The sequence below is a fragment of the Lentzea sp. NPDC051213 genome (assembly GCF_044455585.1).
Classification (GTDB): Bacteria; Actinomycetota; Actinomycetes; order Mycobacteriales; family Pseudonocardiaceae; genus Lentzea.
In genome coordinates this window covers 961,408-1,017,753 of sequence record NZ_JBITEX010000001.1, presented here as the reverse complement: position 1 = coordinate 1,017,753, position 56,346 = coordinate 961,408, and the positions used below count along the sequence as shown (strand labels likewise).

General features: G+C 69.2%; 53 protein-coding genes (2 of these 53 cut by a window edge). 15 read left to right on the top strand and 38 right to left on the bottom strand.

Annotated elements, in window-relative coordinates:
* Nucleotides 1-630: the 3' portion of a Type 1 glutamine amidotransferase-like domain-containing protein gene (locus ACIA8G_RS04495; protein ID WP_396416841.1), read on the top strand. The gene continues 537 nt to the left of window position 1, outside the view; 630 of the gene's 1,167 nt are visible here — the last part of the coding sequence; its start codon lies beyond the left edge, outside the window; the stop codon is at nt 628-630.
* A gap of 109 nt (nt 631-739) precedes the next feature.
* Here the strand turns inward: ACIA8G_RS04495 and ACIA8G_RS04490 are convergent, their stop codons facing one another.
* From ACIA8G_RS04490 to ACIA8G_RS04465, 6 genes are all read right to left on the bottom strand, one after another.
* Nucleotides 740-3,052, bottom strand: coding sequence for an immune inhibitor A domain-containing protein (locus ACIA8G_RS04490; protein WP_396416840.1), 2,313 nt, complete (start codon nt 3,050-3,052; stop codon nt 740-742).
* Entirely contained in the window at nt 3,052-4,380 is a 1,329-nt protein-coding gene (locus ACIA8G_RS04485) for a M28 family peptidase (RefSeq protein ID WP_396416839.1), read from the bottom strand. Before ACIA8G_RS04485 ends, ACIA8G_RS04490 begins: the two co-directional genes overlap by 1 nt.
* 71 nt (nt 4,381-4,451) lie before the next feature.
* Nucleotides 4,452-5,204, bottom strand: a complete 753-nt coding sequence (locus ACIA8G_RS04480) for a hypothetical protein (protein WP_396416838.1) — start codon at nt 5,202-5,204, stop codon at nt 4,452-4,454.
* A 77-nt stretch (nt 5,205-5,281) separates the two neighbouring features.
* Complete coding sequence (gene tatC, locus ACIA8G_RS04475; protein WP_396416837.1) at nt 5,282-6,076, bottom strand: twin-arginine translocase subunit TatC; 795 nt, start codon at nt 6,074-6,076, stop codon at nt 5,282-5,284.
* Nucleotides 6,073-6,294, bottom strand: coding sequence for a twin-arginine translocase TatA/TatE family subunit (locus ACIA8G_RS04470; protein ID WP_396416836.1), 222 nt, complete (start codon nt 6,292-6,294; stop codon nt 6,073-6,075). The genes tatC and ACIA8G_RS04470 overlap by 4 nt, the downstream gene beginning before the upstream one ends.
* Nucleotides 6,291-6,596, bottom strand: coding sequence for a hypothetical protein (locus ACIA8G_RS04465; protein WP_396416835.1), 306 nt, complete (start codon nt 6,594-6,596; stop codon nt 6,291-6,293). Before ACIA8G_RS04465 ends, ACIA8G_RS04470 begins: the two co-directional genes overlap by 4 nt.
* 144 nt (nt 6,597-6,740) lie before the next feature.
* Here ACIA8G_RS04465 and ACIA8G_RS04460 point away from each other — a divergent pair, with 144 nt between their 5' ends.
* Nucleotides 6,741-7,079 (top strand): nuclear transport factor 2 family protein, encoded by a 339-nt coding sequence (locus tag ACIA8G_RS04460; RefSeq protein ID WP_396416834.1) that lies wholly within the window; start codon nt 6,741-6,743, stop codon nt 7,077-7,079.
* A 68-nt stretch (nt 7,080-7,147) separates the two neighbouring features.
* Here ACIA8G_RS04460 and ACIA8G_RS04455 read toward each other — a convergent pair whose 3' ends face one another.
* The 6 genes from ACIA8G_RS04455 to ACIA8G_RS04430 all read right to left on the bottom strand — a co-directional run bounded on the left by ACIA8G_RS04455 (nt 7,148) and on the right by ACIA8G_RS04430 (nt 12,884).
* Nucleotides 7,148-7,798, bottom strand: coding sequence for a winged helix-turn-helix transcriptional regulator (locus ACIA8G_RS04455; RefSeq protein WP_396416833.1), 651 nt, complete (start codon nt 7,796-7,798; stop codon nt 7,148-7,150).
* Nucleotides 7,799-7,867: 69 nt separating this feature from the next.
* Complete coding sequence (locus ACIA8G_RS04450; RefSeq protein WP_396417316.1) at nt 7,868-8,314, bottom strand: hypothetical protein; 447 nt, start codon at nt 8,312-8,314, stop codon at nt 7,868-7,870.
* 53 nt (nt 8,315-8,367) lie between these two features.
* The gene (locus ACIA8G_RS04445) at nt 8,368-9,432 is read right to left on the bottom strand and encodes a cobalamin-independent methionine synthase II family protein (RefSeq protein ID WP_396416832.1); all 1,065 of its coding nucleotides are present in this window, start codon (nt 9,430-9,432) and stop codon (nt 8,368-8,370) included.
* 89 nt (nt 9,433-9,521) lie between these two features.
* Nucleotides 9,522-9,944, bottom strand: a complete 423-nt coding sequence (locus ACIA8G_RS04440; RefSeq protein ID WP_396416831.1) for an SRPBCC family protein — start codon at nt 9,942-9,944, stop codon at nt 9,522-9,524.
* 36 nt (nt 9,945-9,980) lie between these two features.
* Nucleotides 9,981-10,478, bottom strand: a complete 498-nt coding sequence (locus ACIA8G_RS04435) for a glutathione peroxidase (protein ID WP_396417315.1) — start codon at nt 10,476-10,478, stop codon at nt 9,981-9,983.
* Between the two features lie 51 nt (nt 10,479-10,529).
* A complete protein-coding gene (locus ACIA8G_RS04430; protein ID WP_396416830.1) occupies nt 10,530-12,884 on the bottom strand; it encodes a hypothetical protein in 2,355 nt (784 codons plus the stop codon).
* A 140-nt stretch (nt 12,885-13,024) separates the two neighbouring features.
* On the opposite strand from ACIA8G_RS04430, the gene ACIA8G_RS04425 reads away from it, so the two are divergent.
* The gene (locus ACIA8G_RS04425; protein ID WP_396416829.1) at nt 13,025-14,023 is read left to right on the top strand and encodes a LacI family DNA-binding transcriptional regulator; all 999 of its coding nucleotides are present in this window, start codon (nt 13,025-13,027) and stop codon (nt 14,021-14,023) included.
* A 42-nt stretch (nt 14,024-14,065) separates the two neighbouring features.
* Entirely contained in the window at nt 14,066-15,736 is a 1,671-nt protein-coding gene (locus ACIA8G_RS04420) for a sensor histidine kinase (protein ID WP_396416828.1), read from the top strand.
* A gap of 8 nt (nt 15,737-15,744) precedes the next feature.
* Here ACIA8G_RS04420 and ACIA8G_RS04415 read toward each other — a convergent pair whose 3' ends face one another.
* The 5 genes from ACIA8G_RS04415 to ACIA8G_RS04395 form a co-directional block, all read right to left on the bottom strand.
* Nucleotides 15,745-16,122: a hypothetical protein gene (locus ACIA8G_RS04415; RefSeq protein WP_396416827.1), complete on the bottom strand. Its 378-nt coding sequence runs from the start codon at nt 16,120-16,122 to the stop codon at nt 15,745-15,747.
* The gene (locus ACIA8G_RS04410) at nt 16,119-16,667 is read right to left on the bottom strand and encodes a MarR family winged helix-turn-helix transcriptional regulator (protein ID WP_396416826.1); all 549 of its coding nucleotides are present in this window, start codon (nt 16,665-16,667) and stop codon (nt 16,119-16,121) included. Before ACIA8G_RS04410 ends, ACIA8G_RS04415 begins: the two co-directional genes overlap by 4 nt.
* A 36-nt stretch (nt 16,668-16,703) precedes the next feature.
* Nucleotides 16,704-17,819: a Gfo/Idh/MocA family protein gene (locus ACIA8G_RS04405; protein ID WP_396416825.1), complete on the bottom strand. Its 1,116-nt coding sequence runs from the start codon at nt 17,817-17,819 to the stop codon at nt 16,704-16,706.
* Nucleotides 17,816-18,661 (bottom strand): sugar phosphate isomerase/epimerase family protein, encoded by an 846-nt coding sequence (locus tag ACIA8G_RS04400; RefSeq protein ID WP_396416824.1) that lies wholly within the window; start codon nt 18,659-18,661, stop codon nt 17,816-17,818. Before ACIA8G_RS04400 ends, ACIA8G_RS04405 begins: the two co-directional genes overlap by 4 nt.
* Before the next feature lie 64 nt (nt 18,662-18,725).
* The gene (locus ACIA8G_RS04395) at nt 18,726-20,729 is read right to left on the bottom strand and encodes an NPCBM/NEW2 domain-containing protein (protein WP_396416823.1); all 2,004 of its coding nucleotides are present in this window, start codon (nt 20,727-20,729) and stop codon (nt 18,726-18,728) included.
* 36 nt (nt 20,730-20,765) lie between these two features.
* Here ACIA8G_RS04395 and ACIA8G_RS04390 point away from each other — a divergent pair, with 36 nt between their 5' ends.
* The gene (locus ACIA8G_RS04390; RefSeq protein ID WP_396416822.1) at nt 20,766-20,975 is read left to right on the top strand and encodes a hypothetical protein; all 210 of its coding nucleotides are present in this window, start codon (nt 20,766-20,768) and stop codon (nt 20,973-20,975) included.
* Nucleotides 20,976-21,049: 74 nt separating this feature from the next.
* Nucleotides 21,050-21,949, top strand: coding sequence for an NADP-dependent oxidoreductase (locus ACIA8G_RS04385; RefSeq protein ID WP_396416821.1), 900 nt, complete (start codon nt 21,050-21,052; stop codon nt 21,947-21,949).
* A 79-nt stretch (nt 21,950-22,028) separates the two neighbouring features.
* Here the strand turns inward: ACIA8G_RS04385 and ACIA8G_RS04380 are convergent, their stop codons facing one another.
* The 5 genes from ACIA8G_RS04380 to ACIA8G_RS04360 all read right to left on the bottom strand — a co-directional run bounded on the left by ACIA8G_RS04380 (nt 22,029) and on the right by ACIA8G_RS04360 (nt 28,261).
* On the bottom strand, nt 22,029-22,826 hold the full coding sequence (locus ACIA8G_RS04380) for an SAM-dependent methyltransferase (protein ID WP_396416820.1): 798 nt from the start codon (nt 22,824-22,826) through the stop codon (nt 22,029-22,031).
* A 66-nt stretch (nt 22,827-22,892) separates the two neighbouring features.
* Nucleotides 22,893-25,265, bottom strand: a complete 2,373-nt coding sequence (locus tag ACIA8G_RS04375; RefSeq protein WP_396416819.1) for a bifunctional salicylyl-CoA 5-hydroxylase/oxidoreductase — start codon at nt 25,263-25,265, stop codon at nt 22,893-22,895.
* Nucleotides 25,262-26,851: an AMP-binding protein gene (locus tag ACIA8G_RS04370; protein WP_396416818.1), complete on the bottom strand. Its 1,590-nt coding sequence runs from the start codon at nt 26,849-26,851 to the stop codon at nt 25,262-25,264. Before ACIA8G_RS04370 ends, ACIA8G_RS04375 begins: the two co-directional genes overlap by 4 nt.
* Before the next feature lie 25 nt (nt 26,852-26,876).
* Complete coding sequence (locus tag ACIA8G_RS04365; protein ID WP_396416817.1) at nt 26,877-27,782, bottom strand: acyl-CoA thioesterase; 906 nt, start codon at nt 27,780-27,782, stop codon at nt 26,877-26,879.
* A complete protein-coding gene (locus tag ACIA8G_RS04360) occupies nt 27,779-28,261 on the bottom strand; it encodes a cupin domain-containing protein (protein ID WP_396416816.1) in 483 nt (160 codons plus the stop codon). Before ACIA8G_RS04360 ends, ACIA8G_RS04365 begins: the two co-directional genes overlap by 4 nt.
* Nucleotides 28,262-28,301: 40 nt before the next feature.
* On the opposite strand from ACIA8G_RS04360, the gene ACIA8G_RS04355 reads away from it, so the two are divergent.
* Genes ACIA8G_RS04355 through ACIA8G_RS04345 form a run of 3 tightly spaced genes read left to right on the top strand, consistent with a single transcriptional unit; the run spans nt 28,302 to nt 30,468 of the window.
* Nucleotides 28,302-28,715: a RidA family protein gene (locus ACIA8G_RS04355; protein WP_396416815.1), complete on the top strand. Its 414-nt coding sequence runs from the start codon at nt 28,302-28,304 to the stop codon at nt 28,713-28,715.
* 33 nt (nt 28,716-28,748) lie between these two features.
* Nucleotides 28,749-29,603: a fumarylacetoacetate hydrolase family protein gene (locus ACIA8G_RS04350; RefSeq protein ID WP_396416814.1), complete on the top strand. Its 855-nt coding sequence runs from the start codon at nt 28,749-28,751 to the stop codon at nt 29,601-29,603.
* Nucleotides 29,604-29,616: 13 nt separating this feature from the next.
* Nucleotides 29,617-30,468, top strand: coding sequence for a PaaX family transcriptional regulator C-terminal domain-containing protein (locus ACIA8G_RS04345; protein ID WP_396417314.1), 852 nt, complete (start codon nt 29,617-29,619; stop codon nt 30,466-30,468).
* 6 nt (nt 30,469-30,474) lie between these two features.
* On the opposite strand, the gene ACIA8G_RS04340 is transcribed toward ACIA8G_RS04345, so the two are convergent.
* From ACIA8G_RS04340 to ACIA8G_RS04325, 4 genes are all read right to left on the bottom strand, one after another.
* Nucleotides 30,475-31,659, bottom strand: a complete 1,185-nt coding sequence (locus ACIA8G_RS04340) for a serine/threonine-protein kinase (protein WP_396416813.1) — start codon at nt 31,657-31,659, stop codon at nt 30,475-30,477.
* 115 nt (nt 31,660-31,774) lie between these two features.
* Nucleotides 31,775-32,659, bottom strand: coding sequence for a hypothetical protein (locus tag ACIA8G_RS04335; protein WP_396417313.1), 885 nt, complete (start codon nt 32,657-32,659; stop codon nt 31,775-31,777).
* Between the two features lie 182 nt (nt 32,660-32,841).
* Complete coding sequence (locus ACIA8G_RS04330; RefSeq protein WP_396416812.1) at nt 32,842-35,151, bottom strand: VIT domain-containing protein; 2,310 nt, start codon at nt 35,149-35,151, stop codon at nt 32,842-32,844.
* A complete protein-coding gene (locus ACIA8G_RS04325) occupies nt 35,148-35,720 on the bottom strand; it encodes a MerR family transcriptional regulator (protein WP_396416811.1) in 573 nt (190 codons plus the stop codon). Before ACIA8G_RS04325 ends, ACIA8G_RS04330 begins: the two co-directional genes overlap by 4 nt.
* Before the next feature lie 99 nt (nt 35,721-35,819).
* On the opposite strand from ACIA8G_RS04325, the gene ACIA8G_RS04320 reads away from it, so the two are divergent.
* The 4 genes from ACIA8G_RS04320 to ACIA8G_RS04305 all read left to right on the top strand — a co-directional run bounded on the left by ACIA8G_RS04320 (nt 35,820) and on the right by ACIA8G_RS04305 (nt 40,823).
* Nucleotides 35,820-37,052, top strand: coding sequence for a lysyl oxidase family protein (locus ACIA8G_RS04320; protein WP_396416810.1), 1,233 nt, complete (start codon nt 35,820-35,822; stop codon nt 37,050-37,052).
* A 168-nt stretch (nt 37,053-37,220) separates the two neighbouring features.
* Nucleotides 37,221-38,006, top strand: a complete 786-nt coding sequence (locus ACIA8G_RS04315) for an Asp23/Gls24 family envelope stress response protein (RefSeq protein ID WP_396416809.1) — start codon at nt 37,221-37,223, stop codon at nt 38,004-38,006.
* Between the two features lie 93 nt (nt 38,007-38,099).
* Complete coding sequence (locus ACIA8G_RS04310; protein WP_396416808.1) at nt 38,100-39,485, top strand: alpha/beta hydrolase family protein; 1,386 nt, start codon at nt 38,100-38,102, stop codon at nt 39,483-39,485.
* Between the two features lie 117 nt (nt 39,486-39,602).
* A complete protein-coding gene (locus ACIA8G_RS04305; protein WP_396416807.1) occupies nt 39,603-40,823 on the top strand; it encodes a hypothetical protein in 1,221 nt (406 codons plus the stop codon).
* A gap of 10 nt (nt 40,824-40,833) precedes the next feature.
* On the opposite strand, the gene ACIA8G_RS04300 is transcribed toward ACIA8G_RS04305, so the two are convergent.
* The 6 genes from ACIA8G_RS04300 to ACIA8G_RS04275 all read right to left on the bottom strand — a co-directional run bounded on the left by ACIA8G_RS04300 (nt 40,834) and on the right by ACIA8G_RS04275 (nt 48,613).
* Nucleotides 40,834-42,078, bottom strand: coding sequence for an ATP-grasp domain-containing protein (locus tag ACIA8G_RS04300; RefSeq protein WP_396416806.1), 1,245 nt, complete (start codon nt 42,076-42,078; stop codon nt 40,834-40,836).
* Nucleotides 42,075-43,826, bottom strand: a complete 1,752-nt coding sequence (locus tag ACIA8G_RS04295; protein WP_396416805.1) for an NAD(P)/FAD-dependent oxidoreductase — start codon at nt 43,824-43,826, stop codon at nt 42,075-42,077. The genes ACIA8G_RS04300 and ACIA8G_RS04295 overlap by 4 nt, the downstream gene beginning before the upstream one ends.
* 48 nt (nt 43,827-43,874) lie before the next feature.
* Nucleotides 43,875-44,984, bottom strand: coding sequence for a cytochrome P450 (locus tag ACIA8G_RS04290; RefSeq protein ID WP_396416804.1), 1,110 nt, complete (start codon nt 44,982-44,984; stop codon nt 43,875-43,877).
* Nucleotides 44,985-45,127: 143 nt separating this feature from the next.
* Complete coding sequence (locus ACIA8G_RS04285) at nt 45,128-46,405, bottom strand: cation:proton antiporter (RefSeq protein ID WP_396416803.1); 1,278 nt, start codon at nt 46,403-46,405, stop codon at nt 45,128-45,130.
* Between the two features lie 86 nt (nt 46,406-46,491).
* On the bottom strand, nt 46,492-47,421 hold the full coding sequence (locus ACIA8G_RS04280; protein ID WP_396416802.1) for an SMP-30/gluconolactonase/LRE family protein: 930 nt from the start codon (nt 47,419-47,421) through the stop codon (nt 46,492-46,494).
* 43 nt (nt 47,422-47,464) lie between these two features.
* Nucleotides 47,465-48,613, bottom strand: a complete 1,149-nt coding sequence (locus tag ACIA8G_RS04275) for an ABC transporter substrate-binding protein (protein WP_396416801.1) — start codon at nt 48,611-48,613, stop codon at nt 47,465-47,467.
* Nucleotides 48,614-48,847: 234 nt separating this feature from the next.
* Between ACIA8G_RS04275 and ACIA8G_RS04270 the strand changes: the two genes are divergently transcribed.
* The gene (locus ACIA8G_RS04270) at nt 48,848-49,369 is read left to right on the top strand and encodes a MarR family winged helix-turn-helix transcriptional regulator (RefSeq protein WP_396416800.1); all 522 of its coding nucleotides are present in this window, start codon (nt 48,848-48,850) and stop codon (nt 49,367-49,369) included.
* A 109-nt stretch (nt 49,370-49,478) separates the two neighbouring features.
* Here ACIA8G_RS04270 and ACIA8G_RS04265 read toward each other — a convergent pair whose 3' ends face one another.
* From ACIA8G_RS04265 to ACIA8G_RS04255, 3 genes are all read right to left on the bottom strand, one after another.
* Nucleotides 49,479-50,066 carry a sensor histidine kinase gene (locus ACIA8G_RS04265; protein ID WP_396416799.1) on the bottom strand — a complete coding sequence of 196 codons (588 nt, stop codon included), beginning with the start codon at nt 50,064-50,066 and terminating at the stop codon, nt 49,479-49,481.
* Between the two features lie 140 nt (nt 50,067-50,206).
* On the bottom strand, nt 50,207-50,968 hold the full coding sequence (locus ACIA8G_RS04260; RefSeq protein ID WP_396416798.1) for a response regulator transcription factor: 762 nt from the start codon (nt 50,966-50,968) through the stop codon (nt 50,207-50,209).
* Nucleotides 50,969-50,994: 26 nt separating this feature from the next.
* On the bottom strand, nt 50,995-51,435 hold the full coding sequence (locus tag ACIA8G_RS04255) for a hypothetical protein (RefSeq protein WP_396416797.1): 441 nt from the start codon (nt 51,433-51,435) through the stop codon (nt 50,995-50,997).
* Between the two features lie 264 nt (nt 51,436-51,699).
* Here ACIA8G_RS04255 and ACIA8G_RS04250 point away from each other — a divergent pair, with 264 nt between their 5' ends.
* On the top strand, nt 51,700-52,548 hold the full coding sequence (locus ACIA8G_RS04250; RefSeq protein WP_396416796.1) for a BTAD domain-containing putative transcriptional regulator: 849 nt from the start codon (nt 51,700-51,702) through the stop codon (nt 52,546-52,548).
* Here the strand turns inward: ACIA8G_RS04250 and ACIA8G_RS04245 are convergent.
* The 3 genes in view from ACIA8G_RS04245 to ACIA8G_RS04235 are tightly spaced (at most 10 nt apart) and all read right to left on the bottom strand, a layout consistent with a single transcriptional unit that may run on beyond the window.
* Nucleotides 52,519-53,040, bottom strand: coding sequence for a flavin reductase family protein (locus ACIA8G_RS04245; RefSeq protein ID WP_396416795.1), 522 nt, complete (start codon nt 53,038-53,040; stop codon nt 52,519-52,521). The two genes, ACIA8G_RS04250 and ACIA8G_RS04245, sit on opposite strands and share 30 nt — an antisense overlap.
* Nucleotides 53,041-53,050: 10 nt before the next feature.
* The gene (locus tag ACIA8G_RS04240; RefSeq protein ID WP_396416794.1) at nt 53,051-55,150 is read right to left on the bottom strand and encodes a tetratricopeptide repeat protein; all 2,100 of its coding nucleotides are present in this window, start codon (nt 55,148-55,150) and stop codon (nt 53,051-53,053) included.
* Nucleotides 55,147-56,346 carry the 3' portion of a hypothetical protein gene (locus ACIA8G_RS04235; protein WP_396416793.1) on the bottom strand. 6 nt of this gene lie beyond the right edge of the window, so the window shows 1,200 of its 1,206 coding nt (coding positions 7-1,206); its start codon lies off the right edge, out of view — the gene reads right to left on this strand; the stop codon is at nt 55,147-55,149. The genes ACIA8G_RS04240 and ACIA8G_RS04235 overlap by 4 nt, the downstream gene beginning before the upstream one ends.

Here is a 56,346-nt window from a genome sequence, read left to right as displayed (position 1 = left end):
GGTGCGCGCAGACTGTCCGCGTTGCTCGCCGAACTCCCCCGCGACGCCGTCACGATCGGCGTCGACGAGCACACCGCGCTCGTGCTGGCCAACGGCACCGCGACCGTGCTCGGCAAAGGCGTGGTCACCGTGCTCGGGTCGCTCGGCCGGCAGGTGTTCGGCGTCGGCACGTCGATCAGCGTGGCGGATCTCGTCGCGTGCGGTGGCACTCCGTCCAGCCTGCCGCCGTTCGACGTCACCGCGGCGAGCCCGGAGACCGTGGCGTCACTCGCGTCCACCGCCGCCGTTCGGTTCGACGACGCTCTCTCGGCGCGGGAGGTGGGTGTCGCGGTCGACATCGCCCTCGACCTGGAGCGCACGCTGCGCGAGTGGGCCGCAGACACCAACCTCGACGACGACGTCGAGCACGCGAGCGACGTGCTGCGCCGGATGATCGTGCGGCTCGGCGACCACGCGCGCCAGGGGATGGTGGAGCAGCCCGTCCGGCTCGCCCGCCTGGTCGACGGCATCCAGGCGGTGCGGGCCAGGGCTCGTGCCGCGCACGACTACCGGACGGCCGACGGGATCCGGACCGTCCTGCACCAGGCCGGGGTCGAGGTGCAGGACGGTCCTGTCCAACCGCGGCGGTGACGTCGCGCGCGGTGAGCCGCGGTGGCCCTGTTGGTAGTGGAGAAGTGCTTGATGATGTTGAGTTGGCGGTACTTGCAGACGCCATCAGGGCCACGCGCGGTCCGAGCAACTAGTTGGCCCGTATCACCAACTTCTCCGGGGTCTGCTCCACCACCCGCAACGTCGTCCCCGTCGCCGGCAGCGTCACCCCGCTGTCGCGATACCCGGGATCACAGTGCTGAGCGCGGTCGTCGAACACCGGAGCCGCCGCCGCGGACGGGATCCGCTGCTCGACGCTGAGGTGGTGCAACGTGATCGGGTCGGTCGGCTGCAGCCCGAACGTCGCGTCGTACACCTGCACCTTGCTGCGCCACGGCCCGGTGGTGCCGAACCGGAGCACCTGCGGGTGCGCGTCGACCGGCAGCGCCAGCCCTTCGCACGGGTGCATGCCGACGTTGTTGTCGGTGTTGGAGGTGTCCCAGTACCAGACGAGCAGGCCGTCCTGGTACGGGAAGTGCTCCACCCACTTCGGCCGGGTGCGCTGGAACCCGTGGTTGTACGGGCCGGTGCGCAGTCCGGCGTCCCAGCCGGTGTACGCGCGGTACTCGGCGACGTAATAGCCGGGGTGGTAGGTGTCTTCCAGACCCGCGGTGCGGCTGAACCCGCTGACCACCCACGGGTTCTGCTCGGCCTCGGCGCCGTCGAAGAACACCTCCTTGCCCGCCGCGGTCACCCGGATCGAGTCCGCCATGAACCCCTTCGACACGATCGTCGCGTCGCTGACGTAGCGGAACCTGAGGAACGACAGCGATCCCGCGTACGGACCGAGGTCGTACTTCGCCTGCTTCCACCCCTTCGAGTCGCCGTCGATCGCACCGGTCTTGGGGTCGCCGATCGAGCCGGTGAGCACCTTCCAGCCGGTCCCGTCGTTGATCTCCACGAACGCCTGGTCGTAGCCCTTCTCCGACTGGTACCAGGCGGAGAACTCCAGTGTCAGCGGACCTTCGAACGGCAGGTCCAGGATGGTCAGCATCGTGCCGCGGTCGGCTCCGTAGTGCAGGCCGGACCACCACGCGCGCTCGCCCTGCGGTGGCACGCCGAGCCGGTGTGTCCGCTTCTTCTCCGGCAGGATCGCCACGACGGCTTCGGAGCGGTCGCCCGCGTTGGCGAGCGGGCCCAGTTCGTGCGTAGCTTGTTCCTGCTCGTAGACGACGTCGAAGTCGATCCAGCCCAGCTGCAGCCGGTCCCACGCCGACAGGTTGCCCGGCCTGGTACCGATGTCCTCCCGGCCAGGCCCGAGGTAGTTGCCCGCGGCCATGACCGACCAGTAGCCGACCGGGCCCTCGCCCACGCCGGACGTGTCGTACAGGTCCGGCAGGCCCAGGTCGTGCAGGTACTCGTGGGCGAACGTGCCCAGCCCGCCGTTCTCGGACTGCACGGTGTAGTCCGCCGTCCAGATACCGGTGTCCCCCACGGGTGCGCCGCCGAGCGGTGCGCCGGGCGGGCCGATCAGGCCGAGCTGGTCGACGTGGGAGTACCAGCGGTGCGACCAGATCGCGTCCTCGCCGTACCGGGCGTCGAGGGTGGTCTGGTCCGCTCCCGCGTGCACGAGCTGCAGGTGGTCGACGTACCCGTCGGGCTCGTCGAAGTTCCCGTCACCGTCGATGTCGTAGCGGTCCCAGCGGTCGAAACGGGCGAGGAACTCCTTGATCTGCGCGGGGGTCTTGCCCGCGGCGACTTCGGCGTCGTACCAGGCCTTCATGCCGTCGTCGATCAACGCCCACATGTTCGTGCAGATGTTGCCGCCGCACGGGTAGCCGTTGCTGCGGCCGTACCGCGCCTGGTTGTGCGGCACCTTCGTCCACGGTGAGACGTAGCCCTCGATGGAGTAACGGCCCCCGCTCTGCGTCGTGAGGTAGTTCGCCAGCGAGTCCTGGCCCTGCGTCCGGTCGAAGTAGAGGCGCTCGTAGTAGGCGCGGTCGTAGTTGTTCTGCCAGATCGTGGTGTTGTCCACGAGCCGATTCGGTTTCGGGATGTCGCCGGCCGCCGGGCCCGCGAACTTCTGCGGTCCGGCGAACAGCGGGCTGGTGTCGCGGTCCGGGTAGTCCTGGTGCCGCCGGTCGCCGAAGTCGACGAGCAGCACGAACACCTGGTCCACGTCCTGCATGGTGGTCTCGGCGTAGGTGGTCTGCGTGAGCTCGTCGGACCGCTGGGTCGACATGCCCACCTGCACGGTCTTCGGGATGGTGCGCCGGGAGGTGTTCGCGGCGGCCGGCCCGCGCACCACCTGCTCCAGCGCCTGCTTGCGCAACGCCGCCCGTTGCTCCGCCATCGGGTTGCGCAGCTTGGCCTCCGCCACCGGGGCGTCCACTGCGGGCGGTGCCGCGAAGGCCGCCGGCACGGACCAGGCGACCAACGCGACCACCAGCAACGGGATCCGCATCACGGCCTCCTCGCCAGCTCGATCATCGCGACGAGCGCCGCCGTGGTGTTCTGCCCGATCAACGGGTGGTCGAGGCTGTCCACCGTGTCGCACCGCTTGTGCTGGCACGGGTCGTACGGCTGCCCCGCCGTCCCGCCGAACATCGCAGCCTCCTCCGGCGTCTTGAGCAGCTCCGAACCGGAAAACAACCCGCCGACGGCGATGCCGCGGTCGTGGAACGGCACCCAGTCCGCGTGCGCCTTGCCCGCGAGGTCCACCCGCTTGTGGTTCTTGCGCTGCACGTCGAACCCGAGCTCCAGCGCGCGGGCGATGTCCGGCGCGCCGTCGAGCACACCGCGGATGTAGTTGGGCGAGCCCAGCTTCGACAGGTCGACGTAGCCGCGGATCGCCGCGAGCTCCGGCTGCGGCAGCGACTTCAGGTAGCTCTCGGACCCGATCTGGCCCCACTCCTCCGCGCTCCACCACGCGAACCGCAACCGGGTCGGCAGGTTCATCCGCTTGGCGATGAGCGCGAGCTCGAGCACCGCCGCGGCACCGCTGCCGTTGTCGTTGATGCCCGGTGCGCCCGGCCAAGAGTCCAGGTGCGCGCCCACGACCAGCACGCGGTCCGCGGGACCCGGCGTGTCGACGAACAGGTTGCTGGTCTGGCGCTGTTCGACGAGCTGACGCAGGTTGAGGGTGATCTCGTAGTCACCGCCCGCCGACAACTCGGCCAGCTTGGCGCCCTGCTCGGCCGTCAGCGCGCCGGTGGGCACCACGCCCTGGCCCGGTCCGAGCAGCGTGCCGTAGAGCAGACCGGGCTCGTTGTTGTAGATGAGGACCGCGACCGCACCCGCCGCACCCGCCGTGGCCTGCTTCTGCGTGAACGAGCAGCCGCCGCGGACGACCACCACGATCTTTCCGGCCACAGTGGACGGATAGTCCGCCGGCGCGCAGCCCACCGCCGGTGCCGGCGGCAACGCCACGATCTTCGCCCTGATCCCGCCCGGTGGCGTGGACACGGTGTAGTTGATCACCATGGCGTCCACCCGGACACCGTCCGGCCCGGTCCAGTCGGCCGCCAGCGTCTCGGTGTAGGTGAAGGTGAACTGCTGCTCGCGCACGGTGTACCCGGCGGCGGTCAGGCGCGCGCGAACGTAGTCCTGGCTCTTCGCGAAACCGGGCGAACCCGGCTCGCGGCCACCGGGACCGGCGGCCGCCTCCAGGTGCCGCAGGTGCCGGATGACGTGCTCACCGAGCACGCCGGTGTGCGCCGACGCCGGAACAACCAGACCGGCGGCGACCAGGATGACGCTCGCGCCCAGAGCGATCAGCAGGCGGCGGCGCATGTCGGTGCCTCCTCACTCGTCCTCGAAGGGACCGCGGGGCCGGTCACGGGCACCGGCCCCGCGGCGAACGGTCAGACCTTCGGCATGAACACCTGGCTCATCACCTGCGAGGCGCAGGCGGCCAGCGTCGCGACCTTGGGCAGGTTCGGCGGTGGTCCCTCCCCCGCCATGGCCTCCGGGTTCTGCAGCGCGGACAGCTCGTAGAAGTCCGTGGGCCGCGGGGTGATGAACTGCGAGCCCACCGGCGGCCACTGCGTGACGCTGTCGGACGTCATGATGAGCGGATCGAGGTTCACCGTCGGCCGCCCGTAGGCGGTGAGGATGAGGTACTGGTAGAAGGTGGCCTTGCCGGGCAGCAGTGCCTCCACACCGCCGGGGTTGTCTCCGATCAGCTCGCCCCAGCTCAGCTTGTACGGGTTCTGCTCGATCTCCACCGGCGGGTCCTCCCACTGGAAGTGGGTGAGGATGCGGCTCAGCCTGACCCGAGGCTGCCCGCTTTCGGTGTGGGTGATCTCCCGCTCGGTGATCACGCCGCTGAGGCCCTGGATGCCCGCGCACGCGATGGTGATCGGCCCTCCGGGGCTCGTCGGCGCCTCCAGGTGAGGCTTCGAGAACACGATCTGCCCCTCCGCGGTGACGTCGAAGTCACCGAAGGCGAGCATGGTCGCGAAGTGCTTGCTGCCCGGAATGAGGGTCGGGTCCTGCCTGGCCGCCGCGGCGGCGACGGGGTCGGCCGCCGCGGCCGGCAGCATCGCGTGCGAAGCGGCCACCGCGGCACCCGCCGCGGTACCGGTGACGAATGTTCGTCGGCTTACGCCACTCACAGTAATCCTCCATATCGCTATATCTTCTGATATCTATCTGTGGACACACGTGTGCACGGTCAAGGGGATGGATCACGTCAGACGGGCTGGTTCGCCACGCCACGCCGGCGGTCGGCGACCTTGCACCAGAGCACGGACAGTTCGAACAGGACCACCAGCGGCACGAAGAGCGCCAGCGCGGACACCAGGTCCTGCCCCGGCGTCACCACCGCCGCGTAGAGCGACAGCAGGACGTAGGTGATCCGCCTCCCGCGCACGAGTGCCGATGCGCGCAGGACGTCGACCGCGTTGAGCATGACGATCAGCAGCGGAGCCTCGAAGGACACGCCGAAGATCATGGTCAGCGCGGTCACCCAGGTGATGTAGTCGTTGAGGTCGACCATGTTGGTCGCCACGCCCGGCGTGAAGCCGAGCAGGAACACGAAAGCCTTCTCCAGCACCAGGTACGCAGTCCACGCGCCGACGAGGAACAGCGGTCCCCCGACCGCGGCGAAGGCGTACGACCAGCGACGTTCCCTGCGGTGCAACGCCGGGGCGAGGAACGCCCACAGCTGAAACAGCCAGAACGGGCTGGCGGCCACCACACCGACCAGCAGCGAGGTGCGCAGCCGGAAGGTGAAGGCGCCGTCGATCCCCTTGGCGGTGAAACACTCCTGTTCGGACAACGTCTGCCGCACGTCGAGCGGCAGCGAGCAGAACGGGTCGGCGAGCCAGCGGAAGATAGGCTCGAACAGCACGAACGCGATGATGCTCCCGACCAGCACGACCGCCAGCGACCGCAGAATCCGCACCCGCAGCTCGGCCAGGTGGTCGAGCAGCGACATGGTGTGGCCAGGCCCGGTCGGCCGCGGCTGGCGCAGCGGGATCCTCACCGCAGCTGTCCCGGCTCGGGTTTCGGTGTCGCCGCGCCGTCCGGCGAGGGCGGCTGAACCTGTTGTGGCGCAGGAATTTCCGGGGCGGACGCGCCCTTCGTCTCACTCCGGAAGATCTTCAACGACTGCCCGAACGACCGCGCCATCTCGGGCAGCCGGCGGGAACCGAACAGCAGCAGCACGAGGATCACCAGTGCCGGGATCAACCAATCGCTCACGACTCGACCTCCCTGCGGACCGCGGGGTTCGGCGCCTGCGCCGAGCGCCAGTCCGGCGGCAGCTCACCGACGATGTACGGACCAGGACGGTGGCCGAGCAGACCCAGCTCCTCGCGGGTGGGCAGCACGGACTCCGGGTCGATCTCCCGCTGGATGTCCCGCGAGATACCGCTGAAGACACCCTTGAGCTTGGTGACCACCCTGGCGGCACTCCTGACGAGTCCCGGCAGGTGCTCCGGCCCCACCACGATCAGTCCGACAACGAGGACGAAGAAGAGCTCCCCCAGCCCGAAGGTCGACACCTAGCCCCCCATTCACTACAAGAACATATAGCAGACTAGCCTCGCGGCCCGCGCAAAGAAACCCCTTTCGAGACGTTGACGGTGTGCGGGCCAGTCGAGAGACTCAGGTCGCTCTACGGCACATAAGCGATTTGGGAGGGACTCATGCGAGCGCAGGAGTTCGTGGACGCGCACGTGCAGCGGTTCAACAAGGCTGTGCGCGAGGGCGACTGGCAGACGTACGGCCAGGGTTTCGCACCGGACGCCACGGTCGCGTTCGACGGCGTGCCCGTGCCGCCCATGGTGGGCCAGGACGCGATCGTCGCCGGCTACCGCTCAGCGCCGCCGGACGACACGATCAACGTGCTGTCGACGAACGTGGACGGCGACTCGGTGACCGTGGCCTTCGCGTGGAACGCCGAGCCGCAGAAGCAGGCGGGCACGATGGACATGCAGGTCGCCGACGGCCTCATCTCGAACCTCACGGTGCGGCTCGGCGGCTGACTCGCGCCTGCACTCGGCCTCGCTGGGGCGTGGCTCGGAACCCGTTCTGAGCCACGCCACTGGCGTGGCTAGCTCACGAGGCCGAGCATGCGGGTGCAGCGGTGGATCGCGTCGGCCGGCCCCTCGATCTTCACGTCGCCGCCGGCGATCGCGTCGAACGGCGTGAGCATGCGCGCGCCGATGCGGATGAAGACGTCGGGCTCGCAGGTGATGCGCAGCGTGGGCGTCACCGCCGCGGTCCGTGAGAACGTGACCGCACCCGCGCGGACGTCGATGGTGAAGACGTCCTGACCGACGTCGAACTCGTAGGTCTCGTCCACCGCGGGGATCTGGTCGGGCACGATCATCGCCTGCACCGCGAGGAATCCCCACTCCGCGCGCACGACCGCCGAGTCGGACGGCTCCAGGAAACCCATGCCCCACTTGGCGAGCCCGAGCACGGGCGCACGAAGCTCCTCGCCGAGCGCGGTCAGCTGGTACAGCCTGCCGCGGCCGTCACCGGGCACGGGCACCTGCTCGACGACCCCGTGCGACACCAGCGTGCGCAGCCGGTCGGCCAGCAGGTTCGGCCCGATGCCCACCAGGTTCTCGATCATGTCGTTGAACCGGGCAGGCCCGATCAGCAGCTCGCGGACGATGAGCAGCGTCCAGCGCTCGCCGACGACGTTGAGTCCGCCCGCGAGTCCGCAGAACTGGCCGTAATCCCGCCTGACCGCCATGTCACCTCGTCGACGCCGGACGTTTGACTTCCGACATCTACAGTAACATTCGGCCGCGGCGGGATCCGATCACGCGTTCACGGGCTGCCTCACCTGTTGTCTCGCCCGCAGGATCATCGCGACGACCATCGGCGCGAACACGATCGCGTTGTAGAACAGGTGCAGCTCCACCCGCGGCACGAGCAGCTGCACGATGCTCGTCGGTGCGGGGCGCCCGCCGAGGTTCTCCCCGGTCAGTGCCTGAATCAGGAGCAACAGGTGCTCGCAGTGGTGCCACACCTGGATCCACAGCGCGATGGTCCACCAGGTCCGCGCCCGCCCCACCATCCCCGGCCGCAGCGCGATGAGGCCGGCCAGCATCACCAGCGCGTACCCGTAGTGCAGCCACTCCGAGTGCACCAGCCAGGGAAACGGCACGCCCAGCGCGCCCCGCGCGTGGTGCGCCGGCCAGCCCAGCACGTAGATCTGGAAGGCCTGGGCCAGGTGCTCGGCCCAGTGGGCGATCACCACCACCATGAAGGCCCACAACGCTTTGCCGTGCCACTTGCCGTTCAGCGTGGCGAACACGGCTACACCCCGAGGGCTTCTGCCGCGAGCCGAGTCCCCTCGACCCGTGCCGCGATCTTGGCGAACGCGACCTCCCTCGACGTGGACGTGTCGTCCGCGAACGGCGCGAAACCGCAGTCGTCACAGGTGCCCAGCTGGTCTGCCGGGATGTACCGCGCCGCCAGCAGCACCCGGTCGCGCACCTGCTCCGGCGTCTCGACGACGGGGTCGATCGGATCGATCACGCCGACGAAGACCCGTTGCCCTGGCTGGACGTGGTCCCGCACGACCTCGAGCACCCGGCCGGGATCGGCCTCGCTCGCGAGCTGCAGGTAGACCGCTCCCACGTGCAGCCGGAACAACTCCGGCAGCAACTCGGCGTAGTCCACGTCGAGGCTGTGCGTCGAGTCCTGGTCACCACCGGGACAGGTGTGCACGCCGATCCTGGCGCGCTCCGCGTCGGAGAACCGGTCCAGCACCTCGTTGTTCAGCGCGACGAACTGCTCGAGCACCCCTTTGGACGGATCGAGCTTGATGGACAGCCGGCCCTCGGTGAAGTCGAGCTGCACCGACGCCGCGCCTGCCTCGAAGCTCGTCCGGATGTCGACCTCGGCCTGGTCCGCCAGATCGGCGAGGAACTGCTCTCGCGGATAGCCGTCGATCCCGGCCGCCGGGTACAGCAGGCTCAGGGCCGACGGCGCGATCACCGGCTGCTTCACCGGCAGGTCGGTGTGCTGTTTCGCCTGCCGCACATAGCTTTCCGTGAAGGTGGCGTAGCGGAACGGGCCCTCCGCCAGTGCCGGCAGCGTGCGGGTGTGCCCGTCCGCGAACGGGATCACCACACCTTCCGGTACCAATGTGGTGAGCCCTGCGATCGGATACGTGGCGAAACTCGGCTTCAGCTGCTCGCCGTCGGTGATGACGGGCGACCCCGTCTCCTCAAACCGAGCGATGGTCTCTTTGAGAGCTTTCTCTTGTGCTGCTTGGAGTTCAGCGTCGTCAACGCGGCCCTGTGCGTGAGCTTCCACCGCCTGGATCAGCTCAGGCGACCGCGGAATGCTGCCAATAGGTTCGGTTGGAATACCCATAGTGACCCCCATCCCCGGTCGCAAACTAGCACCGAACCCAGGGACGAGAAACCCACCCGATCGCCGTACACCCGTACGGCCCAAGAGGGCTACGAGGCCTCGGCGGCCTTCTTGATCGAAGCGGCCTCGGCCTCGACGTAGCGCTTGGTCAGCGACCGGGACATCAGCCAGCCGATGCCGGACAGCAGTCCGGACACGGTGATGGCGAGGGTGAGCCGGCTCCCGGCGGGGTCCGGCTCGACGACGTGCGTGGCGACGACGGTGACACCGGACGAGCGCGACTCCCAGGTGTACGACGACCCGTCAACGAACTCGGTGACCGTCCACACCCCTTCTGGCAGCTTGGGCTGCCGCAACCGGGTGCGGGTGCCGAGGGCCAGCGGTCCGGCGTCGAGCCGCTCCACGGACTCGACCGTTGGGATCCGCTCCGGCCAGCGCTCCACGTCGACGACCACCGCCCAGACCTGCTCGGGCGGGGCCGCGATGGTGACGGTGTGCTGCAGGCCAGGCATCCGCCGAGTGTACGGCGGCCTGCCCTTCCAGGCGTGTCAGGCGGGCAGCGTGGCCTCGATCGCCTTCAGCAGCGCCTCGTCCTCGGGGTCGGTCGCCGGGCGGAACCTGCCCACGACCTCGCCGTCGGGGCTGATCAGGAACTTCTCGAAGTTCCACTGCACGTCGCCGGCGCCGCCGTCGATGTCCGACGCTTCGGTCAGGGCGCTGTACAGCGGATGCCGGCCTTCGCCGTTGACCTCGATCTTCTCGAACAGCGGGAAGGACACCCCGTACGTGGTGGAGCAGAACGTCTGGATCTCCTCCCGCGTACCCGGCTCCTGGCCGCCGAACTGGTTGCAGGGGAACCCGACCACGGAGAAACCCTTGTCGCCGTAGCGTTCCTGCAGTCGCTCGAGGCCCGAGTACTGCGGCGTGAGGCCGCACTTCGAAGCCACGTTCACGACGAGCAGCGCCTTGCCGGCGAACGGCCCGCCCGCTCCGAGCGTCGTGCTGTCGCCGGAGAGCGTGGTGAGCGGGAGGTCACGGATTCCCATGGGCGTCCTTTCGATCGTCACACCGGCAGCGTACGGCGTGATCACCAGGCGTCAGCGGACCGCCTCCACCACCGCGGTCCGGCCGGGCCCGAGCGTCACCGCGGCGTAGGAGTAGGTGACGCCGTTCTCGGTGCGGGTCTGGGCCGGCCGCTTCGCGCCGTTGACCTTCACCTTCGAATAGCTGCCGGGGAAGCGCGCCTCCCAGACGTAGTCACCGTCGCCGCCCTGGTTGGTCACGGTCGACTTCCTCGCACCGTCGTGGCGCACCTTGAACTTCCCCTTGCCCACGGGGATGTCTGCGACCTGGATCCAGTCCATGCCCGACGGCAGGCGCGACTGGGTCGCGAGTTGGTGCCGCGGCGCGTTCGGCGCGACCCCGAGCAATCCCTCGACCACCTGCGACAGCAAGGTGAACGACACCTCGGGGTAGTCGCCGTTGGGCCCCTGCCTGGCAGCCGAGTGCCTGGTGTCACGCGCGTTGTAGACGTAGTTCATCCAGTACCAGGCCGTGTCGGGCCGGTTGTTGTTGAAGAACGTGTCTGGCAGGTAGGTGATGGCCTCGATGTTGCCCGGCTTGCCCGATCCCCTGGCCTGCTGGTCGATGTAGTCGAGGTAGGCCTGCCGGCGCGGGCCGGGGTCGAGGATCTGCTTCATCGGCATGAACCAGCTGTTCTCCTTGCCCCAGCCGGTCAGCGCCTCTCCGTCGACGGTGTAGCCGCGGACCATCGCCTCTCCGGAGCCGGTGCCGGTCCAGGTGGAGTTGAAGTAGGCCTTCAGATCCGTTGCCGCCTGCTCGTACTTCGCAGCCAGTGCGGTGTCACCACGTCCACTCGCCAGTGACGCCATCGCGCGGAACGCCTGGTACTGCGAGGCGATCGAGTCGCCTGCCTCGGCGAGCGGTTCGTCGCTGTGCTCGTTGTAGCTCGCGGCGCCCGCGAAGATGCCCTTGCCGGTGCCTTCCGCGACGCCGTTGGGCTTCGCGCCGTCGTGCAGCGCGATGAACTCGTCGGTCGCCTTGCGGTAGAACTCCCAGAGCGCCGGATCCTGCACGTACCGGGCGTCGCCGCTCCACCGGTAGGCCTGGTTGGCCTTCTCCACCAGTTCGAAGGTCGCCGGGACCTCGCGGACGAAGGAGTTCGGGTGGTTGTAGTCGATGCGGAGATAGGTGTCGTTGTCGAAGTTGATCGCCCACACCGGGTAGTACTTGTGCTCGGGCGTGGACGACGCGGCGAACGCGTGTGTCATCGACAGGTTCTCGTCGTTGAGACCGAGGACCTGCGCTCCGGCGAACTGGTGGACCATGTCGCGCGAGTAGTACGCGGTGCGGTGGGCATAGCCCGCCCAGTACGACGGCTGGTAGGTGTTCGTGCCGGTGCCGGAGAGCCTGCCCTCGTCGACGTCGACCGGTCCCACGGTGCCCGGCTGGATCACCCAGCTGTTCGCCTTGCGCTTGGCCCAGTCGAACATCTCCACGACCGCCGGGTCGGACGAGCTGATCGTGGGTGAGGCCGGGGCGGCCGGTGACACCATCAGATCGTCGACGTTGACCCAGGACGTGCCGGAGCTGACGACGACCTCCACCTGGTCACCCCGTGCCGCGGCGATCGGGCCGACGGAGTACCGCGCGTAGTAGTCGCGGCCGGGCAGACTCGCGGTGCCCTTGACCTTCCCGTTGACCTTGACCGCCAGCGTGCCGCCGGGACCTCCGGTGGCGATCCACGCCGAGAGCACGTGCCGTCCGGGCGCGGTCGCGGTGGTCAGCTGGCTGATCGACTTGTCGGCACCGGCGTCGAGGTACGCGAGCTGGGTGCCTCCGTGCGGGTTGTTGGTGGCGGTCCCGGTTCCCGCGCCGAACCGCCAGCCGGTCGCGCCGCCCTCGAACCCCGGGTTGACGAACGGCAGCGGCGGCGGGGCGACCGCGGGCACGATGGCGACGTCGTCGACGTTCACCCACGACTGGCCGGACTCGATGGCCACCTCGATGACGTCGTTCGCCACGACGGCGATCGCGGGCGTCCGGTACCGGGTGTAGGCGGTCTGCGCCGCGATCGGGATCGACGCCGCTTCGGCACCGTTCACCCGGACGACGAACCTGCCCTCCGGCAGCAGGGCGGCGATCCAGGCCGAGACCGCGTACGAACCCGCGGCGGGTGCGGTGACGGACTGGCTGATCTGCATGCCCTCCCCGCCGTTCAGATAAGCCAGCCCGGACCCGGTGTGCGGGTAGTTCGTCGCGGTCCCGGTGCCCGCGCTGAACTGCCAGCCGGCCGGCCCGTTCTCGAACCCGCGGTTCACGAGGGTGAGCAGGGAGGGCACCGCCGCGCCCGACGGAGACGCGGTCAGCAGCGATGCGACCACCGCCGCCACGACGGCGGCGCACAACGACGACTTGCGAGAGCGACGCATGTGGCTCCTCCGGGCAGGGGGCGGAGTGGAGCCGGACAGTACCGCTCGACCCGAGCATCCAGCAAGAATCAGCCGGAAACGGCCTGCAAGTTTTCATGCAATCATTGCAAGCACGGCAACCGCGTTGTTAGCGTGACCGCATGAGGATCGGGATCACCGAGATCGCCGCGCACGCGGGCGTGAGCGAAGCGACCGTCAGCCGGGTGATCAACCGGCGCAAGGGGGTCGCCAAGGCCACCCGTGACGTCGTCGAGCGCGCGATGGACGAGCTCGGCTACGAGCGCACCGCGCCGGGCCAGCTGGTCGCCGTCATCACCGAGCGCGTCTCGAACCCGTTCTTCGCCGACCTGGCCGAGCGCATCGAAGCCACCCTCGCGCCGCACGGGCTCAAGATGATCCTCTGCCCCGCGTTCCCCGGCGGGGTGCAGGAACGCGAGTTCATCGCCGAGCTGGCCGACCGCGGCATCGGCGCGGTCGTCTTCCTCTCCGCCAGCAACACCCTGGACAACGCCGACCCCGAGACGTTCGAGATCCTGCGCACCCGCCGCATCCCGTTCGTGGCGGTCAACGGCGGCGTGCCCGGCCACGACGCCCCGGTGTTCTCCACCGACGACGACCTCGCCGCCGAGATCGCGGTCGACCACCTGTTCCGCCTCGGCCACCGGCGCATCGCCATGGTCTCGGGCCCCAAGGGCAACGGGCCGGCCGATCGCCGGGTCCGCGGCTTCGTCACGGCGATGGAGAAACGCGGCATCCCCGACGCTGGAGACTGGGTGATCCGCCAGGCCTACACCGTCGAAGGCGGCCAGGCCGCGAGCGCCCAGCTCATCAACGCGGGCGCCACCTCCGTCGTCGCGGCCAGCGACTTCATGGCGCTCGGCATCATCCGCGGCGCCCGCCGGCACGGCCTCACCGTGCCGGACGACCTGTCCGTCGTCGGCTACGACGGCACCATGATCACGGAGTTCGTCGACCCACCGCTCACCACCGTGCGACAGCCGTCCGACCGGCTCGCGGGCCAGGTCGGCCACACCGTGCTCGCCCTGATGAGCAACCGCGAGGTCCCCACCGGTGAACTGCTCTTCGACCCGGAACTGATCATCCGCGCCACCACCGCGCCTCCCCGCGACGGTGCCTGAGCTCCGGGACAGTCCCGCCACCCGTACGGCAAGATGCGCGGGATGGAGTCGGAGCCGGAGCCACGAACCCGCATCGGGCACCGAATCAGCTTCAGGACCAGGGTGTTCCTGCTCGTCGTCGCCGTCGCGGCCAGCACCGCGGGCGCGACGGCGTGGCTGCTCGTGGTGCTGAGTGCGAACCAGGCGACGCCCGCGACTTCCCCCGCACTGCCCAACGAGGACCTCGACCGGGTCGTGGAGAAGATCGCCACGCACGGGATGCTGCACAACAACTGGAACGACGCGGGCGATCTCGCGCGAGAGCTCGCGGCGGGTACCGACAGGCGCATCCGCATCAGATCCGCCTACGGGACGATCCTCGGCGACAGCGATCCGTCCGGCGACGATCTCCCGCCCCAGCAGAGCGCCGTGGTCGAGACCCGTCCAGCACTGCTCCTGGACGTCGTCGGGCAGGTGGAGCACCACGCCTCGGCCGCGGTCATGGCGATCCGGTCCTACCGCCACAACCTGCAGCTCGCGAAGTGCTGGCGCGGCAACGGCATCGCTCTGAAGCTCACCAGAACGCCGCTGGGCGTCAACATGCTGGCCCCGGACCCGCGGCCCGTCCCCGCCGACCACTGCGTCGCCGACGCCCCGGACGGCCCGCTCGCGGCAGAGGAGATCGCCGAACTCGACAAGCGCTGCGGCGCGGCGACGGACAGCCTCTGCGTGCGGACGGCGTTCGCCCAGGCGATCACCGCACTCGCGCCGCCCTCCCTGGTGCTGATGGTCGGGACAGTCGAGCAGCCACAACCGCCCGCGGGGGTGGGGATCGTGCCGGCACTGGTCTCCGCGGGAATCGTCACGCTCATCGTGGTGGCGGTGTCCCTGTTGATCAGCCGCAGGGTGCTGCACCCCATCCGCGCCCTCGCCACCGCGTCACGGCAGCTCAGCAGCGGCGACCTGTCCGGGCGCGTGCCGGAACGGGGCCGCGACGAGCTCGCGGACCTCACCCGCTGGTTCAACCGCATGGCGGAGTCGTTGCAGCGCAGCAAGGAACAGCAGCGGAACATGATCGCCGACATCGCGCACGAGCTGCGCACCCCGACCACCAACATCCGCGGCTACGTCGAGGCGATGCAGGACGGCGTCTTCCCGGCGGACGAGGAGCTCTTCCGCTCCTTGCACGAGGAGGCGGTCCTGCAGGAGCGCCTGATCAACGATCTGCAGGACCTGGCGCTGGCCGAGTCCGGCACGCTGGTCTACCACCGGAGTCCGGCCGAGCTCACCGAACTGCTGCGCGCCGTGCGCACCGCCCACAGCACCACCGCCGCCACCAGGGACATCCGCATCGAGCTCGACGGCCCCGGCCCGGTGCCCGTCGTCGTCGACCCCGACCGGATCCGTCAGGTGATCGGCAACCTCATGACCAACGCGCTGAACGCCACCTCACCCGGCGGTGTGATCACCCTGCGCGCCCGCACCGAGGGCGGAACCGCCGTCATCGAGGTCGCCGACACCGGCTGCGGCATCGCGAGCGAGGACCTGGCGCACGTGTTCGACAGGTTCTGGCGTGCCGACAGCGCCCGCGGCCGGCACACCGGTGGACGGGGTCTCGGGCTCGCGATCGCGCGCGAGATCATCGCCGCTCACGCGGGCACCATCACCGTCACCAGCACCGTCGGCACCGGCACGACGTTCACCGTGCGCCTGCCACTCGAGCAGCGCCACTGAGGGCGCGATCAGGGTGCGGGCTGTCCGGCTGCCGCCATGATCGGATGCCACCGGGTGGCGTCGAAGATCAGCGTGATCGACTCGATCCGGCCGTCCCGCAACCGGAAGTGCTCGGCGGTGCGCTGGGTGCCGACCGGCGTGGCGGTGTGCACGTCGTAGACGAGCGTGGCCTCCGACTCCCCGTACAGCTCGCTGATCATGTCCACACCCGTGACCACCTGAAGGAATCCGGCGAGCCCAGCCAGGTGGCCGCCGGCGTCAGAGGTCATCAGCGGGCTCTCGAAGGTGAACGTCCCGGCGAGCTGGGCGGCTGCGGCGGGCACGTCACCGGCGAACCTCGCCTGGTGGTACGCCTGCACGGTCTGCGTGGTCGCGGCGGTCGTCACTGCTGTTCCTCCAGGTACGGGGCGAGTCGGTGCTGGTTCTCCACAAGACGCAGGCAGAGGTGACGCACTAGTGCTTTCTCGGCAGGGGTGAAGCCGCGGAAGAAAGCGTCCATGGCGCGCTGGGTGGGCCGGCGGAACTCCTCGAGCCAGGTCCGCCCGGACGGGGTGATCCGGGCGAGCACGGCACGCCGGTCCTCGGGGTCGGGGACCCGCACGGCGAGTCCGCCGCGTTCGAGGGTGTCGACCAGCCCTGTCACGTTGCGCGAACTCACCCCGGCTGAGTGGGCCAGGTCCTTGATGCGGATGCCGTCCTCGCGCTCGGCGAGGCGGATCAGGATGTCGAGCGCACCCGGACTCAGCCCGCGGCTGTCCGTTCCTTTGGACTGCAGTCGTTCCAGGCCCCTGGCGGCCGCGCGGACCGCCGCCGCCGCTTCCAGCGCGCTGGTGTCACCGTCGAGGGCGAACTGGGTCACCGCGGCCCTGACCTGGGGGTTGAACAGCAGGTCGTCCGGATCTCGATCGAACTCGTCATCTACGTGCTTCATTGTGAAGCAGTACTTTAGTACGTACTTCCCTATCTGTCACTCGGCGCGTACGTCCAGGCGAACGTCCCGGTACTTCCCCTCCAGGACATCCGCCACCAGGATCCGTTCCCCGAGCGCCGCGGAGACGTAGACCGCGCGCACGAAAGCCAGCGACAGCAACGCATCGCCGATCGTCACGCCGGGCCGGGCGCCGGTGGAGACAGCGTGCGCGACGTCGTCGTACTGGCGGCGGTGGCCGAGTACGAAGTCGTCGTCACCGCGCGGGCCAGCCGGGGTGTGCGCGAGCCCGACCTCGGCCTCCGCCTGATTGCCCGTGACAGCGCCGCCGGTGACACCGCCCGGCCGGTGATCCTCGGCCGAGTGCTTGGCGTGGAAGTACTCGAGGCGATCGTTGTCGATGATCGCCGACCCCTCGGTGCCGTGGACCTGGATGCGCGCGGTCAGCCCGGGATAGGCGGCGGTGGTGGCCAGCAGGACCGCTATGGCCCCGGACTCGAACACGACGGTCGCGGCCACCGTGTCCTCCACCTCCACACGTTCGTGGGCCAGCAGCCGCGCCGATGCCTGCACCTCGACCGGGCGACCGAGGAACCAGCACAGCAGGTCGGCGGTGTGGACGCCCTGGTTCATCAACGCGCCACCGCCGTCGAGCTGCCAGGTGCCACGCCAGTCCCCGCTGTCGTAGTAGTCCTGGTCGCGCCACCAGGCGACCGACGCAACCGCTGAGGTCGGCTTGCCGAACCGGCCGCCGTGCACGGCCCGTGCCACCGCCGCGCTCGCCGGGTCGAACCGGTGCTGGCTGATCACGGTGATCATCTGCCCGGCACCGGCGGCCTGCGCGGCGAGTCCGGCGAACTCGGCGGCCCTCGCGACGTCGACGTCCAGCGGCTTCTCGATCACGACGTGCTTGCCCGCGGCGACCGCCTGCCGCGCGAGGTCCAGATGTGTGCCGCTGGGCGTGCAGATCACCACCAGGTCGATCTCGCGTGCCCGCAGCGCATCCGGCAGCGTGGGATACGTCTCGAGACCGGGCAACGAGTTCGCCGGCACCGCGTCCACCGCCGCGACCACTTCGAACTCCGGGTGCTCTGCGATCGCACGTGCGTGTATGCGGCCGATCACGCCACAACCGATGATGGCGACACGGATCATGACAGGGTCACTCCCAGCTCGTCGGTGATCCGCCGTAGCGCACGGGCCGCCTGGCCGAAGGCCGCCGGTCCGGAGAAGCCGCCCAACGCGTGCGCCGCCGACAGATGCGGTTCGAGCGACACGAAACCCTGATAGCCGTCGTCACGCAGCGCGGTAAGGGTCTCCACCAGTTCGCCGTCGCCCTCCCCTGCCGCGACGACCCTGCCGTCCGCCGCGATCGCGTCCTTGATCTGCACGTATTCCAGGTGTGGACGCAGATCGGCGTAGGCGTCGGTGAACGGCCGGCTGCCCACCTGCACGAAGTTCGCACTGTCCCAGGCAACCCGCAGGTGGTCGGAACCTGTCGCCTCGATCAGGTCGAGAACCCGCTCCGGGGTGTCGCCGTAGATGTCCTTCTCGTTCTCGTGCAGCAGAACGATGTCCGCGCGCTCGGCCAGCGCGGTCATGGCCCGCAGGCGCACCAGCACCTCGTCCCGCATGCCCGCGGGATCGCGCCCCTCCTGGTAGAAGGAGAACATCCGGATGTAGCGGGTCGAGAACGTGTGCGCGAGATCGATCGCTATGGCCAGGCGCGCCAGCTCGGCCTCCACCGGCAGCTCGAGCGAGACCTTGCCCAGCGGAGAGGCGATCGCGGACACCCCGAAACCGCGCTCGTCGAGCAGCCTCCGCAGTTCGCCGCGCTGCCGGGAATCGAGGTCGAGCACACCCGTGCCCCACGCACCGCGCAACTCGAGATGCCGCGCCCCCAAGGCTTCCAGCACCGAGAGCTGGACGACGGGATCCGGGTCGATCTCATCACCGAAACCGGACAGCAGCCACGTCGGAGCGCTCGCCGCGGTCATGTGAGTCCTCCTGAAGTCAGCCGGCAGCCCGCCGGGAGCAATGCTCCCAGCGGGCTGCTGCCGATTACGAGCAGATCACCCTGACGCCGGCCCAATCGCCGTGGTCACTGCTGATTCCGTTGCCGCCGTCGTTGACCACGAGCCGGACCACCGTCGCTCCGGTGATGTCGGCGGTGATCGGTTTCGCCGGCATCTCGGTGGTCATCACGCCGCTGTCAGCGACCTTGGTGCCGTTGGCCCAGACCTCGAACCCGACCGAGCCGTTCGCTTCTTCCTCGTCGTCCACGCCCACGTCCGCGGCCAGCGACGTGCAGTGCCCGCCGACGTAGAACTCCACGCTGCTCGGTGCGTGGGCGCCGATGCCCTTGGCGTAGGTGACTCCGTTGATGGTGATCGGGGTTCCGTCGCCCGCCTCGTACTCGCCGTTGCTGGTGTCACGTTCGATCGGGCCCCAGCCGTTGTCGGAACCCAGCCAGGCCAGGTCGCTGACGTAGGCGTTCGCCACCGGCGCCGGTGGCGGCACCCTGACGTCGAAGTGGAACCGCGTCTCCGCTCCCGGCCAGAAGGTCGTCCGGACGGCCAGGCGGTACTGCCCCGGTTTGGCGTCGGCCGGAACCTTGACCGTCCATTTTGTACTCGTCGACTCGCCGGGGCGCAGCACTCCCTTGTGGTCAGCGGACTGCGGTCGTGCCTCCCATCCCGCCGGCCCGGACAGCACCGACTTCACCCCGAGGGCGGGCACCTTGCCGCTGTTGGTCGCGGTCGTGGTCACCGACGCGTTGCGGCCGGGCTCGGCGAACGGGTAGGCGGACTGCAGCGCCGCGCCGGCGTCGACCGCCGGCGGGTACTTCGCCCAGCCGCGGTCGGCGTTCACCCGGAACATCGCGCTGCCGTGCGGCGGGAGGGTCGCGGCGATCGTGCCCGCGCTGTGCCGGTCGGTGCGGGCCCACAGGTCGCGCACCTTGTAGCCAGGCGACTGCCGCAGCCCGATCTCCGCGGCCGTCGTCGTGACGCGCTCGGTCTTCTCCCCCTCGTTGAACAGCAACACCGCCTTGTCGCCGTTCTTCAACGGCTTCACGAAGACGTGCGTCCCGTTCACCGAACGAATCGGCCGGCCCTGCTGCCCCAGCGGGTCCTGGTCGACCGCGATGACCTCGCGGTTGCTCAGGATCTCGAACGTCTCCGGAGTGGCCTTGCGCAGGTCCGAACCGATCAGCAGGGGCGCGGCCATGATCGCCCACAGGTTGAAGTGCGACCGGTACTCGGTGTCGGTCATACCGCCGTTGCCGACCTCGAGCATGTCCGGGTCGTTCCAGTGGCCAGGCCCGGCGTGGTCCGCGAGCGCCCAGTTCGTCTTCGCGATGCCGAGCATGCTGTGGTAGCTGTCGGTGATGTCACCGGTGGTGCGCCACAGCTGGCCGACGTCCTTCGCCCACTCCCAAGGCTTGTTCTCACCCCACTCGCAGAGCGAGTACACGATCGGCCTTCCGGTGCGGCGCAACGCATCCCGCATCGTCGTGTAGCGCAGCCTGGCATCGACGCCCTGGTTGTTGCAGTTGTCGTACTTCAGGTAGTCGACCCCGTAGGAAGCGAACAGGTCGGCGTCTTGCTGCTCGTGGCCGAGCCCACCGGGAAAACCGTTGGTGTCGCAGGTCCTCGTGCCCGCACTCGTGTAGATGCCGAACTTCAGGCCCTTCGAGTGGACGTAGTCCGCGACGGCCTTGATGCCGTTCGGGAAGCGGACCGGGTCGGGGACGAGGTTGCCGTCCGGACCGCGCTGGGGCAACGCCCAGCAGTCGTCGAGATTGACGTACTGGTAGCCCGCGTCCTTCAGTCCTTTCTCGACGAAGATGTCGGCGATGCCCTTGACCATCGCCTCGTTGAACTCGGCTCGGCAGTGCGTGGAATTCCAGTTGTTGAACCCCATGGGCGGCGTGAGCGCGAGCCCGTCTCCTGGAGTCGCAGCGGCCGAGGTGGCGGCGGTGCCGGGTAGGGCGGCACCGATGCCCGCGGTGAGCAGCGCTCCCGCCACGACCACCGCGATGGACCTGCGTAGATGTTCAATCATCGGACCTCACCGTTGAACGCCCAACAGAATCAAACAATGACCATCACAGAGCATCATCATCAGACCGCATCCGACAAAGGTTGTCCACCCTTCCACGCGACCGGTTCCCTGCCGTTGGACGTTTCGGTCCGGCGCGTCAGAGCACAGCTCATCGGCGAGCCGGAACTCGCGGCCGGGGTCACACTGATCCTGTCCCCCGTGCTGGATGTCCTCACGATCCTGGTGCCCTCGGCGTCACCCCGGTGACGAGCGGTGCCGCGATCGTCTTCGCCACCGCCGGGGCGTGGAGCCGCTTCGGCCCCGCTGAAAGGCGCACCGCCATGCGCGCAGTTCGTTTCCACGAGTTCGGCGACCCGCACGTCCTCACCGTCGAGGACGCCCCCGAACCGCACGCTGAATCCAGCCAGATCAGGATCAAGGTCCAGGCCGCCAGCGTGAACCCGGTCGACTGGAAGATCCGTGCCGGCTACATGGCCGAGTACATGCCGACCACGTTCCCCGCGATCACCGGCAGCGACGCGACCGGTGTCGTCGACGAGATCGGTGACGGTGTGGCGGGCGTCAAGCCAGGTGACCGGGTGTTCGGCCTGGCGCACGGCACCGCCGCCGAGTACGCGGTGCTCACCGACTGGGCGACCGTGCCCAGCGCCTGGACGGTGGAGCAGGCCGCCGCGGCAGGCCTCGTTTCCGCCACTGCCATCGAGAGTCTCAACGCCCTCGGTGACCTCTCCGGCAAGACCCTGCTGATCGAGGGCGCCGCGGGAGGCGTCGGTTCCGCCGCCGTGCAGATCGCCGTCGCCCGCGGCGCCACGGTGATCGGCACCGCGAGCGAGGCCAACCACGCCTTCCTCCGCGAGCTCGGCGCCACCCCCATCACGTACGGCGAGGGTCTGGCCGAGCGGGTCGGCGCGGTCGCCCCTGGCGGGGTCGACGCCGCGCTGGACACCGCGGGCTCAGGCTCGTTGGCCGACATCGTGGCCCTCGTCGGTGACCCCTCGCGCGTCGCCACCGTGGCCGACTTCGGTGCCGGCGCTCTCGGCGTCACGCTCATAGCGGGGAACGCGCATGCCGCCGCGAACCTCGCCGAGGCGTCCCAGCTCGGAACCGCCGGGGCCTACACCCCGCGCGTGCAGGCCACCTACCCGCTGGACAAGGCCACCGACGCACACGCACACGTCCAGGGCGGCCACACGCAGGGCAAGGTCCTCCTCACCCTCTGACCCGTCGACTCACGGGAGCGGCGCCGGTCGGTGATGCGGGGTCCAGCGCAGGTGGACTGCGGCCGTTCGCGCGCCGGGATCAGCTCCTGCGGCCGACAGCCGCGAGCCCGCTGAACCGCTCCGGGTGCTCGTCGACGTCCTCGGGCGCGACCGGCCTCCACTGCGGCAGGAACACCACTCCCGGTTCGACGAGGTCGAAGCCCGTGAGCAGCTCGGCGACCTGCGACTTGGAGCGCATGGTCATCGGGGTCGCGGTGCGGTTGTAGAGGTTCTGGTGCGAGTCCGCCTGCCCCGGCTGGCCGTCCTGACTCGCGTGCGAGAGAACCAGGAAACTGCCGGGTGCCATCGCCTCGCGATACCTGGCGATGACGGCTGCCGGATCGTCGTTGTCCGGCACGAAGTGCAGCACCGCGACCATCATGACCGCGATCGGCTCGTCGAAGTTCAGCAGTTTGCGCACCTGAGGGCTGTCCAGGACCTGTTCCGGCTTGCGCAGGTCGGCCTGGAGGGCGGCGGTGTCCTGGTTCCCGCGCAGGATGTTCTCGCTGTACGCGGTGGCGATGGGGTCGTTGTCCACGTACACGACCCGCGCGCCGGGTGCCGCGTCCTGGGCGATCTCGTGCACGTTGCCCACCGTCGGGATGCCCGAGCCGAGGTCGAGGAACTGCCGGACGCCGGCGTCGGCGCAGAACCGCACGGCGCGGCGCAGGAACGCCCGGTTCGCCTGCATGATCAACGGCAGGTCCGGCCACATCCCGATCGCCCGCTCGGCCATCTCCCGGTCGACGGCGAAGTTGTGGGCGCCGCCCAGGTAGTAGTCGTAGACCCGCGCCGCGCTCGGGCGAGTCAGATCGACGGTGCCTGCTTCATCGGTCATGCCTGCCCACCTTGATCGATGCCCGCCGGGTCGTTGGCGGGCACGTTACCGGCTGGCCGGAATAGATCAACCTGGACGGCTCGCGAGCGCGCGGTGCGGGGTCCAGCGCAGGTGGACGTTCCGGTCCGCCGGTTCCGCTCGCAACAGCGACAGGCGCGGTCGGACGGCGTCGGTGCGCGCGGTCGGCGGCTTGCGGCTGCCGGCCCGGTACTGGACGGGCCACTCGGCACCGCGATGTTCCTGTTCGGCCGCCGCGTGCAGGGTCCAGTGCGGGTCGTACAGGTGCGTGCGGCCGAGCGCGCACAGGTCGGCGCGGCCCGCCAGCAGGATCGAGTTGACGTCGTCGTACGAGGCGATGGCGCCGACCGCGATGACCGCCGTGCCGGTGGCGGCGGCGACCTCGTGGCGGATCCGGTCCGCCAGCGGCGTTTGGTAGGAGCGGCCGTACGCGGGGCGCTCGTCCGCCGTCACCTGGCCGGAGGAGACGTCGATCGCGTCCGCGCCGTGAGCGATGAACGCGCGGGCGATCTCGACGGCGTCGTGCTCGGTGTTGCCGCCGTCAGCCCAGTCGGTCGCGGAGATGCGCACGATCATCGGTCGCTCGGCGGGCCACACGGCGCGGACGGCGTCGAACACCTCCAAGGGGAACCGCAGCCGATTGTCCAGCGACCCGCCGTACGAGTCGGTGCGCTGGTTGGCGATCGGCGAGAGGAAGGACGACAGCAGGTAGCCGTGCGCGCAGTGCAGTTCGAGCAGGTCGAAACCGGCGACGGCACCGCGTTGGGCGGCGGCCACGAACTCGGCGGTGATGCGGTCCATGTCGTCACGGGTGAGCTCACGCGGGACGGGCGATCCGGGGCCGTACGGCAGCGGGGACGGGCCGACGGTCTCCCAGTTGCCGTCGAGCAGCGGTTCGTCCATGCCCTCCCACATCAGGCGGGTCGAGCCCTTGCGGCCGGAGTGGCCCAGCTGCAGACCGATGCGAGCGGTGCTCCGCGAGTGGACGAACGACACGATCCGCGCCCAGGAGTCGCGCTGCTCGTCGGTCCACAGACCGGTGCAACCGGGCGTGATCCGGCCCTCGGGCGAGACGCACACCATCTCGGTCATCACCAGCCCCGGCCCGCCCATGGCCTTGGATCCCAGGTGGACCAGGTGGAAGTCACCCGGCACGCCGTCGACGGCGGAGTACATGTCCATCGGCGAGACGATCACCCGGTTCTTCAGCTCCAGCCGCCCCAGCCGGAACGGCTGGAACATCGCCGGGGCCGTACCGGAAAGTCCTTGGGAGGCAGCGAAAGCAGCGTCGACCCGATCGGCGAACTCCGAGTCGCGGGTGCGGAGGTTGTCGTAGGTGATGCGGCGGGACCGGGTCAGCAGGTTGAAGCAGAACCGGGTCGCCTCCTGGTTCGCGTACATGCCGATGTTCTCGAACCACTCCAGGGACGCCTGGGCGGCTCGCTGCGTCGACTCCACCACGGGGCGCCGCTCGGCCTCGTAGGCCGTCAACGCGGTCTCGACGTCGCGGTGCTCGTGCAGACACGCGGCAAGGGCGAGCGAGTCCTCCATCGCCAGCTTGGTTCCCGACCCGATCGAGAAGTGCGCGGTGTGCGCGGCATCCCCGACGAGGACGAGATTGCCGTGGTGCCACCGCTCGTTGCGCACGGTGGTGAAGCTGAGCCACTTCGAGTTGTTGGCGAACACCTGGTGGCCGGCCAGCTCCCCGGCGAACAGCTCGCGGATCCGTTCGACGGCGGCGTCGTCGGACACCCCCGGCGGAAACTCCTGACCGTCGTCGAAACCGGCCCGGCGCCAGACGTCCTCGTGCATCTCGACGATGAACGTGGAACCGCTGTCGGAGTAGGGGTAGCCGTGCACCTGCATGGTGCCCCACTCGGTGTCCTTGATGAAGAACTGGAACGCCTCGAAGACCAGATCAGTGCCGAGCCACATGTACTTGTTGTGGCGCCGATCGAGGACAGGCCGAAAAACATCCGAAAAGGACTGTCGAACCACGGAGTTGACGCCGTCCGCACCGACCACGAGATCGTGGGAAGCACGAAGAAGATCGGCGTCCGGGGCGGGCGTCGAGTAGTGCACCACCACGCCGAGATCGCGGCACCGCTGCTGCAGCAGGCCGAGCAGCTCCTTGCGGCTCATCGCGGCGAACCCTTGTCCACCAACGGTGTGGCTCTCGCCGCGGTAGTGGATGTCGATGTCGGTCCACCGGGCGAACCGACGTGCCATCGTGTCGGCGAACTCCGGATCCGCGTTCTCGATGCCGCCCAGCGTCTCGTCGGAGAACACCACACCGAAGCCGAAGGTCACATCGGCGGCGTCGCGTTCCCAGATGGTGATGTCGTGTGCCGGGTCCAGTTGCTTCATCAACGCGGCGAAGTACAGGCCGCCCGGGCCACCACCCACGATCGCGATCTTCACACCGGCACCTCGTCCTCGACGAGCTTGCGCAACGCGAAGCGCTGCAGCTTGCCGCTGGCGTTGCGCGGCAACGAGGTCCGGAACCGCACGTCGCGCGGGTACTTGTAGGGGGCGATGGTCCGCTTGACGTGGTCCTGGATCTCCCTGGCCTTCTCGGCGTCACCGAGCACGCCGTCGCGCAGCACCACGAAGGCGCACACGACCGAGCCGCGTTCGTCGTCGGGCTTTGCGACGACGGCGGACTCCAGCACGTCGGGGTGGGTGTCGATGGCCTCCTCGACCTCCGGCCCGCCGATGTTGTACCCGGAGGAGACGATCATGTGGTCGCTGCGGGCGTGGTAGTGGAAGTAGCCGTCCTCGTCGCGGTGGAAGATGTCTCCGGTGACGTTCCAGCCGTTCACCACGTAGTCCTGCTGGCGCGCGTCGTCGAGGTAGCGGCAGCCGACCGGGCCGATGACGCCCAGCCGCCCCGGCTTGCCGGGGCCGAGTTCCCTGCCGTCGAGGTCGAGAACGGTGGCGCGGTAGCCCGGTACCGGCTTGCCGGTGGAGCCGGGCCGGATGTCGTCACCGGCGGCGGAGATGAAGATGTGCAACAACTCCGTGGCGCCGATGCCGTCGATCACCCTGAGCCCGAGCCGGTCCCGCAGCCGCTCCCAGGTCTGCTGGGGGATGTGCTCACCGGCCGACACCGCGGTCCTCAACCCGGCGAGCTTCCCTTCCGCACCGTCGCGCAGGATCGCCTTGTACGCCGTCGGCGCGGTCGCGAGGACCGTGACTCCGTGCTGCTGCACCAGATCCGCGAGCTGGGCTGGGGTGGCGGCCTCGGTCAGCAGGGCACAAGCCCCTGCTCGTAACGGAAAGACGACGAGCATGCCCAGGCCGAAGGTGAAGGCGAACGGAGCCGTGCAGGCGACGAGGTCGTCCTGCGTCAGCCGCAGCACGTGCCGGCCGAAGGTGTTGTCGATGGAGAGAACGTCGCGGTGGAAATGCGCGGTGATCTTGGGGGCGCCGGTGCTCCCGGACGTGGGCGCCAGCAGCGCCACGTCGTCGGCGGCGGTGTCCACGGCGGTGAACTCCCCCGGCTTGGTCGCGCAGCGCGCCGCGAGATCGTCGTAGTCGACGACCGTCAGCGACTGGAAGGCGCGCACGTCCTCGGTGAACCGCTGGTCCACCAGCGCGATCGAGGGACAGGTCCGCTCCACGATGGGCGTGAGCTCGCGGGTGCGCAGGGCCGCCATGGTGGTCACGACGACGCCGCCCGCCTTGAGCACGCCGAGCCAGGCGGCGACGGTCCACGGGTTGTTGGGTGAGCGCAGCAGGACCCGGTGGCCGGGCAGGAGGCCGAGGTCCTCGGTCAGCACCTGCGCGACCTGGTTGGCACGGGTCCACAGCTTGCCGTAGGACCAGATCTCCCCGTCCGGGGTGCGCAGCGCAGGGCGGCCGGGTCCGAACGTCGACATGGGCACGTCGATGAGTTCCGTGGCGGCGTTGAGGCGCGCCGGGTAGTTCAGCTCCGGCGTCGTGAACTCGATCGTCGGCCACAGCCGGGTGGGAGGCAGGTGATCGCGAGCGAACGTGTCCGACATGGTCAGTCCTTCCGCGGGCGGCGGGTCAGGAAGCGCGGATCATGCCCTCCTGGGCAACGGTGGCGAGGTGCAGGTGATCGCGGGTGAAGAAGCGGCCGGAGCCGAGGCCGCGGCCCGCGTCGGCGGCGACCGCCTCCTGCACGTACAGCAGCCAGTCGTCGATCGGGGCCGGGCGGTGGAACCACATGGCGTGGTCGAGGCTCGCGGTGACCAGTCCCGGCTCGGCCCACGGCAGGTCGAGCACCCGCAGGATCGGCTCCAGGATCGTGTAATCGCACATGTAGGCCAGCGCGGCCAGGTCTCGTTGGGCGTCGGTCAGCCCCTCGACCGGGCGCAGCGGGTCGAACGGCTTGATCCACACCGCCTGGTGCGGGACCCGTTCACCCTCGACCGCGAGGTAGACGGGGCCGGGCACGTGCCGCATGTCGAAACTGCGGCCGCCGGCCCAGTAGGCCTTCGACACCTCGGTCATCGTGCCCCCGCTGCGGCCGGCGAGGTACTCCGCCGAACTGGGCAGGTCGTCGGGGCCGGGCAGAGCCTCGGTGAACTCGGCCTGGAAGCTGCCGCTCGGCTCACCGGCGGCGAAGTTCGCCAGGCAGACGTAGAGGGGCTTGCCGTTCTGGTAGCCGCGCACCTGCCGGGTGCTGTAGCCCCGGCCGTCGCGGAGCAGTTCGACCTCGTAGCGCACCTGCGCGCCGATGTCGGCGGGACGCAGGAAATAGCTGTGCATCGAGTGCAACGACTTGCCGTCGGTCACCGAGCGCATGGCCGCGGCCGCCGCTGCGGCGACCAGGTCGCCGCCGTACGCCTTGGGCCACGGGCAGGGCTGGGTGACGGCGGTGAAGGCGAGGTCGAAGTGCTCCGGCTCGGCCTTCTCCAGCGCGATGGCCGACGTGAAGATCGCGGAGGTCGCGAGGGTCCCGGCGGTCATCGGCTCAGCCAGTCGCGGAGATCCTCGTCCGGGACGTCGGCCAGGTTGACGACGATGTTCTCCGGGGTCCGCGTCGTCATCCAGGTGAGCGGCTTGTTCCGGTCGAGGTTGCACTCGATGTGCGGCATGAACGGCGGCACGAACACCCAGTCGCCCTCCGCCATGTCGACGTAGTCCTCGAACCTCTCGCCGAAGTAGATCCGCGCGCGGCCGGACAGCACGTAGCCGCCGGTCTCGGCCTCGCCGTGGTGGTGGGTGACCGAGCGGTAGCCGGGTTCGTTGGTCACCTTCCCGAACCACAGCTTCGTCGCCGGGGTGTGCTGGATGCTCACGCCCGAGATCCGGATCGCGCCACCGGAGTTCGCGGTGTCGGGGTTCTCGGCGCCTCCGCGCGTCACCACCGGGGCGACGAGTCCGCTGGGCAGCCGGTACATCGAGTTGTCGCCTTCGAGCTGGTACCTACTCAGGTCGGGCTCCATATATCGCATTCTTCACCGCCGTCAGATAATGTCAATACTCATGAGGCCTGTTGCAGTGAACCCGGCCAGCCTTCCCGCACCGAGCGGCTACTCGCACGGCACGCTCGCCGGAAACACGCTCCACCTGGGCGGACAGACGGCGCTCGACGCCGACATGAAGATCGTTCCCGGCGGCATCGTCGAGCAGTTCCGCCAGGCGTTCGGCAACGTCCTGACCACGCTGCGCGAGGCGGGTGGCGAGCCGGAGGACCTGGTCAGCATCACGATCTACCTCACCGACATCCCGGACTACCAGGCGCACGGCAAGGAGATCGGCAAGGTGTGGCGCGAGCTCGCCGGCCCCGTCTACCCGGCCATGGCGGGCATCGGCTGCACCGCGCTGTGGCAACCGGAAGCGCTGATCGAGATCCTCGGCGTGGCCGTGATCCCGGAGCACCGCCTGATCAAGAAGTAGCGTTTTCATGATCAGCGAAATGGAGACGCGATAGTGAAACTTGCTTCTCTGACCGTGGACGGCGTGCGCCGTGCCGGTGTCGTGGACGAGGCGGAGCAGTCGATCGCGCTGCTGCCCACCACCGTCGACGACATCGTCCGCGGCGGTTCACCAGGTGTCCGCGGCGAGGTTCTGCCGCTGGCCGAGGTTCGCCTGGAGTCGCCGCTGCACCGCTTCAACCGCGACATCCTGTGCACCGGCTGGAACTACCTCGACCACTTCGAGGAGTCGAAGGGCAAGCGCGAGGGACAGGATCCCGTGGCCGTTCCGGAGCGCCCGACCTTCTTCACCAAGGGCCCGGACACGGTCATCGGACCGGCCGACGCCATCGCCTACGACCCGGAGCTGTCGCAGAAGTGGGACTACGAGGCCGAAATCGCCATGGTCATCGGCCGTGACGGCCGGTCGATCCCGGAGGAGAAGGCCCTGGACCACGTCTTCGGCTTCCTCGTCGCCAACGACGTCTCCCAGCGCGACCTCCAGCGGGCGCACGGCGGACAGTGGCTCAAGGGCAAGAGCCTCGACGCCACGATGCCGCTCGGCCCGTGGCTGACGACAACAGATTCCGTGGAGGATCTCGCCAGCATGCAGGTGCAATGCGAGGTCAACGGACAGCTGCTGCAGAACGCCTCCAGCGCGCAGATGGCGTTCTCGTTCGCGCGGATCATCGCCGAGCTGAGCCACGGCATGACGCTGCGCGCCGGGGACGTGATCCTCACCGGCACGCCCAGCGGCATCGGGAGCGCCCGTGAGCCGCAGATCTTCCTGCGCGACGGCGACCTCGTGGTGACTCGGGTCAGCGGCCTGGGCGAGCTGCGCAACACTGTCACCCTGACGGAACTCGGCTGACGAGGAGAGTGCGCTGAACGTCGCGCTGACCACAGAACCAGCGGCTCCTGCCGGGCGCGACCGGCTCGGCCCGCTCATCATCACGATCTTCGGCCTGTACGCGCGCGGCGAGGACAACTGGCTCTCCGTGGCGTCCGTCGTGCAGCTCATGGCGGAGCTCGGCGTGGAGGGCCAGGCCGTGCGGTCCTCGATCTCCCGCCTGAAGCGCCGTGGCGTGGTCCGCAGCGACCGCCGCGACGGCGCCGCCGGATACGCCCTCTCCGAACCGACCTTGGAGACGCTCGCGGAAGGCGACGCGCGGATCTTCGAGCGCAGGCGGGCGACGGTCGAGGACGGCTGGCTCGTGGTCGTGTTCTCCGTGCCCGAGTCCGAACGCGAGAAGCGCCACGCGTTGCGCACCAGCCTGACCCAGCTCGGCTTCGGCACCACGGCGCCCGGCGTGTGGGTCGCGCCGGGCAACCTGGCCACGGAGACACGGCGGACCCTCGAACGCCGCGGGCTGTCCGAGTACGTCGACATCTTCACCGGGCAGCACTTCGCGTTCGGCGACCTCCGGTCGAAGGTGCGCGCCTGGTGGGACCTCGACGAGCTGGCCGACCTGTACGCGGACTTCGTGCGGCGCCACCGCTCGGTCCTCGACACCGTCCCAGCCGGACTCACGACCCCGGAGCAGGCCTTCCAGACGTACGTGCCGATGCTGACCCAGTGGCGGCGCCTGCCCTACAGCGATCCCGGACTCCCCCTGTCGCTCCTTCCGCCCGGATGGAACGGCGTAACCGCGGAAACGCTGTTCGAGCAGCTCAACAACACGCTGAGCGCACCGGCACGCGAGCACGCCCTGGCCGTGATCCACGGTCCCGGCTAGGAAGCGTCAGAAACCGCAGCCCTCCGGCGAGAAGGCGCGGTCGCTCGCATTGCTGCCGTCGCTGCGCACGACCCGCACCTCGACGCACAGCGCGCCCGAAGCGAGCAGCTCGACCGAGGGCACGTCGACCGTGCCCGTCTTCAGCTCGTCGTTGGTGCGCCAGACGAACGTGTCGCCGGGCTCTGGCGACGGGTAGGTCCACGTGAACCGGAGCGTTTCCGCGTTGATGCGGCTCGCGGTGACCACGGCCTTGGCCGACGGCCCGGCCTGGGCGCCCGCCGTGCTCTGCGGCTGCGCCGCGACCGGAGCCGGCAGCGTGCCCTTGTCCGGCAGGAGAAGCGCGCTGGCGCCGACCACCGCGGCGACGGCTCCCGCGGCACCGGCGTACAGCGGCCAGCGCGGCTTGCGGCGCGCGGGCGGGTCCGGCGCGGGGACGACGAGGGCGTGCAAGCCGGTGGTCGGCGTCGACTCGTCGTAGATCTGCTGAAGGCGCCGCCCGAACTCCGCGGCCGACCCGGGACGCGCGGCCGGATCGGCTGCCATCGCCTGGCGCAGCAGCACTTCCAGCGGCTGCGGTGCCCGCCCCGCGTGCTGCGGGCGGCTGAGCAGGATGCGCTGCTCGATCGCCACACGGGAGTTGTCGCCGCGCGGCACCACGAACGGCGAGTGGCCGACGAGGAGGTGCCACAACGTCGCGCCGAGCGAGAAGACGTCCGCGCGGACACCGTGGGCACCAGCGCTGATCACCTCGGGAGCCGTCCACGGCAGCCGATCCCTGCCGGTGGTGCCGAAGTCCGTGAGGTACACCTGTCCGCGCTCGTCGAGCAGGACGTTCGCCGGCTTGACGTCGCGGTGCACCACACCGGCCTGGTGCGCGGCGTGCAACGCGTCCGCGACGCCGATGCCGATCTCCAGCACCCGCCCGAACGGCAGCGGTGCAGCGGCGGCCAGGTCACCACCCGGATAGCACCTCATGACCAGGTATGGCAGCCCACCGCGGGTCCGCCCGGCGCGGTGCACGGTGACGATGCCGGGATGTCCGAGCCCCGCCACCGTCCTGATCTCGGCCACGCGCGGCGGATCGACGAGCAGCTTCACCGCGACCTCACCGTCCGCACCGCGGTACAGGTGGACGTTCTTGCCGAGCGGTCGGACGTACCGGATCCCGGGGATCTCCGGTAACTCTGTCATTCGCCACCTCGAGCTCATCGACGTCGGTCAGGTGGCCCCGCCCACCCGACCGCGCCGGCGCACCGGACACTCTGTCGGGCTTGGAATATTCCACCGTTGGCCTGACTGTCAACCGTCAACCACCAGATGAGACGCTCCCGGTAGGCGGGAGGAACCGGTGGATCACCGGGATCACCCGGGATCGCGGCTGCTGCCAGACGTGCCGATCCTCGAACGGCCACGCGTAGACCAGGGCACCGTCGCGGACGCAGTCGAGCAAACCCGGTGCCTCGAGTTCGTGCGCTGACCACTCGTAGAGCTGCTGCAACCTCGGCAGGATCATCCCGAAGTCGACGAGGCGACCGAACCCGTGTTCCCTGCCGAGGTAGTACCGCGCGCTCCCGCGGAGCGGGTATTCGCCGGGGAGCACGCGGGAGAGCTGAAGAAAGATTCCGGCCATCCCCAGCCGGGGGTCGCCGAGCAGCGGTGCGAGCGGATGCAGCCGGCTCAGCGAGATCCGGGGCGCCGCGACCAGGGCATGGGTGTAGAGCACCCGGCACAGGACGACGTTCATGAAGAACCGTTCGGGCTCGTTCTCCGCCTCCGCGAGCGCGCGATGCTCCAGGTAGGCGGCGACCACACTCCCGTTGTGCGCGCGGTACCAGGCCTGAGCGGTGGGCCGTCGCGCGAACGAAAGCCAGTGCGCCGCCGTTGCCGACGAAGCCGGGCCGCCGAGCCCGCCGCTCAGACCCACCGCTTCGCAGCCGTCGCGGAGGATGCGTTCGTTGACCGCGCGCCACCACGGACTGCCGGGGCGGCCGTTCGAGGTCGGTTGCAGGACCCCACGTCGCAACTGCCAGCGCATGAACGACATCGCCGCCCGCCGGAACGGCAGGTGCTGGGGCGCATGGCCGAACGGGCCGTGGTAGCAGCGCTCCATCAACGCCAGCCGACCGGCGGGGTCGTCGCGGACCTTGGTGACCTGCTGCTCCGCCCAGGTCGCGGCCGTGACCTCCGGCATCACCGGCACATGGTCGCACGTGATCGTTGCGGCCTGAAGGCGTCGGCGGATCGGCACGTGGTCGCACGTGATCGTTGCGGCCTGAAGGCGTCCGCGGGCGGCGGCGTTCCCCGGCGACCTCCCGCATCACCCGGCACGTGGTCGCACGTGGTCATCGCGGCCTGCGGACGCCCGCAGATCGGTCAGCGCCAGAACGTCCGGCGACGCTCCCCCGCGACCTCCCCCTCAGCGAACTCCCGCAGCACCTGCTGAGCCCGCGCCCACAGCTCGCCCACCTCGCCGTCCGACAGCCTGCCCGCGTTGAGCTCCGCGACCAGGCGGCGCAACGGCTCGTAAGCCGGGCCCTGCCTGGTCGAGAGCAGGGTCCCGAGCCTGCTGGCCAGATCCGCGAGCAGCTCCCGGCGTTCCCAGGCCGGCCGTCCCGCGTCCTTCTCCAGCCGTCGCACCTCCACCGCGGCGATCTCCCGCAGTTCCCCCGGACCGCCGGACGGCGACTCGGCCACCTGCTTCGGCGCCGCCGGTCGGAACAGGCCCGGAGCTCGCATCCGACCAGCAGCCTGCGGTGCGGCGGCAGGGGCAGGCGGCGGCCCGGCGAAGCTCATCGCTCCCCCGCCGTAACCCCCTGCCGCCACGGCCATCGGCGCAATCCCGAGATCCCATCCCGAGGGCTGCTCGACCGGCTGCACCACCCGGTGCACCGTGCCGTCGGACACGATTCGCTCGTCCACCGCGACGAACGCGGTGAAGCGGCACAACACGCCGAACCGCAGTGAGGTCCGCACGATCTCCTGCTCCACCGCCCGGTCGCCGGTCGCGTACCGGTCCTCGAGATCGCGCAGTGCGGCGCGGGCCCACTGCGCTCGGACCGCGGGTTCGTCGAGGTGCCGCACGGACACCGTCTCCTGCCAGGCCGCGCCGTCCCGGGACCTGCCGGTCACGGTGAACGAGGCCGGCGCCGATCCGCGATACCGGCCCAGCGCAACGAAAGGCACGCCGGGATAGATCGCAGAGGGCTGCCTGGGCAGTTCGGAGCCGGGCGACACCACCACGTCGGTGATCACCGGCGCGCCGATTCGGCGCTGGATGTGCGCCATCGCGTCGTCCAAACGGTCCTCGCTCTCGACGAGCTCGCACCGGCCGGCGCCCGCGGTGGCAAGTCTGCCGAGGAAGCCCGCGTTGACGGCCGTGTCGATGCCGACGGCGTGCACCCTCGTCCGGTTGATCACCGGGGCGATGTCGCGCAGGAGCTGGTCCTCGTTGCCGACCTGTCCGTCGGTGACCAGCACCAGGACCGGGTCACGTTCCTCGCTCGCGCGGGTGAGCAGGGTCAGCCCCTCCCGCAGCGGTTCGAACAGCTCGGTACCACCGCGCGCCTGGACCGCCGCCAGGTGCTCGACGGCGCGGAAACGATGGCGGTCGGTGGCCGCGACGAGTCCGGTGCCGAGCTCGGCGGGGCGCTCCAGGCTGTCGTCGAAGGTGATCACGGCGAACGTGTCGGCCGCGGTCAGCGTGTCGACGATGCGGGCCGCCGCGCGCCTGGCCGCGACCATCTTCCAGCCCGACATGCTGCCGGAGCGGTCGAGCAGCAGCACGACGTCGCGTGGACGGACCGGCGCCGCGGAGTCCGGTGGCAGGACCGTCAGCTGGTAGGTGCCCTCGCCGGAATCGTCCACATCGGACACACAAACGACCGCCGAACTGCTTCCCGCGTACGCCAGGCGCAGCACGAAGTCGCGGTCGGCGCGCTCCCCCGGCACGACCGTCACGGTGTTGCCCTCCCCCGTCACGGTGTGCAGGCTCGACCGCACCTCGCCTAGCTCGAGACCGGCCGGGTCGATCTCCACGCCGATCGAGAGCCGCACCGGGTTCGGGAAGCCCGGCAGCAGCACCGGCGGCGTGATCCGGGAGGCGTCCGGCACCAGGTCCGTGTCCTCCGCGTACCCGTCGCCGACGGACGGTCCCGGCAGCGGGGTGCCCGGCACGTACCGCGGTGCCACCACGAGCGGGAACCGGAACGTCGCCGCGCCGTCCTCGAACACCAGCGGCCCGACCATGGTCAGCTCGACGGTGACCCGTTCACCTGCCGGGATGTTCCCCACCCGCATGGTGAAGACGTCGGGCCGTTCCTCCTCGACGATGGACGCTCTCCTGCCCGCCGCGATCGCCTCGTCGTAGGCCTGGCGCGCCTCGGCGCGTTCGCGCAGTTCGGCCTCGACGATGCGGTCGCCGGCGGTCATCTTCATGCCGGTGACGGCGGCGCGGTCCGGCAACGGGAACACGTACGTCGCCTCGAGGGCGGTGTCGTGGGAGTTCACGAAACCGGTCGTCAGCACGACGCGGCCGACCAGCCCGGTGATCGTCGCCCGCACGTCGAGCCGCTCCAGCGGCAGGTTGCCGCGTTCGGTGCGCAGCACACCGACACCCGCGTCCTCGGTCGTCCGGCCGATCCGGTCCAGCTCAGCGGAGAGCATCGGGGCGACGGAGAAGGTCATGACGAGTCCCTTTCGTTCGTGAGCAGACCACGGGCGGCGAGCAGGTCGAGCAACGGCCGGGCCGCGGCGGCGATGTCCGCGAGGTCGGCGGCGGTCGGCGTCCCCGGCACCAGCACGACGGCACCTCCGCCGAGCGCGACACCGTTCAGCGGAACCGCGGGCGCGGGTGCCGGTGGCGTTTCCGCTGGCACTGCGGCAGGTTCCGCCCAGAACCTCGGGCGGACAGCTTCCGGCGGTGTCGCTGCGCTGGAAGTGAGCAGCGGTTCGGGAACGCGGGCGATGGCAGCCAACGTCCTGTCGGTGGCGCCCGCGAGCTTCGCCTGGATGTCGGCCAGCGTCCTCCCCTCTGACTGCAACCTCTTCAGTGCCACGAGCTGGAGCAGGTGGCGCTTCTCGTACAACGCGGTGCGGCCCCGCATCGCCGACGGCCGGTCGACCAGCCCCGTCGTCGCGTACCAGCGAACCGCCCGCCGGTCGGGAACGTCCCGCACACGACCGTTGGGCGAGCCCGAGTACTCCGCCGTGAGCGCGGCGGAGACACGTTCCAGCAACTCGTCGAGCGTCCACACACCGCGATACTGACACTGCAACCGTGACAGTGTCAATGTTGCCTCCAGGAGTAGCGTGCTGGGTGCCGAGCGTGACCAAACCTGCTCCGGGGGCATGGAATGAAGGGCCTGGCACTGCTGGCAGCGCTGTTGCTGCTGCTCACTCACCCCGCGACCGCCGGTACCGGATCGGTCGTCGCGAACTCCGACCGCCCTGACTTCTGGAAGGGCGAAGTCCGCAAGACCGACCCGCGCCTGCGGGACGTGCCCGAATGCCGGACGAACGGGTGCGACCGGGCGTTCGTCTCCGTCCGGCTGCCCGCCGGTCTGCGCGCGAAACCCGGTGGCGTCGAACTGGCGATCCGCGCGGTCGGCGCCACTCCCGACGACAGCCTGGGGTTCGTCGTCTACGAGGGGTCCCGGCGCATCGCTCTCGTCGACGCGCAAATCGGCCCCGCCCGGTCGGTGTGGCTGCCGAAGACCTCCGCGCGCTACACCGTCTACGTCTTCTACAACCCGTTCGTGCCCGAGCTGGGGTCCGACGTCGTCCGGTACGAAGGCTTGCTGGAGAACGAGAACTCACCTCGAGCGTCCTCACGCGAGCTCTTGCCGGATCTCGAGGTGCTGCCGCAGCGGTACGCGACCTTCGAGACCCCGCCGCCGTTCTTCGACGACGTGGCGGCACCGGGCTCGTCGTGCTTCCGCAGCGAGGTGGAGGAGCAGAACGCACGCAAGTGCCTGCGCTTCGGCCAGGCGATGGCGAACGTCGGCGAAGGCCCGGTCGACGTGCGGTACTCGACCCCGGCCGGCCAGCGCCCGCACGAGGTGCCCGGCTCGCAACGCATCTACCGCGCCGACGGGACGTTCCGCGACGTGCCGTCCGTGGGCGTCATGCACTACCACCCGATCCACAGCCACTACCACTTCGAGGACTTCTCGATCTCCACCCTCGAGAACTCCGCCGGTGCCGTGGTCGCCACCGGGAAGAAGAACGGCTTCTGCATGGCGGACACCGAGATGCCCTGGTGGGCACGCAAGGGCAACGCACCGCAGAGCTACCCGGCGCCACGCTGCCTGGACCCCGAACCGTCGTCGCCGCCGGGTGTCGACGCGTTCAAGAACGGCATCTCGCGCGGGTGGGCCGACGAGTACTGGTGGGCGCTGCCCGACCAGATGATCGAGGTCAGCTCGTTGACCGACGGCACCTACGTGCTGGTGACCCGCGTCGACCCGACCGACAAGCTGCGCGAGGCCTCCGACGGCAACAACTGCGTCCGGATCCCGGTCACGTTGTCCGGGCTGGCGACGGGCACGCCGACGGCCGTCCTCGGGAGCACGCCCTCGCGCTGCTGACGTTCCGGCGGCTTCCGGGGTGGCTCGTCACGAGCTGAACATGCTTAGGACACAGGGAAATCTCGATGTGGAGCTGTTGATCAGGAGCACCCGCGTCCTGCCTATCATGGCGCCGTCTACTCACTCCTCCCCTGCATCCTTCGCTCGCGAGACGGGAACGACACACCCATGTCCGAGATCATGAGCACCCTCTTCGGCCGCCCCAAGAACGACGCCACCGACTCCCCCGAGGACAGCGCGGCCCCCACCACCGCGCCGGCCGACACCGACGAAACCGTTGACACCGAAGCGATCGAGGCCGAGGCCACCGAGGACGACGCTGCTGAGGACGACAGCACGCCGGACTCGGATGACACCGACGAGGCCACTGCGGACGAAGACGTCGCGCCGGAAGCCGCCGACGAGATCACTGACGAGACCGCTGACGAGGACGAGGAGAGCGCGGCGGACGACGAGCCCGTCGCTGTCGAAACCGAGGACACGGACGTCGACGCGGCCGAGCCCGAAGCAGTCGAAGCTGACGCAGTCGAGCCAGAAGCGGTTGAGGCTGACGCAGTCGAGCCAGAAGCGGTTGAGGCTGACACGGTTGAGGCTGACGCACCTGAGGCAGGCGCCGTTGAGGCTGACGCCACCGTGGCCGCACCGGCCCGCGCCGCCGCCGGCACCCGCGGCAACATCACCGTGGACGACGCCGTCGTCGCGAAGGTCGTGACCATCGTCGCCGGCAAGATCGACGGCGTGCACAGCCTTGCCGCGGACGGCATCTCCGTCGAGGTGGACGGCGACGTCGCCACGATCAAGGTCTCGCTGGTGATCGAGTTCGGGCACGCGATCAAGGCACTGGCCGAGCAGGTCCGGACCGACGTGATCGAGGCCGTCGAGCAGTTCCTCGGCTACGACGTCGCGGCGGTGGACGTCCACGTCAGCGACATCCACCTGCCGGAAACCGCCTGACCGCAGCCGGAGTCGACCAACTCGGCGTCCTGTGTCTTTTTCCGCTCGGCTCGTTCGACGTATCTGTGACCGAGTCCGAACGGAAGGAAACACATGAGACGCCGAGTGCTGGCGCTCGTCCTGCTGCTCCTGATCAGCGTGACGGGCACCTCCTACGCGACGACAGCGACCGTGCCGGGAAGGCACACCTACACAGGCACCATCGACGGCGCCGGCTACCGGGTCGAGACGCCGGAGCGGTGGAACGGCACGCTGATCCTGTTCAGCCACGGTTACATCCCGGAAGGTTCCCCGTGGCCGCAGGGGATCCCGCTCGCCAACCGGGTGGAGACCGAGCAGTGGCTGCTCGACCACGGCTACGCGCTGGCCGGTTCCGAGTACAAGGGCCGGTTCGGCATGGTGATCGACCAGGCGCTCAACGACCAGATCGCGCTGCTGGACTGGTTCCGCGACAACGTCGCGCAGCCCCGGCACACGATCTCGTCGGGGTTCTCTATGGGCGGCGGCATCGCGACCCGGCTGGCGGAGCGCCACCCAGAGCGGTTCGACGGCGTGCTGGCGCTCGGCAGCAACCAGGACGTCCCCGCGACCCTGAACCGCGGGCTGGACGTCACGTTCGCCGTCCGCACCCTGCTGACCGACGACCAGCGACTCGAACTGGTCAAGGCACGCGACCCGGCGCACAGCGTGCAGGTGCTGCAACGCGGCGTCCAGCAGGCTTTGACCACGCCGGAGGGCAGGGCGAAACTGGCGCTGATCGGCGCGATCGGTGGCCTGCCGCTGTGGGCGACCGCCCACCAGCGACCGCCCGCCGACCCCGTCGAGGCCATCCGCCAGCAGGCGTGGTGGACCGAGGCGGCGTACGTGGCCGGCCTGGGCCCCATCGGCAGAGTCGACGTCGAACGCCGCGCGGGCGGGAACCCGTCGCACAACATCGGCGTCGACTACGCCCGGCAGCTAGACCGCTCAGGGCTGCGTGACTTCGTCGAGCAGGCGTACCGCGTGGCAGGCACGGACCTGGGTGCCGACCTGCGCCAACTTGCCCACGCACCGCGGATCGCACCGGATCACGCTGCGGTGGCGTGGATGTACCGGCACGGCGTGTCGGCGGGGACCACTCCGACGCCGGTCGTCACGCTGCACGGCATCGCCGAGGGGATCATCACCTCCGACGCCCGCTGGTACGGCGAGCAGGTCCGCAAGCACGGCCACCCGGACCGGCTGCGCCAGCTGTACGTCGATCGCGGCGACCACGGCGCGTTCAGCGCGGCCGACGAGATCCTTGCGCTGCAAGGGTTGTCCACGAAGGTCGAAACAGGCCGGTGGCCTGACCTGCGCACCGGCAAGCTCAACGCCCAGGCCGCAACCTTTACCCAGCAACAACAAACCGTCTTCGACATCTACACCTTCACGGACAAGGTGATGCCACCGGCGTTCACCGACAAGCAACCACCTCGCCAACTGCGCCCGTCGCTGTGACCAACGCCGCGCCACTGCCGATCGACGGCAGTGGCGCGGTAGGGTGCCGCGCGTCGCGAATCACAACGTGGAGATTCGTGTCGACGCGAACAACCCAGCGGAGGATGGAGAGGACGAGTGCGCACGGACGAGGTCGGCCACACAACGGAGCACGAAGCCGCGTTGAGCCGGCTGAAGACCAAGAAGGCCCAGATCCTGTACGCGCTGGAACACATGCCGCGCGGATGCTCGGTGGAGGATGTTCGCCGCTGGCTGAGCAAGCAGGGCCAGGTGGTGCCCAGCAGGCCGTACGCCACGCCGATCGTGAACGAGTGGCGCGCCCGCAACGGGGTGACCGACACGAGCGGCCACATTCCGCTGACTCCGGAGCTGATCGCGAAGCTGGATGAGGCCGAGGGTGGCGGCGGTCCTGGGGCTTCCGCACTCACCGCGCCCTCCACACACCCCGCGCCGTCCGCGCACCCAGCGGTTTCCGCGCCATCAGCGGTTTCCGCACACCCAGCGCACGTCGCGCCCTCCACACACCCCGCGGTCTCCGCGCTTCCAGCGCAGCCCGCGCCTTCCGCACACCCTGCGGTCTCCGTGCACCCCGCGCCCTCCGCACACCCCGCGGCCACCGCACACCCTGCACCCACCGCACACCCAGCGCCGTCCCCTTCCCCAGCACCGTCGAAACCAGCAGGCGCCAAGGGCTTCTACGCAGTAGCCCTGATGAGCATCGGCGTAAGCGTCGACACCTCATGGAGGTTCTTCGAGCAGCGCCTAGGCATCACCGACAGCGTCGAACGCATCATCCTGTTCTCCGTAATGGAGGCAGCACTGATCGCCTGCGGCTGGGCCATGCGCGCCGGAGTGCGCCAAGACGGCCGCCCCGGCCCAGCCCGCCTGGTGGCATGGGCGCTAACAGCGTTCGCCGCGTTCGCAGCCCTCACCCTGTCCGGCCCGGTAGCAGGTAGCGCCCGAGTCCTGCTCGGACCGGTCCTGGGACTGGTGATGCTGCACCTAGCTCTCGGCATCGAGATCCGCGCCGCGCGCCAGCGCACCACGACCTGGGCACGGGTGGGCCGTGAGCTGCGCGAACGCGTGCTGTCGCTGCTGGGACTGGGCGACGACCACCGCGACGCCCTGGCACGCACCCGCGACCGGGCGGCGTTGCGGGCCGCCAAGCTGGCCCTGGCCAGCCGGTGGACGCCGCGGCGGACGTCGCGTCTGCGCAAAGCCCTGCACACCTCGCACGTCGCCCACGACCCCGCGCAGCGCGACCGGATGTTGCGCGAGCTCGGTGTGCTTCAGCATGCGAACAAACTGGCGGACACCACCCAACCGTCCCCCTGGTGACAAGCCCGCGTCAGGTCATCGCCGGCATCCGCACCTCGATCTCGGCCCGTTCTCCGTCGATCTCGAGGACGTAGCGCTCCAGGATCTCCTGAATCCGCGCCGGGATGTCACGCTCGTGTTCCAGCGTGAAGTGGACGTGGCCTGCCGACGAGGTCGAGTTCAGCACCGGAGAGATCACGTCGCCGAGCCTGCGGGTCATCTCGACCCGCAGCACCGACGGCAGGGACTCGAACTCCTCCACCGGGTTCAGTCCCGTGATGCTTCCCGGTGTCACCGGGAGGTAGTAGTGCCCGACGATCCCGGGCCGCCGCCGCACCTCGATCTCCGGATCGAGCCCCAGCGAAGTCAGCAACAGCGCGCGCCAGAGGTCGACCCCGTGCTGCAGCTCGATTGCGCCCACCACGCCGCCACCGCCGGGACGGCACGCGATCTCCCCGACGATCAGGCCTCGGGGCGTCCGGAAGATCTCCATGTGGGTCACTCCGGACTCGAGGCCGAGAGCGCGGACGGCACGGGCGTGCAGCGCCACGATCTCCGCCCGGTCCTCGTGGTCCTCCTGCAGGCAAAAGGATCCGAGGTTCCCCACCCGGTCGAGCACCGGCGTGAAGTACAGCGACGGTGACACGAATCGGATCTCACCGTCCTGAACGATCCCGTCGCAGTGGTACTCGCCGTCCATCTCGACGTACTCCTCGACGATCAGCGGAACGTCGAGTGCCCTCACCGTGCCGGCCTCCGGTGACCGGGCGAACCGAGCCAGGTGCTCGGCGTCGGAGAGGACCACCACGTCGATGGATCCTCCGCCGATGACCGGCTTGACCACGACCGGCCAGCCGATCTCCTCCGCCTTCGCCGCCACACCGCCGAGACCGTAGGCGATCCGGAACGACGCGGTCGGCAGGCCTGCCGCGGCCATCCGCTGCTTCATCACGTACTTGTTGGCGAACGCGTTCGCGGTCTCGTAGCCCATCCCCGGCAAGCCGAAGTAGGACCGGAGATAGCCCGCCACCGGCAGCCCGAGCTCGAACGGCGCCAGCACCCGGTCGATCTCCCGCTCCCGGAGAACTTCGAGCGCGGCGCGACGTACCTGCTCGGTGTCCCTGACGCTGTCCACCAGGCGCACGTCGACCTCGGAGCCGTACTGCTGCAGGTGGCCGGGCTCGGTGATCACCGTGAGATGGCCGATCTCCGGAGCGTCCAGCAACTGCGCGGGCAGCACGTTCTGCTTCACGTGCAACAACAACACGTTCGTCACGCCGCGACGACCATCCCAGCACGCACAAGGCGCTCGAACAGGTGGTGCTGGATGCCGCTGAGCTTGTGCCGCAGCACTCCCATGGACACCTCGGAGGACAGCAGGGCCAGCAGCTCGGACGTGCCCTCGCGGTCGAGTCCCCTGATCTCGGTGTCGCCGAGGGCGAACCGGTACGCGGGCACGGGATGGGCGACCGGTGACGGGAGCGAGTCGCCGTTCGCGACAGGATCGGACCAGTACCGTGCCATCGCGTCCCTGGTCTCGTCGTCGACGTCCCCGTCGAACGGCGGCGCCGGCAGGAACCCCTTGAATCCCGGCACATCCAGCGCGATGGACTCCCGCAGCGTCACGTCGGGATGCAGGCGCAGCACGGCGTGCTGGGGGAACAGCTCGCTGACACGGGCGTGGCGCCCGGTGACCTGGACCGGCGCCGGGGCCATGCCCTCCACCGGGCCGTCGACGATGTTCTGCAGCACGTGTGCGGTGACGGCGGTGTTGATCAGCACGTCGAAGGTGCGTTCCTGGATGTCGAGGTCGGGGCTGGTGCCGCGATTGGTCCAGTAGATGCTGTCCGGGCTCGCGTTGCCCAGCGCGTGGTACCACTGGTCGATCGACAGCGCGAAGTTCTCCGCCATGCCGTGCCAGCCGTCGTCGTAGTCGCTCCACAGGTCACGCATCGACTGCTCGTCGAGGTTGCCGGACAACGTCTGCTCGATCACCATCGCGGCGTTCGCGGCCATGTTCACGGCGAACCCCGCTCCCGAGGAGAACAGCGGGTCGACGAAGTAGGAGGCGTCACCCGCGAGCAGCCACCGCTCGTCGAAGTCGGAGAACTTCCCGTTGATCATCGAGTAGTTCGTGGCGGTGAGCATCTTCTCCGAGACGGGCTCGACGTCGGCGATGAGATCCTTCAGGTACGGCACCTCCTTCACCGTTTCGAGGAACGTCTTCTGGTCGGTGAAGTCGTAGCCGTCCTGCTTGAGGATCTCCGGGATCGTGACGATGCCGATCGAGTGGGTCACCTTGCGCTCGCCGTTGATGACCTTCGGCACCGGGATGTACCAGCACCAGCCGTCGCGGAAGGCGAAGCAGCCGATGGGCGACAGGTTGTCCGGCGCGAAGATGTTCCAGTCGCCCGGCAGGTCCTGCACGTTCTTGCCGCCGAGGAAGTGCTGCCAGATCGCGATGTTCCGGTAGCCGGAGAGCCACTCGCGCTTCTGCTTGGCGGCGATGCTGTTGCGCCGTCCCGACGCGTCGACGAAGTACTTCGCCCGGACCTCGGTGCCGTTCTTGAGCGTCACCGTGCAGCCGTCGGCGTCGGAGGAGAACCCGCTGACCGAGGTCTCCTCGAAGACTTCGACGCCGACCTCGCCGGCGTGTTTGAGGAGGATGTCGTCGAACTCCGAGCGGTTGACGTGGATCGCGAAGCGGTGCACGCCGTCCTTGAGGTAGTTGGGCTGGTCGAAGAACGCGACCATCGGCGTGTCACCCCAGTTGAACACGCCACCGCCGAACTTCTTGATCCAGCACTCGCTCGCGAGCACCTTCTCCAGCGCACCGCTCTGTTCCAGCGCCGGGATCATGGTGTGGGCGAACGACTCGCCGATGTGCTCGCGCGGGAAGAGCTCCTTCTCGAAGATCGCGACGCGCAGGTCCGTGCGGCGCGCGAGGATCGCGCCGAGCGTCGAGCCCGCCGGTCCGCCGCCCATGATGACGACGTCGTACTCGGAGCTGATTTCCTTGCCCATGGGGAACTTCCTCCTGAAGAGATGTGTGAACGTCGTCCAATGCAGAGTTCAGAGCCAGGCCACGAGCGAGCTCAGGCCGTGAAATCCCACGTACGAATGCCATTGCGGCGGCACCTGGTCGCACACGCGCAGGCCGGGGCACCGCTCGAGCAACGTGCGCACCGCCACGCTGGTCTGGACGCGGACCAGGCTCGCGCCGACGCAGCGGTGCACGCCCTCGCCCAGCGCGAGGTGCCGTGCCCGCCTGCGCACGTCGAGCACGTCCGGGTCAGCGAACTGCTTCGGGTCGCGGTTGGCCGACCCGACGTGGGGCAGCACCAGCTGTCCCTTCTCGATCCGATGTCCCCGGTAGGTGAAGGACTCCGCGGCCATCCGGCCGATGTACTGCACCGGCGGGTCGAACCGCTGGAACTCCTCGACCGCCGCCGGCCACAGGCGCGGCTGCTCCGCCAGCAGCGCGCGTTGCTCGGGGAACTGGTGCAGTCCGAGCACCGCGCTGCCGATCAGGTGGCGTGAGGGTTCGAGCCCGGCGAACATCAGCAGCACGACCTGCGCGCACGCTTCCGCCTCGGTGAAGCTGAAGCCGGGGTTGTCCTGGGCCATCAGTCCGCCCAGAAGACTGTCGTGCGGCGCCCTCGCCATGTCGGCGGCCAGGTCGCGCAGGTACGCCATGAGCAGTTGCGCGCTGTCCCAGCCGCGGCGCACGTCGTCGACGGTCAGGTCGCTGGCACCGAACAGGTAGGCGATGTCGTCCGCCCAGTGGTCGAGCTGTTCGTAGTCGCTCTCCGGCGCGCCCATGAGCCGGGTGAACACCATCGCCGGCAACGGCCGCGCGAACTCCTGCACGACGTCCACCGCGTGCCGCCGGCCCCAGCCGTCGATCAGGCGGTGAACCACCTCCTGGACGACAGCGGTGATCCTGGCCGGGGTCAGCACCCGGAAGACCTCGTCCATCCTCTTGCGGCGCAACAGGTGGTGGTCACCTTCGTAGAACGCGGTCCACGTGCGGAGGAACGCGACGAAGTCGTCGAACTGTCCGCGTTCGTGCTCGGGCAGGGCCAGCAACGGCAGGCTCGCCCGGTTGTTGGTCAGCCTCGGATCGCGCAGCAGCGCGGCGGCGTCCTCGTAGGAGAACAGAACCCAGGAACCGCCGTACATGCGCGAATGGTGAACAGGATCATTTTCCCGCATGTGCGCGTAGGCAGGATATGGATCGATAAAGAGATCGGGATTGCTCAGGCTGAACTCATGTGCGTGAAACATCAGAATCTCCGAATGGTTGTCCGCGCGGCAGAACGAGCTCAGCGCCGCTGGAGGACGACTTCTCGGCCGGCCGAGGTGAAGAGCTTCAACAACGGCCCGGTCACGGCGGTGGTGCACAGGGCCATCAGCACGAGAACGGTGAATCCGAGCGTGTTCACCACGCCGTACTGCAGGCAGATGGTGGCGACGATCAGCTCGGTCACGCCCCGGCAGTTCATCAGGGCGCCGATCTGCAACGACTCGCGCACCGGCATCCCGGCCAGGTATGCCGCGCCACCCGCGCCGACGAACTTCGTCGCTGTCGCGACCACGACCACCGCGATGAGCAGCAGCCAGTTCGCCAGCGAACCGCCGACCGCGGTGACCGCGGTGCTCAACCCCACGCTCGCGAAGAACAGCGGCAGCAACACCACCTCGGCGAACCCGTGCAACTGCTGGCGGACCTTCAGCATGATGGTGTCGTCACGAGGAATCACGGCGCCGAACAGGAACGCGCCGACTGCGGCGTGCAGGCCGATCAGCTGGGTCACAGCCGCGTACGAGACCGCGCCGGCCACCAGCATCGGCAGCAACAGCGGTCCGCCGCCGGCCCGCTCCACCAGCCAGGCGAGCGCCGGGCGCACCACCAGCGCGGTGACCAGGACCAGCACGCCGACCAAGCCGACCGTGACGACAGCACTGCCCGACGCCGCCAAGCCGGACACGGCGAGAACGACCGTGAGCACCATCCACGCGGCACCGTCACCGACCGCCGCACAGGCGAGCGCGACCCGGCCCACCCGCGTGGTGTCCATCCGGGCGTCCACGAGGATCCTGGCCAGCACAGGCAGCGCCGTGATCGACACCGCGAGACCGAAGACCACCAGGTAGGCGAAGCCGTCTCCGGCCTCGCCCGCGATCATCGGACGCCCGGCCAGCGCGAGCAGCATTCCGCCGGCGAACGGCAGGCCGATGCTGCCCGCCACCACCGCCGTGACGATCTTGCGATCCGCGCCCGCCGCACCGAACCGAAGCTCGCTGCCGAGCAGGAACATGAACGTGACCAGCCCCAGCTGGGCGACCACGGACAGCGTGCCGACCACGGACGGCGTCAGCAGCCACGCCGAGCCCGCCGGCCACAACTGCGCCAGCACGGTGGGTCCGAGCAGCAAGCCGCCGACGATCTCACCGACCACGGGTGGCTGTCCCAGTTTGCGGAAAACCCAGGCGAGCAGATTGCACACGACGACGATGACCGCGAGGGCCAGCAGGAAATGTGCGACCGGGTCCGCACCGGCTGATTCCGCCGCCAGTGCGTGAATGTGCTGAAACTCCACAGGTCACCTCGAACTGGTAGAAGTGCGCCGGGCGGCTGATGGTCAGCGAATGACAGCGTTGACATCAGGCCCGGAAGGGCCGCGGCTCACCGCGCCGGGAGGACGACCGCCTCGTACCGGTCGGCGGTGGGAGGGAAGCCGGTGTCGAACTTCCCGTTGATCACCGCGAGCCGGTCGCCGTGCAGCGCCGCGGTCGCCGGCGACTGAAGCAGGTCGCTGGTGATCACCTTCTGCACCGCACCGGAGTCGAGGCCCGGGCTCAGGCGGATCAGGCTGATCTGGTTCGAGGCCTGCACGGCCCACAACGACCGGCCCGAGAGCACGAGGCCGTCGACGCCGGGCACGCTCACCCCGGCGATGAGGGCACTGGCGCCGGTGACCGCGTCGACCGTGTACACGCTGCCCGTGCCGGAGTGCGCCACGACGAGCGACCGTCCGCCCGGCGCGGCCTGAATACCGTTGAGGTTGAACGAATGCGGAGTGACCGCCGCGGGACCGGTGACGGTCAGCGTCCGGAACTCCCCGAGCGCACCGGCCGGGCCGACCGGCACGAAGTAGAGCTTCGCCTGCACCGAGTCGGTGAACCACGCACCGCGCGAAGTGACGGCCACGTCGTTGATGACGGACGTGGACGGTGCGCCGAACTGGTAGGTGGCGAGCGTCGCGCCCGTCTCCGTGTCGTACACGTAAGCCTGGCCGGTCCCGCCGCCCGCGACGAAGAGCAGGTTGTGCGAAGCCAGCACCGCCATGCCCACGGCCATGCGCCCGTCGGGGTTGTCGACGAACATCTCCGCCTTGCCGCGACGCAGGTCGCCCCGGAAGATGTCGCCGCGAATGAGGTCCCCGGCGAAGAACGTGGAGCCGCGGCCGACGGCGATGCCCTCGGCCGACACGGCGCCGGGGAGCACGATCACCTGGGAGCGGGCTGCGGAGGCGGGCGCGGCGCCCGCCGTCACGAGCGTCATGATCAGCAGCGGCGCCGCGAGCACGCGCCTTAACACTGTGGTGGTACGCATGAAGTTCCTCCAATGGATACCGCTGTGGGAAAGGGAAAGGCCGTTACCTGCCGGGGTGCAGCCCGAGCCGGCCTGGCGTCGGCTCGCCCTGGACCTCGCCGAAGTAGATCGCGAACTGCTGCCGCCAGCGCTCGGCTTCGGCGCGGTCCGCCATGAAGCGCGGGAACCCGTCGACGTTCGCGTTGGGGTAGCGCCACACCGGTTCGAGGCCACCGGGATGCTTGACGTCGGTCCGCACCGACCAGCCGTTCGCAGCGGTCAGCTGACGTTCGACCGACAGCGTCCAGTTCGTGTAGAGCTTGGCGGCGGCGGTGTTCTTGGCGTCCTTGAAAATCGCCATCCGCTGGCCCCAGGCCATGAACGGATGTCCGTCGGCCACGGCCCACGTGGCCGGTGTCGTCGCCGGCGCGATCAGCGAACCGGATCCGCCGATTCCGATGACCTTCTGCCTGGCGCTGACCGCGGCGGCGGGCGTGAAGCTGCCACGGGCGAACTGCGGGTCCTGTGCGACCAGCCGGTCCAGCCAGCTCCAGCCGTAGGTCTCCACGTAACGCTTGTAGAGATAGAGAACCGCGTCGTCGTCATGGGGATAGGAGGACGCGACCCGTCCCTTCCACTGTGGATCGACCAGATCCAGGGGCGACCGGGGCGCCGCCGAACCGGCGGTCGCGGCGTCGTACATGTAGCTGAACCCGACGACGAACGCCGCCATCCAGGCGCCACCGGGATCCTTGAACGCGTCGTAGATCTTCGAGAATCCGGCCGGCTTGTACCGCAGGAGCCTGTCCTGCTCGGCCCAGCGGGGGAAGTTCTGCAACGTCTGCAGCTGCACCACGTCGGGCACCAGCGTCCCGGTCGCCAGCTGGTAATCGACCCGGACGTCGTGGAACTTGCTGTAGTCCACGACCAGCGTCAGCGCGATGTCGGGAAAGGCCGCGCGAAACGCCGCGCGGGTGGCCTCGGCCCCGATCGCTCGGTCGCCGCCTGAGTAGACGACGAGCTTGCCGCCCTGTGCCTTGGCGTCCCGATAGAGCTCTTCCAGCGTTCTGGTCTCCTCCGGAACGCCTTTGCCGGCGCCGAGAGGTGCCGCGGCCGCTGCTGCCCCGGCCGGCACTGCTGGTCCGAGCATCGCCGCACCGAGCGCCGCAGCGCCGCCGGCGAGCACTCGCCGCCTGTTCAGGAAGCCGCTCATCGAAGCCCGTCCTTCACGGTTGATCAGTTGAACGTTCAACTCAAACCTAGCCATGATCACTTGAACGTTCAATCTACTGTGACATGGGTCACTTGAATGTTCAAGTGATTGCTTAGAAGATTGCGGGCGCCCTAGCTGCGATTACGATGCAGCGATGTGCCGAAGAACGCGTGAGAGATCAAGAGCCCTACCGCCGGAACAACTTGAATGTTCAAGCCATGTAGGCTATCCCGCATGAGCGAGGCTGACGCATCCCAGCCGGGCGCCGCCGAGCCACGCTGGCTGACAGGCCCGGAACAGGAGGCCTGGCTGCCGCTCGCGGTCCTCATGTCGAAGGTCCCGGTCGCACTGGACAAGCAGCTGCAGACCGACTCGGGGATCAGCCACTTCGAGTACACCGTGCTGACCCAGCTGTCCGCCCGGCCGAACCGGACGCTGCGGATGAGCGCACTCTCCGAGCTGACCGGCGGATCACTGTCGAGGCTGTCGCACCTGGTCAAGCGCATGGAGCGGAACGGCTGGATGCGCCGCGAACCCAGCCAGGAGGACGGTCGCTCCACCAACGCCATCCTCACCGAGGAGGGTCAGGCCAAGGTGGCCTCCGCCGCGCCGGGTCACGTCAACGCCGTGCGCGCACTGGTCCTCGACGCGCTGAGCCCCGCCGACCTGCGCCACCTGCGCGACCTCAGCAACCGCATTCTCAACCACATGGACTCCGACGCGCTGTGGCCGCCGCCTGGCCGCGACGCCGGGTAACCCACGGCGCGAGCGAGCCGACGGCTGCGGGAGACCGCTTCGGGCCGCGCCCGGCGGGTAAGGTCCACGACGACCTCGCCGAGCGCGACCCGGCGGATCGCCAGGTTGATCAGGTATCACCCTGCAGAACGATCCGGACGCAGGTTCCCCGCGGCAGCCGCGCACGCACGTCGAAACTCCCACCGCAGGCCGCGACCAGCCCGGTGACGATGCTCAGTCCCCGCGAAGCCCGCTCCGGCGAGCCGGTCGGGAAGCCGGGCCCGTCGTCGGCCACCTCCAGGACCACCTGACCATTCCCGGACAGCGCCGCGTCCACCTCGACCCGACCGCCAGGCCCGGCCGCGCGCACCGCGTTGTCGACGACGTTCTTCAGGATGCGCCAGAGCACGGATTCGGTGATCCGCAACGACACGTCGTCGCCGGGACGCATCACCACACGGGTGTCGGCGGCCTCGTCGATGAGCACCACGATCCGTTGCGCCATCGACCGCACCGACACGACTCCCGGCGCCGACGACCGTTCGAAGACCTGGCCGACGTGGTCACGGAGCCGGATCATCTCCTGATCGATCAGCTCGACCTTCCGAAGGGTCTGCGCAGGCAGTCTCGGATCATCCCGCAACCCTTCGACCAGGCAGGAGAGCGTCGCCAGGTCGTGGCCCAGATCGTGCAGCAAATCCCGCAGGGCACTGGGCATTTGTATCTCCGTTCGTCCCAATGTCCCCGTCGCGGGATCACGGACTTTGTTCGCGCGGGGATCAGCCTCAGCGGGAATGCCACTTGAAAGCTAGAGCCCAATGACCTGTATGCGGAGCAAATGCAAGTCCGGTGGTTCCCCTAGTAGGGATCAACGACGCTGAGGTGCGGCACGACGAGCGCCGCGGCCTCCGTCCGGGAACGCACACCGGTGCGGTCGAAGACGTGTTCCAGATGCTTGCGCACCGTCGCCACCGAGATGAACAACTCCCGCGCGATGGACGCGTTGCTTTGTCCTTGCGCGGCCAGCAACAGGACGTCGAGCTCCCGCCGGCTCAGCCGGGGCACACCTCGCCACTTTCGTTGTGCGTCCAGATAGATCTCGTACAGGTGCGGCCGGAGGAGTTGGAGCACCAGGCGGTCTCGCTCGGTGAAGTCGGCGCCGTCGACACGGTCGATCAGGACGCACCGCTTCCGGCCGGGCGCGGTGGGCAGCCGCACCAGCATCCGGTGCACCTGGGGCGAGTGCATGTCGATGACGTACGGCGTGGCCGCCAGTTGTGGCCGGGTGTAGAAGTCCGAGTACATGACGACGCTTCTCGTGTCACCGGTGCGGTCGGCGTAGCCGCATGGCAGAAAATCGCGCCACAGCGCCCAGTACGGACTCTGGGCATCCTCGACGTCCTGACCGAGCTCGCGCTCGCCGACCCGCACCCACTGGTCTGTGAGAAAGACCTTCCGCGACGCGTCGAACTCCACGAAACCGACGGAGTCGGCTGGAATCAACCTGCTCAACGCGTCGAGCACCGCCCAGGGCATCACGCCGTTCGGTTGGTCGCGCCGCCCTTCCTCGACGAACGTCACGAGTGAGCGAAGATCCCTGTCCGAAAGGAGTTCTGTCATCACGGCCTCCTGCTGGGCGGTCAGCCTCAGAAGTACAGGAACTGGCCTCGCTGCACGCCCAGCCACAGATGAGGACCTGAGCCGAGACGGGTGAAGTGGATCTGCTGGTCCACCGCGCCGGGTCCCGTCCCCTTGAACCATACGGTCAGGTCGGCTCGCTCGACATCCCAGTTGTCGTCGTTTCCCAAGGGAGCGAAACGAAGGTACTTCGGGCATCGAGTGATGTCGGCCGCGTCCGTCTGCCACGGCGTTCGCGGGTCGTTGTCCTCCCGCCTGTCGACGTTCGCCCCATCACCGAAGACGTACGTGACGGCATCGGCGTCGGGCTGGAAGTCGTTGAAGTTGCCTTGCGCGTTGACGGCGTACTCGCGTCCCGCGAGACCGAGGTACACACGACCGTCCGTGCTCGAGCCCTCCCTGAGCGACGTCCAGAGCTTCAGCTCGATCTTCTTGATCGGCAGGTTCATCGGATTCACCCTCTTGTCGTTTCCTTGGTTCCCTTGCGATCTGAGAGTGGTCCCCGGCAACACAGGGAGTCCATTCGCCTCCAGGCGTATTTCTGCTACCGCCCAAGCCTCGACCTACTGAGACGCCGAGCCGACCGGTTCGCGGAGATCATCTTCAACCGGCAGTTTCGGGTCGACCACTACCTCAGGACCGTCGGCTGTCGGACACTGTCCGGGTCAGACAGGGTTGCGTCCTTCCGATCCCGGACTAGAGGTGACGATCACTTGGCAACGGGAGACGAACCGCTCCACTTCCGTGTTCTGGGAACGTTCGAAGTCACGCGAGGCAATCGCCGGTGCACGCCGACGGCGTCGAAGCAGCGGGCGTTGCTCGCGCTGCTCGCCTTGCACGCCAACGAGTTCGTGCCGACCAGCCGCATCGTGGACGAGTTGTGGTCGCGTTCGGCGCCACGGTCGGCCATCGCCGCGCTGCACGGGTACGTGACCGCGGTGCGGCGGGTGCTCACCCCGGGCTGGACGAGCGCCGGGACGTCCCACCCCTTCCTGAACACCCGGCCCTCCGGCTACATCCTCTCCCTGGAGCCACATCAGCTCGACCTGACCAGGTTCCGCCGGCTGGCGAGGCAGGGACAGGTCGCGGTCGCCGCGGGCGACTGCGTGCGGGCAGAGGAGATGTTCGCCTCGGCGCTCGGGCTGTGGCGCGGTTCCCCGCTCGCGGATCTGCGCGAGACCGGCATGTTCGAGCACGACATCTCCCGGCTCGAGAAGGAGTACCTGGAGTTGTTGCGCGACCGGTTCGACGTCATGCTCTGCAACGGTGACGGTCACCTGGCCGTGTGCGATCTCGAAGAGCTCTGCCGGAGTTACCCGATGTGGGAGCGGTTCCACGAGCAGCTGATGCTCGCGCTGTGCCAGGCAGAACGCCGCGCCGACGCGTTGACGGCCTACGCCAGGGCGTACCGGGCGTTGTCCAGCCACGCCGGCATCGAGCCGGGGCCACGACTGCGGGCCATGCACCAGGTCATCCTCAGCGGCGACGACCCGTTCGACCGCGGGCACCGGCACGACCGCGGGCTCGCCGGGCTACGGCTGGCGCACACCGTTTCTCCCTAGCCGCCAGTCGAACAGCCGCCGGTAGAAGACGAGCGGCTCGGCTTCCGACACCGCCGCCGTGTAGGCGACCTCGCCGATCAGGATGGTGTGGTCGCCGTGGTCGAACACGACGGTCGTGTTGCAGCGCAAGTAGATCGGTGCCTCGCACAGCCGGGGCACCGCTCCGTCCCACTCCCAGCCGACGTCGGCGAACTTGTCCGCGCCACGGCTCGCGAACGTCCGGGCGGTACGTTCCTCGGCACGGCCGAGCAGGTGCACGCCGAACTCCGCGCTGTGCGTCAAGGAATCGCGGCATCGCGAGGCGTGGTCGACGACCACGAGCACCGACGGCGGATGCACGCTGTACGAACAGATCGACGAGACCAGCAACCCGCACGGCTGCCCGGTCGCCTGTCGCGTGGTGACCACGGCCAGGCCGGAGACCAGCCTGCTCATGGCGTCGGTGAACGTGGCCACCTGCAGGCCGGCGGCCACGTTCTCCGTTGCTGTCACGGCTTTCCTCCTACCTGGCCGTCGCCGCGGCGCAGAGTTCCCTGCGGTGGCGCGCATCCTCGTCGTCGGTGACGGCGAGCACCGCGTCGTAGTCGTCGATCGCCGAGCTCAGATCGCCGGACTCCTCGTACGCGACCGCGCGGTTGAACCTGGACTCCGGGTTGTCGTCGAGTTTGATGGCCCGGCTCAGGTAGCTGATCGCGTCGGTGAGGTCGCCGGACGCCACCGCGATCGTGCCGCGAATCGCCCAGGCCTCGGCGAACCTCTCGTTCCGCTGCACCGCCTGCGCCAGGGCCTCGGACGCCGCGGCGTACTGGTCCTGCTCGACGAGCAGCTGTCCCTTGAGGCACAACAGGTGTGCGTTGTCCGGTGCTACCTCGAGACCGGCGGTGACATCGCGCCATGCCGCCTCGGTGTCACCGTTGGCGAGCAGGAACCCGGCGCGGTTGATCCTGGCGTCGACGTGCCGCGGGTCCAGTTCGATGACGTAGCCGAAGTCGGCCATGGCACCCTCGATGTCGCCGAGTGCGAGGCGTGCGTCGCCGATGTTGTAGTACGCCTCCGGGAACGGCGGCGAGAGCCGCAGTGCCTCGCGGTAGCAGGCGATCGCCTCCTCGTCGCGGCCGAGCCTGCGCAGGACGTTGCCGACGTTGAAGTGGTGCTCGGGGAAGTTCGGATCCCGTTCGAGGACGTAGCTGTAGTCGGTAAGCGCGTCCTCCAGGCGACCCATCGCGCCGTAGACCTGTGCCCGGTTGTACCGCAGCACCAACCGGTGCAGCACGTGCTCGTGCGGCTCCAGCTCCCGGTCCAGCCTGGCCATGCCCTCGTTCACCAGCGCGAGCGCCACCTCGGGCTTCTGCTCGCGCACCTCCACGAGTGCGAGCCCGTTGCGGGTGAACACGGACTGGAACGCTTCCTTCTTCGGATCGGTCAGCAGTGACGCGATCGCGATCGCCTGGTTCATCCAGGCCCGCGCGCGAACGTAGTCCCGCTCGGCTTCCGAGTAGTGCCTCGCGTGCAACATCGCCGTCGCATACGCCATTTCCAGGTGTACCGCGGGATCCGTGGACGCGGCGCGACCCTCGACGTAGAGCGTCTCCGCCTCGGCCGCACGGCCGACCGCCGCCAGCACGATCCCGGTCTGGAACGTGAGGTGCCACCACAGTTCGGCATCGGTCTCCCGGTTCGCGGCCGTGCGGCCGCGCAGCCCGAGGTCCGCGGCTGCCTGGTAGAGCCCGGTCTTGTGGCAGTGGTCCAGGGCGTCGCGCAGAGCCCTCGCGCCGGCTCCGGCCGAGTCGCTGCCGTGCTCCAGGTGGTAGGGGATCGCGCCGAGCCGCAGCGAGAACTCTTCCGACTGTGCGAGCTGCTCAGCACGAGCGTCGTGCAACGCGGCCCTGGCCTCGGCCGGCAGATCGAGGTAGGCGGCGAGCAGGCGCGGGTCGTCGTGGGTGCAGTCACTGTCCACATAGGCCTGTGCGGGACGGTCGGGCAGCGGTTGTTCCGCAACCGGCTCGGCTTCGACCACCCGTGCGTGCACGGCGATGGTCTGCGCCAGTGACACGTCGATCTCGCCGCGCGGGTCGGCCAGCGGCTCCCTGTTCGTGCCCACCACCACGGTGAGGTCCGGGATGTCCTGGCGGCGCAACAGGATCGCGATGAACTCCTGGTCCGACGGGTCGGCCTGGTGGGCGTTCTCGATCACGATGGTGCGCGGCCCGCCACCCAGGGCGGCCAGGTAGTCGCGCAGCAGTTCGGCCAGGCCGTTCGCGATGTTGCGGGTGTGCAGCCGCGAGTAGTACCGGGTGCGTTCGCTGTCCTGCACGGCCCATTCGAGGGTGTGCCACGCGCTGGGCACCCGGCCCGCCAGCTCGGGCGTGCTCGTGAGGAGCTCGATGTTGTGCCGCTCCCCCAGTTCTGGACATCTGTCGAGCAGGTCGTCGGCGATCGTCCGCAGCAGTGATCCCGCCGCGGTGTACGGCCCGCGCAGCCGCCGGTGGGCGTCGACCACCACCCAGATCGGCGGCAGGTCCAGTGCCGCGAGCGCGTGCGTCCGGTCGCGCCGGCGGTCGGCGCGGATCCAGTAGCGGCTGTCCATGGTGCGTCCCTTCATACGATGACGTGGTGCAGACGACGGTCCCGGCGCGCCCGCACGCGCTCCCGGACCATGAGCCAGCCGAGCACTGCGCACTGCGCGATGGCCACGCCGCCGAAGACGATCGAGTCGAGCAGCTGGGTGGTCGACACCGCGTCACCCGTGAGCCGGCCGACCACGCCGGAGGCGAACCGGTAGAGCACGGGAGCGCCGGCGAGCACGAACGTCGTCAGGCTCGCCGTGTACCCGACCACGACCAGCCACGAGTACCAGCGCGCCACCCGGCGGTCGACCGGATGCAGCACCGACTCGTCCGTCTCGGAACGACCGAACAGCCGCCTGAACCGGTTGCGGACCATCTGGCGCGCGGCCCCGTGCAGGTCGACGCAGCCGAGCACCGTGCTCACGAGCACGTAGATGTCCGTGCGCAGGTACAGGAAGAACTGCCAGATGACCCTGAGCAGCGCGGCGAACGCGACGGCGAGCAGGAAACGCCCCGCACCCGACAGCGAGCCGTCCGCGTGCCGCGTCAGGTCGGCGGCGATGGTGCACGCGGCGATCCCGATGACGTCGGCCAGCAGTCCGGCCACGATCGGCAGGTACCGCTGCCGCCGCGGCACCGCCACCAGCCCGTCGAGCGATGTCTCGAGCACGATGAAGTAGAGCCGTCGCCCGATTCTCAGCCGCGACCGGACACCGAGCCTGCGCCCGGCCAGCGCGTGAAACGACTCGTGCAGGAACAGGAGGGGAATCGCGGCGAGGAACAGTCCGACCTGGATGACCATGTAATAGTCGGAGAAGAAGATGTTGTGATAACTCGGCCGCAGATCCCGGTCGAATGCCATCAGGAACAGCGCCCAGCCGGCCAGGCCCGCGTACACGACCCAGGCCATCGGCGAGAACAGGGCAGCACCGAGCTTGGCGAAACGCACCGGTGCCTTCGCGGAGACGGACTCGCCGGACTTGCGAACGAGGTCGAGCTCCTCCAGTCCCGCGAGGACGTCCTCGATGTCGACGTCCTCCCCGTAGGTCCGCTCGAACCACGCGGCCGCCTGGCGCGGCGTGTCGCCCGCGACCAGTCTGCGCACGAGCTCGGCGCCCTCACCGGGGAAAATGCCGTACGAGTCGACGTCGGGCCGGCCGATCGTCACCTCGTCGCCGTCCTCCAGGAACACCAGCGGATGCAGTGGCACCGTCTGGTCGAGATCGAACCC

Excerpts from the sequence above, each read along its gene's own strand:
- ACIA8G_RS04255 (WP_396416797.1), bottom strand. The coding sequence starts at position 51,435 with ATGAACCTGCCGATCAAGAAGATCGAGCTGAAGCTCTGGACGTCGCTC.
- ACIA8G_RS04450 (WP_396417316.1), bottom strand. The coding sequence starts at position 8,314 with ATGGTGGTGGTGATCGCCCACTGGGCCGAGCACCTGGCCCAGGCCTTC.
- ACIA8G_RS04385 (WP_396416821.1), top strand. The coding sequence starts at position 21,050 with ATGCGCGCAGTTCGTTTCCACGAGTTCGGCGACCCGCACGTCCTCACC.
- ACIA8G_RS04400 (WP_396416824.1), bottom strand. The coding sequence starts at position 18,661 with ATGACCGCGGCGAGCGCTCCGACGTGGCTGCTGTCCGGTTTCGGTGAT.
- ACIA8G_RS04365 (WP_396416817.1), bottom strand. The coding sequence starts at position 27,782 with ATGACCGCCGGGACCCTCGCGACCTCCGCGATCTTCACGTCGGCCATC.
- ACIA8G_RS04330 (WP_396416812.1), bottom strand. The coding sequence starts at position 35,151 with ATGACCTTCTCCGTCGCCCCGATGCTCTCCGCTGAGCTGGACCGGATC.
- ACIA8G_RS04260 (WP_396416798.1), bottom strand. The coding sequence starts at position 50,968 with ATGACAGAACTCCTTTCGGACAGGGATCTTCGCTCACTCGTGACGTTC.
- ACIA8G_RS04490 (WP_396416840.1), bottom strand. The coding sequence starts at position 3,052 with ATGCGGATCCCGTTGCTGGTGGTCGCGTTGGTCGCCTGGTCCGTGCCG.
- ACIA8G_RS04405 (WP_396416825.1), bottom strand. The coding sequence starts at position 17,819 with ATGATCCGTGTCGCCATCATCGGTTGTGGCGTGATCGGCCGCATACAC.
- ACIA8G_RS04315 (WP_396416809.1), top strand. The coding sequence starts at position 37,221 with ATGTCCGAGATCATGAGCACCCTCTTCGGCCGCCCCAAGAACGACGCC.
- ACIA8G_RS04445 (WP_396416832.1), bottom strand. The coding sequence starts at position 9,432 with ATGGGTATTCCAACCGAACCTATTGGCAGCATTCCGCGGTCGCCTGAG.
- ACIA8G_RS04320 (WP_396416810.1), top strand. The coding sequence starts at position 35,820 with ATGAAGGGCCTGGCACTGCTGGCAGCGCTGTTGCTGCTGCTCACTCAC.
- ACIA8G_RS04395 (WP_396416823.1), bottom strand. The coding sequence starts at position 20,729 with ATGATTGAACATCTACGCAGGTCCATCGCGGTGGTCGTGGCGGGAGCG.
- ACIA8G_RS04280 (WP_396416802.1), bottom strand. The coding sequence starts at position 47,421 with ATGCGTACCACCACAGTGTTAAGGCGCGTGCTCGCGGCGCCGCTGCTG.
- ACIA8G_RS04275 (WP_396416801.1), bottom strand. The coding sequence starts at position 48,613 with ATGAGCGGCTTCCTGAACAGGCGGCGAGTGCTCGCCGGCGGCGCTGCG.
- ACIA8G_RS04410 (WP_396416826.1), bottom strand. The coding sequence starts at position 16,667 with ATGAAGCACGTAGATGACGAGTTCGATCGAGATCCGGACGACCTGCTG.
- ACIA8G_RS04455 (WP_396416833.1), bottom strand. The coding sequence starts at position 7,798 with ATGGCGGTCAGGCGGGATTACGGCCAGTTCTGCGGACTCGCGGGCGGA.
- ACIA8G_RS04310 (WP_396416808.1), top strand. The coding sequence starts at position 38,100 with ATGAGACGCCGAGTGCTGGCGCTCGTCCTGCTGCTCCTGATCAGCGTG.
- ACIA8G_RS04370 (WP_396416818.1), bottom strand. The coding sequence starts at position 26,851 with ATGTCGGACACGTTCGCTCGCGATCACCTGCCTCCCACCCGGCTGTGG.
- ACIA8G_RS04335 (WP_396417313.1), bottom strand. The coding sequence starts at position 32,659 with ATGCCGGAGGTCACGGCCGCGACCTGGGCGGAGCAGCAGGTCACCAAG.
- ACIA8G_RS04340 (WP_396416813.1), bottom strand. The coding sequence starts at position 31,659 with ATGACAGAGTTACCGGAGATCCCCGGGATCCGGTACGTCCGACCGCTC.
- ACIA8G_RS04425 (WP_396416829.1), top strand. The coding sequence starts at position 13,025 with ATGAGGATCGGGATCACCGAGATCGCCGCGCACGCGGGCGTGAGCGAA.
- ACIA8G_RS04430 (WP_396416830.1), bottom strand. The coding sequence starts at position 12,884 with ATGCGTCGCTCTCGCAAGTCGTCGTTGTGCGCCGCCGTCGTGGCGGCG.
- ACIA8G_RS04460 (WP_396416834.1), top strand. The coding sequence starts at position 6,741 with ATGCGAGCGCAGGAGTTCGTGGACGCGCACGTGCAGCGGTTCAACAAG.
- ACIA8G_RS04240 (WP_396416794.1), bottom strand. The coding sequence starts at position 55,150 with ATGAAGGGACGCACCATGGACAGCCGCTACTGGATCCGCGCCGACCGC.
- ACIA8G_RS04435 (WP_396417315.1), bottom strand. The coding sequence starts at position 10,478 with ATGGGAATCCGTGACCTCCCGCTCACCACGCTCTCCGGCGACAGCACG.
- ACIA8G_RS04290 (WP_396416804.1), bottom strand. The coding sequence starts at position 44,984 with ATGTACGGCGGTTCCTGGGTTCTGTTCTCCTACGAGGACGCCGCCGCG.
- ACIA8G_RS04355 (WP_396416815.1), top strand. The coding sequence starts at position 28,302 with ATGAGGCCTGTTGCAGTGAACCCGGCCAGCCTTCCCGCACCGAGCGGC.
- ACIA8G_RS04270 (WP_396416800.1), top strand. The coding sequence starts at position 48,848 with ATGAGCGAGGCTGACGCATCCCAGCCGGGCGCCGCCGAGCCACGCTGG.
- ACIA8G_RS04485 (WP_396416839.1), bottom strand. The coding sequence starts at position 4,380 with ATGCGCCGCCGCCTGCTGATCGCTCTGGGCGCGAGCGTCATCCTGGTC.
- ACIA8G_RS04390 (WP_396416822.1), top strand. The coding sequence starts at position 20,766 with ATGACCATCACAGAGCATCATCATCAGACCGCATCCGACAAAGGTTGT.
- ACIA8G_RS04295 (WP_396416805.1), bottom strand. The coding sequence starts at position 43,826 with ATGGGCAAGGAAATCAGCTCCGAGTACGACGTCGTCATCATGGGCGGC.
- ACIA8G_RS04360 (WP_396416816.1), bottom strand. The coding sequence starts at position 28,261 with ATGGAGCCCGACCTGAGTAGGTACCAGCTCGAAGGCGACAACTCGATG.
- ACIA8G_RS04265 (WP_396416799.1), bottom strand. The coding sequence starts at position 50,066 with ATGCCCAGTGCCCTGCGGGATTTGCTGCACGATCTGGGCCACGACCTG.
- ACIA8G_RS04380 (WP_396416820.1), bottom strand. The coding sequence starts at position 22,826 with ATGACCGATGAAGCAGGCACCGTCGATCTGACTCGCCCGAGCGCGGCG.
- ACIA8G_RS04440 (WP_396416831.1), bottom strand. The coding sequence starts at position 9,944 with ATGCCTGGCCTGCAGCACACCGTCACCATCGCGGCCCCGCCCGAGCAG.
- ACIA8G_RS04420 (WP_396416828.1), top strand. The coding sequence starts at position 14,066 with ATGGAGTCGGAGCCGGAGCCACGAACCCGCATCGGGCACCGAATCAGC.